The organism is Streptomyces natalensis ATCC 27448, assembly GCF_000935125.1.
In the GTDB taxonomy this organism is placed as follows: domain Bacteria; phylum Actinomycetota; class Actinomycetes; order Streptomycetales; family Streptomycetaceae; genus Streptomyces; species Streptomyces natalensis.
In genome coordinates, this window is record NZ_JRKI01000008.1 from 346,030 (window position 1) to 403,700 (window position 57,671).

The window sequence follows — 57,671 nt, forward strand, 5'->3', positions numbered from 1 at the left end:
CTGGGAGACCCGGCGCCGCCGCGGCGCCGACGGCGATCACCCCTTCCCGACCGACGACGAGCACGACTGGGCGCTGATCCGCCTCGCCGCCCCCGGTGTGATCCGCGGCGTCATCGTCGACACCGCCCACTTCCGCGGCAACTACCCCCAGCAGGTCACCGTCGAGGCGACCGCGCTGCCCGGCAGCCCCAGCCCCGAGGACCTGCTCGCCGACGACGTGAAATGGGAGGAGCTCGTTCCCCGTACGCCGGTCCGCGGCCACGCCGCCAACGGCTTCGAGGTCACCGTCGAGCGCCGCTTCACCCATCTCCGCCTCAAGCAGCACCCCGACGGTGGCATAGCCCGCCTCCGCGTCTACGGCGAGGTCGTCCCCGACCCCGAGTGGCTCGACGTCCTGGGCACCCTCGATCTGGCCTCCGTCATGCACGGCGGCACCGTCGAGGACGCCTCCGACCGCTTCTACTCCTCGCCCACCCAGATCATCCAGCCCGACCTCTCGCGCAAGATGGACGACGGCTGGGAGAACCGCCGGCGCCGGGTCAAGAACACCCACGACTGGGTCCGCTTCAAGCTCGCCGCCCAGGGCGAGATCCGCGCCATCGAGATCGACACCGCCTACCTCAAGGGCAACTCCGCGGGCTGGGCCGCCCTGTCCGGCTGCAACGGCGACCCCGACGACGCCTCCTCCTGGTTCGAGATCCTCCCCAAGACGAAGCTCCAGCCCGACACCCCGCACCGCTTCAAGCTGCCGCGGACGGTCACCGCCACCCACGTACGCCTCGACGTCTTCCCCGACGGCGGCCTCGCCCGCATGCGCGTCCACGGCGACCTCACCGAAGCCGGCCGCGCCACCCTCGTCCGCCGCTTCGACGACCTCAGCGGCTGACCCCCACCCCACTTCCGCCGGGCCCCGCAGGAGGGGGCGGGGCCCGACGGACACACCCCGAGCCCGCGAGGGCCGGGTCACCGAGCCGCCCGGCGGACAGCAACGCAGCAAGCGCCTGTCCGCCGGGCGTCACCATGTGACGCCGCTTCAGGCATGTCGCCTTCGCGGGAATGTTCGCTACCGCTTGGCGCGAAGCCGGCGCGCATTTAACAGGGGGTGACATGGCAGGCCCGATCACTTTCGGGCAAGGTTGATCCGCCTGTTCACCCCCACGCCGCGCCAAACGGAGAACCGATGACCCGCAGTCTCCTCGCCTTCGACGAGACACGAGTGCCCCTGTACTACTCGCGCAAGACCGCCGATATCCTCCACAAATACGGCCCGGGCCCGCGCGTCCACTTCCACATGGGGCTCTTCGAGCCGGGGCATACGCCCAACACCACCGTTTCCCAGCGGGTGTTGCAGCGCCGCATCGTGGCCTCCCAGGAAGCGATAGTCGACCACGCGGCCCGCACCTGGGGCGCGTATGCCACCCCGCCCGGCTCGCTGCTCGACATCGGCTGCGGTGTGGGAGGCGGTTCGCTCTACTGGGCGCAGGAGCACGGCACCCACGTCACCGCCCTCACCGTCGCGGGCGGCCACCTGCCGCTCATCAGGAAGTTCGCCGCCGCTGCCGGGGTGGCAGAGCGCATCACCCCGGTACTCGCCGACGTCCACACGTATGCCGCCGACCGCACCTACGACGCCGCGTACGCCAACGAGAGCTCCGGCTATATGGACCGTGAACGGCTCTTCGAGGTGGTGGCCCGGTCCTTGAAGCCCGGTGGCTGGTTCGGGCTCCAGGAGCACTTCATCTGCCGCCCGGAGTGGACCGAGTTCATCGACGGGTACTACAAGACCCGGCTCGGGACGCTCACCGAGTACATCCGCGCCGCCCAGAAGGCGGGGTTCGAGCTGGAGCAGGACGAGGACGTGACCGACCGGGTCGCCGAGTTCTGGGTGCAGTCGATGGCGTGGAACACGGCGGAACTGGAGCGGGTCGAGCGCGGCGAGGCGCCGGGTGCATGGTCGCGGGAGCGGCTCACCGAGTCCGCCATCACCCACGGCAAGCTCTTCCGGATCTGGCGGGATCACGCGCTGGAGACCCGGCTGTTGATGTTCCGCCTCACGGACGGGGACCGCTGAGCCGATGCCACCCGTCTACGCGGCCGACAGCGCACCGTCCCGGATCGGCTGGGAACTGCCGCCGTTCTACTGCCCGTTCAACGCCTCACTGATCCACCCCAAGGCCGAGGAACTGGAGGCCCGGGCCGTCGAATGGATCGACCGCTTCGGGCTCTACCCCGACCCCACCGAGCGGGCCTGGGGCCTGGCCACACGGGGCGCCGACTTCACCAGCCGGATCATTCCGTACGGCGACGTCGAGCCGATGGTGCTGTTCGCCGAGTGGAACTACTGGGCCTTCGCCCTGGACGACTGGCAGGACGCGCAGGATGCCGGACCCGCGCGCGCAAGCGCCGCGGCCGTCGCGGACGAGGGCATACGGCTGTTCCGCAGCCTGGAGGCGCCCGGCTCCGCGCTGCTGCCGCCCGGTCCGTTCACCGACGCCCTGGCCGACCTGGTCCAGCGCACACGCGCGTTGCTCACCCCGTACCAGCTGCGCCGATTCGGCGAGGGCGTACGGGACTGGGTGCTGGGCGCCACCTGGCAGACCGCCAACACCGAACGCGACGTCATGCCGTCCTTGAACGACTTCTGCGCGATGCGCATGTCCGTCAACGGCACCCGCTTCACCCTCACCTGGTGCGAGACCGCGAACGGGGCGGAGCTGCCACCGGACGTGCTGTACGCGGAGCCCGTGCAGGCGCTCACGGATGCTGCGGGCTTCGTCGTCTCCTGCGACAACGACCTGTTCTCCTACAACAAGGAGGACCACCAGGAGCCGTGGGAGCAGAACCTCGTGAACGTCCTCGTACGGGAGCGGGGATGTACGCCCCGGGAGGCGGTGCGGCACGCGGTGGCCCTGCGCGACCAGGTGCTCGCCCTGGTCGTCCGGCTCGGTGACAAGCTGGCCCGAGGCGCGAACGCACCGTTGCGGCGGTACGTGGAGATGCTCGGCGAGTGGATCGCGGGGGACGTCGCGTACCACGCGCTCGCCCCGCGGTACGCCAGCCCGCGCAACCGCAACCCGCTGCCTGTGGCGGACGCCTCGTACGACCTGGTCTGGGCGGACGCACCCAGCTCGGCGCGTACGGCGCCCCCGCCGGTCCCGTCGATCGCCTGGTGGTGGGCTGCCGAGCGAGCCTGACCGCACCGTGTGCGGCGTCATGCCCCGCCGAGCAGCCGTGACCACCAGGACCGGTGTGCCGCGTGCGGCTCCTGAGGTGGTGTCACGGGCGTCGGCGCCGCCTCCGGCAGCGGCACCGACGGCGCGGTGACGGGAGCCGAGCCCGTGACGCCCGCACCCTTGGGGGTGAAGGCCGCCGGAAGCGCCCGCAGATGGTGGGACATCAGGGACGAATCCCACTGCAACTCGCCCTCCGGAACCGCTAGGTCGAGGTCGGGCAGCCGCGCGAGCAGGGTGTCGATACCGGTGTCGGCAATGGCGCGCCCGATGTCCTGCCCGGGGCACTCGTGCGGCCCGCCGCTGAAGGCCAGGTGCGAGCGGTTGCCGTGCACGGGCACGGACAGGTCCGGCCGGACCTCCGGGTCCACATTGCCCGCCACCACCCCGAGCAGCAGCATGTCGCCCGCCTTGATGTGCTGGCCACCCAGTTGGGTGTTGCCCGTGGCCCAGCGCCCGAGGACCGCGGTCAGCGGCGGTGCGTCCCACAGCACCTGCTCCAGCGCGTCCGGCAGCGTCATGTTGCCGCCGGACAGGCTGGAGCGGAAACGCCGGTCCGTGAGCATCATCAGCAGCGCGTTCGCGATCAGGTTGGCGGTGGTCTCGAACGCGGCGATCAGGATGAGCCGGACGTGCGCCATCACTTCCTCGTCCGACAGTCGCGCCTCGTGCTCCAGGAGCCAGGAGGTGAGGTCGGGGCCAGGCAACTCCCTTTTGCGTGCCACCAGTTGGGTCAGTATGTCGGTGACGTACATGCTGCTCTCCACCGCCGTACCGGTGCCCCGGATCATGTCGCGGCCGGCCCGGACGAGTCGGGGGCCGTAGTCCTCCGGTGCCCCGACGATCTGCGTCATCACCAGCATCGGAAGCTGCTCGGCGAAGTCGTCGACCAGGTCGGCGCGCCCCGTTTCGGCGAAGGCGTCGATGAGCTGGTTCGCGAACCGCTTCACGGAGCGGCGGATGCCGCGCCGGTCGAACCGTTCGAGGGACGCGGTCACCGCGCCGCGCAGTCGCTGGTGCTCACTGCCGTCGGAGAAGTTGCACACCGGCGACCAGGTCGTCATGGGGGAGAGCGGGTGGTCGGGGGTGACCTCGCCCTCCTGGGCCGCCCGCCAACGGCGCGGGTCGCGGGAGAACCGCGAAGGCGTCCGCACCACATCCAGGTTCTCCCGATGCCCGAGCACCAGCCAGGCCCGCAGGTCGCCGTGGACCAGCACCGGGGCGACGGCGCCGTGTTCGGCCCGCAGGGTTTCGTACAGGCCGCGCGGATCCGCCTCCGCCTCGGGCCCGTACAGTCTGCGGATTCCCTCGGTGCCGAGCCCGTGTGCGGGGCAGCCCGGGGGAGGGGCGGGGGTCGGGTCGGGGGTGTTCACGGGGCCTCCGTGGGCGCGGCCAGGGAATGCAGATGGCGCATCAGGGTCATCAGGACGTCGCGGCTCGACGGGCGCGAGCGTGCGTCGCATTCGACGATCGGGACGGATGCGGGCAGGTCGAGGGCGCCCCGCAGCTCCTCCAGGGGGTAATTCGGCGCATCGGGGAAGGTGTTGACGGCCACCACGAACGGCACGCCGCGCTCCTCCAGGCGCCCGAGTACGTCGAAGCTCACCTCCAGGCGGCGGGTGTCGACGAGTACCACCGCGCCGAGCGCGCCCTCGAACAGGCCGCGCCACAGGAACCAGAAGCGCTCCTGACCCGGGGTGCCGAACAGATAGAGCACCAGCTTCTCGTTGATGCTGATCCGGCCGAAGTCCATCGCCACGGTGGTCGTCGACTTGCCCGCGACCCCGGCCGTGTCGTCGACGCCGACCCCGGCCTGGGTCATCGTCTCCTCGGTGGTCAGTGGCCGGATCTCGCTGACCGAGCCGACCAGGGTCGTCTTGCCGACCCCGAAACCACCGACGATCACCACCTTGACCGCGGCCGCCGCGGTCTCGGGCAGCACGTCCTCGCTCCGCGGCCCGGCAAGCTGCTGCCCGGTGGCCCGCTCAGAGCTTTTGAAGTCCATTGATCACTGCCTCAATCAACGCGATGTCGGGGAGTTGTGCGGGCGGCACCGGCGGCCGGGCGGTGACCCGCTGCTCGGCCAGCAGATCGCTGAGCAGCACGGTCACCACACTGACCGGAAGGCCCAGATGCGCGGAGATCTCCGCGACGGACAGCGGCCGGTGGCAGATGCGGACGATATCCGCCTGCTCCGGCTGCATCCCTGGCCGCGGGCCCGACGTGGCCACGATCAAAGTGACCAGGTCGAGTTCGGTGGGCGCGGACGAACCGCTGCGCCCACCGGTGATCACATAGAGCCGCTCGGGCCCGCCCTCGTCCCATTCCTGGCCGGAGGGCTCGGTCACCTGGCGGCCTGCCCGTCCTGCCGCGGCGGGCTGCTGAGGTGCTCTCCGATCCGCAGTACGAGGTCGCGCATCCGCTGCCCCATCAGGCCCGCGTCCACGCCGTCATCGGCCAGTACCGCCAGATAGGCGCCCGCGCCCGCCGCCATCAGATAGAAGAAGCCGCCGTCCATCTCGATGACGACGAGCCGCATCCGGCCCTCGCTGTGCGGGAGTTCGGCCGCGACCGCGCCGGCGAGGCTCTGGAGTCCCGCGCAGGCCGCGGCCAGGCGGTCCGCGGCGTCGGTGTCCCCGCCGTGCTGGGCCATGCGCAGGCCGTCCGCGGAGAGCACCACCACCTGGCGGGTCTGCGGGACGCTCTCGGCCAGGTCCTTGAGCATCCAGTCCATGGTGCCGGTCCGGCCGGCGCTGCCGGCGTAACCCAGGTGGCCCTGCTGCTGCATCACTGCTCGTTCCCCTTGCTTGCCGACGCGGGCGCCGAGGCGGCGACGTCGTGGTCGTGATCCTGATACGGCGTGGTCTCGACGTGCTGCGTGGTCTCGCCCGACACCCCGCTCTGGAACGCGGCCAGCCACATGCCCGGCTGGACGGCGTCCGCGGAGTCGGTAGCGGGTGCCGGCCCGGTCGAGGCCGGCGCGGCGTCGGACGGGGTGGCCGGCTTCCTGCGGCGGCGCTGCGGCAGGCCGTTCGCCGTACGTTCGGTGACCACGGGCGCCTCGGTGTCCGTGGTCGGGCCGGTGACGGCCCGCTCCACCGGCATCTGCGGCGACGGCATCTGCGGCGACGGGGCGTGCGACTGCGGGGCATGCGGCGCCGGGGCGTGCACGGCGAGCCGCGGCCCCGACGACGTACCGATGCCGTGCGCGCGGCCCGTGGCGCCGGCCGCCGTGGTGATGAGCTCCTGCGGGACGATCAGCACGGCCCGCACACCGCCGTACGCCGACGGCCGCAGCGACACCTGGAAGCCGTACGCCTGGGCAAGCCGCCCGACCACGGCCAGGCCCAGGCGCGGGGTCTCGCCGAGGTCGTTGACGTCGATGCCCTGCTGGGCCTGGAGCAGCAGCCGCTCTGCGCGGGCGCGGGCCTCCTCGCTCATCGAGACGCCGCCGTCCTCGATCTCGACGGCGATGCCCGACTGGACGTCGACGGCGGTGAGATGGACGCGGGTGTTGGGCGGCGAATAGCGGGTGGCGTTGTCGAGCAGTTCGGCCAGGGCGTGGATCAGCGGTTCGACGGCGGTGCCGACGATGGCGATCTCGGAGACCGAATGCAGCTCGACGCGCTGGTAGTCGATGATCCGGGACATGGCGCCACGGAGCACGGAGTAGAGCGGCACCGCCTTCGACCACTGGCGGCCCGGGCGGGCGCCGCCGAGGACGGCGATGGAGTCGGCGAGCCGGCCGATCAGCGCGGTGCCGTGGTCGAGCCGGAGCAGATCGCCGAAGACGTCCGGGCGCTGTCCGTGCCGGTCCTCCATCTGCCGCAGTTCCTGGGCCTGCTGGTGGACGATGGCCTGAACCCGGCGGGCGATGTTCACGAACGCGCGCTGCGCGGAGTCGCGCAGGTCCTCCTCGGCGGCCACCGCATCGACCACCGAGCGCAGCACCGCGAGGTGCGCCGCTGGGGCGTCGAGCCCGGTCAGCACCTCCTCGGGGAACTCCCCGCCGCGCAGCCGGCGGACCACGTCGGGCAGCAACTGCTCGGCCAGCCGCACCGTCTCGGCCTCCTGGTGGGCCAGGGCCTCGCGCTGCGCGGCGGCCGTGGCCTCCAGGTCGGCGATGCGACGGGACCTGCGCCGGGCCCCGGCACCGACGACGGCGGTGAGGGCGACGGCGACCGCACCGAGGACGGTGACGCCCGGCCATGCGGCGGCCGGGCCCAGCGCGGCGGTCGCGGCGGTGGCCACCGCGAGGGCGGCAGGCGGCAGCATCCAGAAGGGGAAGGGGGACTTGGGACTTCCCGGGGTCGTCCCCGCGCTCACCCTCTGCACTGCAACTCCCGTACGTGCCCGAAGATCACCTTACGGTTATGTAGCGTAACGCGTTCGGGTGAACGGAGTTGACGGCGAGCCGGACCTTTGGCGTGTTCTGTACGGGTCACCAGAGACCCCGCAACACTCTTGTCGCAATCACCGGAAGCGGAACCGGGAGGAACCCGGAAATGCCCCGGCACCGGGGCGCAGCGCCCCGGTGCCGGAATCGGACGACGGTTCAGACCGCCGCGGCGTCGGCCGACTGCGCCTTCAGCGCCCGCTCGATGCCCGCCCGGGACTCGTTCACCAGGCGCCGCAGGGCCGCGCTCGGCTCGGCCGACTCCAGCCAGGCGTCCGTGGCGTCCAGGGTCTCCTGCGAGACCTGGAGCGCGGGGTAGAGGCCGACCGCGATCTGCTGGGCCATCTCATGGCTGCGGGAGTCCCATACGCCCTTGACCGCGGCGAAGTACTGCGCGGTGTACGGGGCGAGCAGCTCGCGCTGGTCGGTCTGGACGAAGCCGCCGATGACGGCCTCCTGGACGGCGTTGGGGAGAGTGTCCGACTCCACCACCGACGCCCATGCCTCGGCCTTGGCCTCGGCCGTCGGCCGCGCCGAGCGGGCCGTCGCCGCATGGCGCTCGCCCGCGGAGGTCTTGTCCCGCTCCAGCTCGGCCGCGATGGCCTTCTCGTCGGCGCGACCGGTGGCGGCCAGCCGCTGGAGCAGCGACCAGCGCAGCTCGGTGTCCACGGCCAGCCCGGCGATCTCCTCCGTGCCGTCCAGCAGGCCCTGGAGCAGGTCGAGCTGATCGTCGGTGCGGGCCGCGGCGGCCAGCGCACGGGCCCAGGCCAGCTGGTGGTCGCTGCCCGGCTCGGCCGCGCGCAGATGCGTCAGCGCCGCCTCGGTCCAGGTGGCCAGGCCGGTCTCGCGCCACTGGGGTGCCGCGTACAGGTCCAGCGCCAGCTTCACCTGGCGGTGCAGCGACTGGACGACGCCGATGTCCGACTCCTTGCCGATGCCCGACAGCACCAGCGAGAGGTAGTCGCGGGTGGCCAGTTCGGCGTCCCGGGTCATGTCCCAGGCCGACGCCCAGCACAGTGCGCGCGGCAGCGACTCGGTGAAGTCGCCCAGGTGCTCGGTGACGGTCTTCAGCGACTCCTCGTCCAGCCGGACCTTCGCATACGACAGATCGTCGTCGTTGAGCAGGACGACGGCCGGGCGTCGCGTGCCCACCAGCTGCGGTACGGCGGTCAGTTCGCCGTCCACATCCAGCTCGATCCGCTCCGTCCGGACCAGCTTGCCGTCCTGGAGGTCATAGGCGCCGATCGCGATCCGGTGCGGGCGCAGCACCGGCTCGCCCTTGGCGCCGGCCGGCAGCGCCGGGGCCTCCTGCCGCACCGCGAACGAGGTGATCACGCCGTCCGCGTCCACCTCGATCTCCGGCCGCAGGATGTTGATGCCGGCCGTCTCCAGCCAGTTCTTCGACCAGGTCTTCAGATCCCGGCCGGAGGTCTCCTCCAGCGCGCCCAGCAGATCGCTCAGCCGGGTGTTCCCGTACGCATGCGCCTTGAAATACGCCTGCACGCCCTTGAAGAACTCGTCCATGCCGACATACGCCACCAGCTGCTTGAGGACCGAGGCCCCCTTGGCGTACGTGATGCCGTCGAAGTTCACCAGCACATCGTCGAGATCGCGGATCTCGGCCATGATCGGGTGCGTGGACGGCAGCTGGTCCTGGCGGTAGGCCCAGGTCTTCATGGAGTTGGCGAACGTGGTCCACGAATGCGGCCACTGCGAGCCCGGCGCGTACGCCTGGCAGGCGATGGAGGTGTAGGTGGCGAACGACTCGTTCAGCCACAGGTCGTTCCACCACTCCATGGTGACCAGGTCGCCGAACCACATGTGCGCCAGCTCGTGCAGGATCGTCTCGGCCCGCACCTCGTACGCGGCGTCCGTCACCTTCGAGCGGAAGACGTACTGGTCGCGGATGGTCACCGCGCCCGCGTTCTCCATCGCGCCGGCGTTGAACTCCGGCACGAAGAGCTGGTCGTACTTCGCGAACGGGTAGGCGTAGTCGAACTTCTCCTGGAACCAGTCGAAGCCCTGCCGGGTGACCTCGAAGATCGCCTCGGCGTCGAGGTGCTCGGCCAGCGAGGGGCGGCAGTAGATGCCCAGCGGCACCGTGCGCCCGTCCTTCTCGTAGGCGCTGTGCACGCTGTGGTAAGGCCCCGCGATCAGCGCGGTGATGTACGTCGAGATCCGCGGGGTCGGCTCGAAACGCCAGACGTGGTCCGCCGGGCGCTCGGGCGTCGGCGAGTTGGAGATCACCGTCCAGCCCTCCGGGGCCTTCACGGTGAACTGGAACGTCGCCTTGAGATCCGGCTGCTCGAACGAGGCGAAGACGCGCCGCGCGTCCGGCACCTCGAACTGCGTGTAGAGGTAGGCCTGCTGGTCCACCGGGTCCACGAACCGGTGCAGTCCCTCACCGGTGTTGGTGTACGCGCAGTCCGCCACGACCCGCAGCTCGTTACGGCCCGCCCGCAGCCCCGCCAGCGCGATCCGCGAGTCCTTGAACACCTCGGCCGCATCGAGCGCTTCACCGTTGAGCACGACCTCGTGCACGGCCGGCGCCACCAGATCGATGAACGTCTCCGCGCTGTCCTCGGCCGCCTCGAACCGCACCGTCGTCACGGAACGGTAAGTACCTCCCTCCGGAGCCCCGGAGAGGTCGAGATCGATCTCATACGCGTCCACGCTCAGCAGCCGGGCCCGCCGCTGCGCCTCGTCGCGGGTCAGATTCGTACCGGGCACCCGTCGATCTCCTTCGCATTGGTCACCGAATCGGAATTCTCCGGCCATCCTTCCACGATCACCCGGTCGGGCGAGGGGCGGTATCCAAGGCGGGCCTTCGTTGCCCGGTGCTCGGGAAGACGGCGCCGACCGCAACACGGCGCTGACCGCAACACGTCGCTCACCGCGACGTCCGAATCCCGCCAGCGCCCACCGGTCAAAAGCCCCAAGCTGGACGCATGATCAAGCACACCCCTCGTTCCGTTCCCCGCTACCACCCTCTCCCCATCGCTCCCGCCGCCCTCAAAGAACTCCAGGTCGCCGACGACGCCGGGCGGCCGGTCGTGCCGTTCACCGCTCACGAGGACGGCGTGCCGCTGGCGTGTGTCGGCAGTCCGCTGCGGTGCTGTCTGCGGTCCATCGAGGCCGGTGACCGGGTGGCGCTGGTCTCGTACGCGCCGCTGCGGCGCTGGGCGGCGGGCACCGGGGCCGATCCGGGGGCGTATGACGAGCAGGGGCCGGTGTTCGTGCACGCCGAGGCCGGAGCGTGCGCGGGGCCGGACGCGGCGGCCGAGGGCTATCCGTTCGCGCGGCCGGGGGCCCTGCGGACGGTGCGCCGGTACAACGCCGAGGGGCAGATCGTCGGCGGGCGGTACTTCGAGATCCCGCAGGATGCGCAGCGCGGGTTCGATGACGCCTTCGACGAGGCGTTCGCCGACCCGGAGGTGGCGTTGGTGCACGTACGGGCTCTGGAGTACGGCTGCTTCCAGTTCGAGGTGCGGCGTCCCTGAAATCCGCAAGAGGCCGGAAGCGGGCCTCGCAGGAGCCCGAAAACGGCCGGTGCCCGTACGGAAGAGGTTCCGTACGGGCACCGGCGCATGCGGGGGCGGGCGTCAGCCGCGCAGCTCCGCGGCGACCAGCTCCGCGATCTGGACGGCGTTCAGCGCGGCGCCCTTGCGGAGGTTGTCGTTGGAGACGAACAGCGACAGGCCGTTCTCGGCGGTCTCGTCGGTGCGGATACGGCCCACGAAGGACGCGTCCTGGCCCGCGGCCTCCAGCGGGGTGGGCACCTCGGAGATGACGACACCGGGGGCGCCGGCCAGCAGCTCCTGGGCGCGGGCGGGGCTCAGCGGACGCGCGAAGCGGGCGTTGACCTGGAGGGAGTGGCCGGTGAAGACGGGGACCCGGACGCAGGTGCCGGAGACCTTCAGGTCCGGGATGTCCAGGATCTTGCGGCTCTCGTTGCGGAGCTTCTGCTCCTCGTCGGTCTCGTTCAGACCGTCGTCGACGACGGAGCCGGCCATCGGCAGCACATTGAAGGCGATCGGCGCGACATAGGTGTCCGGCTGGGGGAACTCCACCGCCCGGCCGTCGTGCACCAGCTTGGTGGCGTCCTGCTCGATTACCTTGCGGGCCTGCCCGTCCAGCTCCGACACGCCGGCCAGACCGCTGCCGGAAACCGCCTGGTAGGTGGCGACGACCAGCGCGACCAGCCCGGCCTCCTCGTGCAGCGGACGCAGCACCGGCATCGCGGCCATGGTCGTGCAGTTCGGGTTGGCGATGATCCCCTTGGGGCGGTCGGTGATCGCCTGCGGGTTCACCTCGGAGACGATCAGCGGGACCTGGGGGTCACGACGCCAGGCCGAGGAGTTGTCGATCACGACGGGCCCGGCGGCGGCGACCTTCTCCGCCAGCGCCTTGGACGTCGCACCGCCGGCCGAGAACAGCACGATGTCGAGCCCGGAGTAATCGGCGGTGGCCGCGTCCTCGACCGTGATCTCGGTGTCCTGCCAGGGCAGCGTCCGTCCCGCGGACCGGGCCGAAGCGAACAGCCGCAGCTGCTCGACCGGGAAGTTCCGCTCGGCGAGAATGCCCCGCATCACGCCGCCGACCTGTCCGGTGGCTCCGACGATTCCGATCCTCATGGGACTCCTTCTTTCCGGCCTGATGGAGATGTCTGCTGGGAACACCTGCTCAGTAGTGCTCCCATCATGTGTGTGAACCCCGTCGCCTTGTCCAATCCGTTCCATTCCGTGGAGCAGGGGTAGGCGGCTCCGGATACGGACGAGCGAGGGCTCCTCACGGAGAGTGATGCCGCGCGGGCGCCCGGTCGGGTACCCCGTTATATGAACACCGGGTGACCGTCACGGGTTGCCCCGGCCCGGATGCGATGACGGTGCGATGGCGCGCACGACGCGCGGTGATCCCTGTCCGGTGATCGGCGAACGACGTTGCGTTGCCGTTCACTCACAGGTCATCCCCGATGCCAACGATCCCAGGTGACAGGGCAGTTGTGCTGCCAGGCCGCCTTCGCGTTCGCACTCGGGGAGTTCGCGCATGTCCCGTATACGGTCCGCCGCCGCTCTCGACCGCCGTACCTTCCTCGCCGCCACCGGTGCCGCCGGCGCCGCCACCGGTCTCGGGCTCGCCTTCGGACTCGGCGGCGACCGGGCGGCGGAGGCCAGCACCGTCGCCCCCGCACCGGCCCCGGTTCCGGCCGAGCCGCTCACCGTCCGCGCTCCCGCCGCCGCCCCGCACGCCCCCTACACCAAGGGCACCACCCTCGCCTCCGTCGCCACCCCGCGCGGTTCCTCCGGCTACCGCCGCCTCGCCGACGGCCCCGCCTGGTCCCGTATCGTCCGCGCCGACCTGGCCGGCGCCCACAGCGGCCGCGACCGGCGGCGTACCGCGCTGGCGTCCTTCGTCCAGTTCACCGATCTGCATCTGGTCGACGTCCAGAGCCCGCTGCGCTACGAGTACCTGCGCGCCGAGACCGCGAGCGCCTGGCGTCCGCAGGAGGCGCTGTCCGTCGCGGGCGTCGTCTCGCTGATCGAACGGATCAACGCGCTGCCGGGCGGACCGGCCACCGGTGCCCCGCTGTCCTTCGTCATCACCACCGGGGACAACACCGACAACAACTCCAAGCTGGAGCTGGACTGGTTCCTGACGGCGATGAGCGGCGGGCGGATCACCCCGAACTCCGGCGATCCGCGCCGCTACGAGGGCGTCCAGGACAGCGGGCTGACCCTCTACTGGCAGCCGGACAGCGCCCTGCACGACGCCGACAAGAAGCTCGGCTTCCCGCATCTGCACGGCTTCCTGGACGCCGCGATCCGCACCGTCCACAGTCCGGGTGTGCGGCTGCCGTGGTACTCCACGGTCGGCAACCACGACTCGCTGCCCGGTGGCTGCTACGCACCCGGTGATCCCTTCTTCACCGAGCTCGCCACCGGCGGCCGCAAGCTGGAGACGCTGCCCGCCGCCGAGGCCGCCAAGGTGTGGAAGGCGGTGAAGGACGGCCTCGACCCCAAGGGGGCGGACTTCAAGCGGCTGCTGAAGGCGCACGCCAAGCAGGCCAGGAGCATCACCCCCGACGAGCGGCGCGCCCCCTTCACCCGTGCCGAGTACCTCAAGGCCCATCTCGACCCGGCGCGCACCGGCCCCGGCCCGCACGGTCACGGCTACACCGCGGCCTGCCTGGCCGAGGACCGGCTCTACTACACCTTCCCGGTCTCCGACCACGTCCTGGGCATCAGCCTGGACACGACGGACCCCGGCGGGCACTACACCGGGTCGATCGGCGACGGCCAGCTCAAGTGGCTGGAGCGGGTGCTGAAGCAGGAGGCGAAGGGCGCGGGGCGCCATGTGCTGGTCTTCAGCCACCACACCAGCAAGACCATGACCAACACCAACCCCGACCCGGCCCACCCGCACGAGAAGCGGCACGGCGGCGCGGAGCTGGCCGAGGTGCTGGCCGCCCACCCCGGCGTGGTGGCCTGGATCAACGGCCACAGCCACAAGAACGACATCACCCCGCACGGCAGCTTCTGGGAGGTCTCCACCGCCTCGCACATCGACTTCCCGCAGCTGGCCCGGATCATCGAGCTGGTGGACAACCACGACGGCACGCTGTCGCTGTTCGCCACCCTGGTCGAGTCGGCCGCCCCGCACCGTACGGACTTCGGCGATCTCTCCCAGACGGGGCTGGCCGCCCTCTACCGGGAGCTGTCCTTCAACGCCCCCGAGGCCCGTACGGACCTGGTGGGCACGCCCCGGGACCGCAACGTCGAGCTGCTGGTGAAGCGGCCCACCGGGCGCTGACCGGGCCGGCGGCCGCCACCGGGGCGCCGGGGCAACGTGCCACCGGGTCACCGGGGCAGGACCACCACATACGCGCTCGGCTCCCGGTCCGCGGCCGCCATCAGGGCGGTGCGCACCATCGCGGCCGCCTGGCCGGGGGCGTCGCGCAGGGTGCGGGGCAGACAGTGCACCACCGTGATGCCCAGCCGCTCCAGGTGCTCGCGCTTGCGGTCGCAGGGGGCGTGCAGCGGGTGCAGCGGGTCGTCCTCGGGCCGTACGGCCCGGGTGTCGATCTCCAGCGCCACCGCGTGCTCGGGCCAGTACGCATCCACCCCGCCCAGATGCGGCCCGCCCGGCAGCCGCAGGTCGACGTTCCAGCAGGGGTCGGGCAGACCGTGGTGGTGCACCATCGCATACAGCCGCTGCTCGGCCAGCGCCCGTCCCTCGGCCATCAGCGCATCCACCGCCTCCCCGACATACGGCCTGGTCAGCAGCCGCGCCCGGCTCAGCTCCCGGACCAGCGCGGCCGCCTCGCAGTGCCCGCCGCGCACCGCCTCGGTCAGCAGGCGGCGCACCGAGATCGCATCGGTGAGGCGGGCGACCGCATCCGCGAGGGCCCGCGGCACCGGCGCGGTGGGCACCCCGGTGACCTCCTGGGACACCGGCATCTCCTGGGCCCGGACGATCTGCGCGAAGCCGGCCGAACGCAGCCGCCGGGTGCGGGCCACCAGCACCTCGATGCGGTCGAGGGCAAGCAGCGGGGGAGCGCTGGTGAAACCGTGCAGCGCGAGCGCCGCCAGACCGGTGATCATCGCCGCCGGGGCGTCCGCCCGCCCGCCGCCCTGGCGCGGCACCGCCGGCCCGCGGTGCAGGGCGTAGCACAGCACCGCATGCAGCCGTTCCTCGCTGGTGGGCGGTCCCGGGTGGAGCAGATACACCCCGGGCAGGATCTGCTGCCAGGGGCCGCCGGGCCGGCACCGTTCGGCGGTCTCCGCGGGCAGTACGCCGTACTCACGCAGCTGATGGGCCGTCAGCACCCGGCACTGGACGCCTGCGAGGTGGCGGAGGGGGAGCGGGGAGAGCGGAGTGTTGTGGTTCATGACCCCGCACTTTCCCGCGCCCGCTCCGCCTCCTAACCGCTGTTACACGCCCGTACCGGAACCCGGACATCCCCGCCCTAAAGTACGTGCGTTCGACTGCCGATAAGGGCTGGTCGGGACGGGGGTTACGGGGTGGGGACGGCCGCCTCGTCACAAGCCTGTGCACGCAGCGCACGGGCAAGATCATCCCGCTCCTCGGCGACCATCCGGCGCAGCGCCGGCGCCGCGTCCGCATGCCCCGCGAGCCAGGCGTCCGCCGCATCCAGCGTGGCCTGCTCCACCAGCCAGGACGGGAACAGCCCGCGCACCACCGACATGGCGATCTCGATGGACCGCTCCTGCCAGATCCGCTCGATCATCGCGAAGTAGCGCGGCGCATACGGCGCCAGCAGCTCGCGCTGCCCGAACTGCACGAATCCGCTGATGGTGGCCTCCACCAGGGCGTTGGAGAGCACATCGAGGTCCACGACGTCGGCCCAGGCCCGCGCCTTGACCTCGGTGGACGGGCGGGCGGCCAGAGCGCGGACCTGGTGGCGCCTGCCGGAGGCGGTGTCGTCCCGGGCCAGCTCGGCGCCGATCACGTCCTCGCCGGCCGCGCCGTGCGAGGCCAGCGGCTCCAGGAACGTCCAGCGCAGCTCCTGGTCCACCTCCAGGCCGTCGATCTTCGCGCTGCCGTCCAGCAGGCCGCGCAGCAGCTGGAGATCGGCGGGGCCGGCGGCGATGGCCGCGAAGTGCCGGGCCCAGGCCAGCTGGTGGCCGCTGCCCGGTTCGGCCAGCCGCAGCTCGCGCAGCGCGCCCTCGGCCAGCTCCCGGGTGGCGGCCTCGCGGCGGGCGGGCGCGGAGTAGTGCTCCAGCGCCGTACGGGCGTTGGCGTGCAGCGACTGAAGGACGCCGATGTCGGTCTCCCGGCCCGCGAAGCGCAGCACCAGATCCAGATAGTCGCGCGCCGGCACCAGGCCGTCGCGGGTCAGGCCCCACAGCGCGGCCCAGCACAGCGCCCGCGCCAGCGGGTCCTCCAGGTCGCCGAGCCGGGCCCGCAAGGTGGCCAGCGACCCCTCGTCGAACCGGATCTTGCAGTAGGTGAGGTCCTCGTCGTTGACCAGGACCAGCTCGGGCCGCTCGGCCCCGGCCAGCTCCGCGACGACCGTCCGCGGCCCGGTGACATCCACCTCCGTACGGGCGTAGCGCACCAGCGCCCCGTCCTCGTCCCGCCGGCGGTAGAGGCCCACCGCGACCCGGTGCGGCCGCAGCTGCGGCTGTGCGGCGGCCGCCTCCTGAAGGATGCTCAGCTCGGTGATCCGGGCCTGGGCGTCATAGGTCACCTGCGGGGTCAGGGAGTTGACCCCCGCCGTCTCCAGCCACGCCTTCGACCAGGCGGCCATGTCCCGCCCCGAGGTCTCCTCCAGCACCGACAGCAGATCCGCGAGCCGGGTGTTGCCGTACGCATGCCGCTTGAAATACCGCCGCGCGCCTTCGAGGAACGCGTCCTGCCCGGCATACGCCACCAGCTGCTTGAGCACCGAGGCGCCCTTGGCGTACGTGATGCCGTCGAAATTCAGCTTGGCGTCCTCCAGGTCACGGATATCGGCGGTGACCGGATGGGTGGAGGGCAGCTGATCGGCCCGGTACGCCCACGACTTACGGCGATTGGCGAAGGTGATCCAGCCGTTGGTGAACCGCGTCGCCCCCACCAGCGCGAACGCCCCCATGAAGTCCGCGAAGGACTCCTTGAGCCACAGGTCGTCCCACCACTGCATGGTCACCAGATCGCCGAACCACATATGCGCCATCTCGTGCAGGATCACATTGGCCCGGCCCTCGTACGACGCCTCGGTGACCTTCCCCCGGAAGATGAATTCCTCCCGGAACGTCACACAACCGGGGTTCTCCATCGCGCCCAGGTTGTATTCCGGCACAAAAGCCTGGTCGTACTTCCCGAACGGATACGGATAGTCGAAGTGGTCGTGGAAGAAGTCCAGGCCCTGCTTGGTGACGGTGAAGACGTCGTCCGCGTCGAAATGCCGCGCCAGGCCCTTGCGGCAGAGCGCACCCAGCGGGATCTCCAGCTCCGTCCCGTCGGCGAAGGTGCGGCGGTAGCTGTCGGCGACGTAGTGGTACGGACCGGCCACCACGGCGGTGATGTACGTGGAGATCGGCAGGGTCGGGGCGAAGCGGTGCCGCCCTTCCTCGGGCTCGCCCTCTTCCGCGCCGTTGCTGAGCACGACCCAGCCCTCCGGGGCGGTCACCTCGAAGCGGAACGGGGCCTTGAGGTCCGGCTGTTCGAAGTTGGCGAAGACCCGTCGGGCATCGGCCGGTTCGTACTGCGTGTAGAGATAGACCTCGCCGTCCTCGGGGTCGATGAAGCGGTGCAGCCCCTCGCCCGTACGGCTGTAGGCGCACCGGGCGTCGACGACGAGGGTGTTCTCGGCGGCCAGGTCCGCGAGCGCGATCCGGGTGCCGTCGAAGACCTCGGCCGGGTCCAGCGTGCGGCCGTTGAGGGTGACGGAGGTGACGGACGGCGCCAGCAGGTCCGCGAAGCTCGACGCGCCCGGCTCGGCGCAGCGGAAGCGGATGGTCGTACGGGAGCGGAAGGTGGCGGCGGCCTCGCCCTGCCCGACCGCGGAGCGGACGTCCAGCGCCACGTCGTACCCGTCGACGCTCAGCAGCCGGCCCCGCGCGTGGGCCTCGTCCCGGGAAAGATTCTCACCTGGCACGACGTGACTCCCTCGTCTTCGTCTCTTCTTCGGCTCGGATGTCTCGCATATCGAACACTGGGAATCATGGCACGGCGTCCGGTTGTTGAACCGTGCGCACCAGCACGCATACGCCGTATCCCTGAGGAGTTCCCGTGTCCGAGAGCGCGAAGACCCCCGCCGACTTCTGGTTCGACCCGATCTGCCCCTGGGCCTGGATGACCTCCCGCTGGATGCTGGAGGTGGAAAAGGTCCGCCCGGTCGAGGTGCGCTGGCATGTGATGAGCCTGGCGGTGCTCAACGAGGACAAGCTCGACCAGCTGCCCGAGCAGTACGCCGAGAACATGCGCCCCGGCGGCAAGTCCTGGGGCCCGGTCCGCGTGGTGATCGCCGCACAGCAGCTGTACGGCGACGAGGCCGTCGGCCGGCTCTACACCGCGCTCGGCACCCGTTTCCACAACCAGGGCCTGGGCGTGAACCCGGAGAGCATCGCCGCCGCCCTGGAGGACGCGGGCCTGCCCGCCGACCTGATCGAGTACGCCGGCAAGGACACCTACGACGCCGAGCTGCGCGCCTCCCACAAGGCCGGTATCGACCTCGTCGGCCAGGAGGTCGGCACCCCGGTCATCGCCGTCCCCGGCTCCGACGGCGACCAGATCGCCTTCTTCGGCCCGGTCGTCACCCCGGCCCCCAAGGGCGAGGAGGCCGCCAAGCTGTGGGACGGGACGCTGATGGTGGCGTCGATCCCGGGCTTCTACGAAATCAAGCGGACGCGGACGCAGGGGCCGATTTTCGACTGATGCCGGTCATGCCGATGTGCGGCTGCCAGGTGGGAGCGCCCCCGTACGTATCCGACGTACGGGGGCGCTCCGTCATTCCGCCTGCCGGTGAACGGTGAGAAGACGATCACGAGGCAGGACGATCAGAGGGCGCCGTCACGGCGCCAGCAGCAGCGTGTTCGCACGCTCCTTGGCGGCCGCGTACCGCCTGGCCACGTCCTGCCAGTTGACGACCCGCCACATCGCCTCGATGAAGTCCACCTTCTGGTTCTTGTACTGAAGGTAGAAGGCGTGCTCCCAGGCATCGAAGACCAGAATCGGCACCGAGCCCTGGCCGACATTGCCCTGGTGGTCGTAGATCTGCTCCACGATCAGCCGCCCGCTCACCGGCTCGTACGCCAGCACGCCCCAGCCGGAGCCCTGGGTGGTGGCCGCGGCCTTGGTCAGCTGTGCCTTGAACCCGGCGTACGACCCGAAGCTCTCCGCGATGGCGTCGGCCAGCTCGCCCACGCCGTCCTTCTCGTGCGGCTCGCCGCCGCCGTCACCGGACATGTTGTGCCAGTAGATGCTGTGCAGGATGTGCCCGGAGAGGTGGAACGCGAGGTTCTTCTCCAGGCCGTTGATGCTGCCCCAGCTCTCCTTGTCGCGCGCCTCGGCGAGCTGCTCCAGCGTGTCGTTCGCGCCCTTCACATACGCCGCGTGGTGCTTGTCGTGATGCAGCTCGATGATCTCGGGGCTGATGACCGGGGCCAGCGCCGCGTAGTCGTAGGGGAGTTCCGGAAGTGTGTAGGTCGCCATGCCGATCCCGCCTCCAAGCTGCGTGAATGCAGTAGTTGCAAATAATGTGCAAGAACACGCTATCAGCAGGAGTGATCACCGGACGGGCGCGGGCAGCGGGCCGGTCCCAAAGACGGAGGCGGGGCGGGACCTCCGTAGGAGATCCCGCCCCGCCTCGGGGAGCGTGCGACGGCCGCCGCTACCGCCCGGCGTTCTTGGCCAGCGCTCGCTGCCGCGCCAGCCCGACCGCGGCCAGCACCACACCGAAGCCGCCGGTGAACAGCAGCTGGATGCGCTGGTTGTCGTCCCGCAGCATCAGCAGCAGCACGCCGACGATGCCCACCAGCGCCACCACCGTCAGGACCGGGAAGGCCCACATCCTCACCACGAGCTTCTCCGGCGCCTCGCGCTCCAGCTGCCGCCGCATCCGCAGCTGGGACACCGCGATGAAGCCCCACACCACGAGCACGGCCGCGCCGACCATGTTCAGCAGCCACTGGAAGAGCGTGTCCGGCCACAGGAAGCTGAAGAGGACCGCGAGGAAGCCGAACGCGGAGCACAGCAGGACGGCATGGCGCGGCACGCCGCCGCTGACCTTGCCGAGGAAGGCCGGGCCCTGGCCGCGGGAGATCAGCGAGTACGCCATCCGCGAGGAGCCGTAGATGTTGGCGTTCACCGCGGACAGCAGCGCCAGCAGGATGACGACGTTCATGATCTGGCCGGCCGCCGGGATGTTGAGGTAGTCCAGGACGGCGACGTAGGGACCGCTCTTGGCGATCGAGGGGGCGCTCCACGGGATGACGGTGACGATGACGGCCATCGAGCCGACGTAGAAGAGGGCGATCCGCCACATCGCGGTGCGCACCGCGCTCGCGACGCCGCGCACCGGGTCCTTGGACTCGGCGGCCGCGATGGTCACCGTCTCCAGACCGCCGTAGGCGAACACCGAGGCCAGTACGCCGACCATCAGACCGTCCGCGCCGTGCGGCAGGAAGCCGCCGTCGCCGGTGAGGTGGGAGGCGCCCGGGGCGTGGGTGCCGGGGAGGACGCCGCAGATGGCGAGGACGCCCAGCACCAGGAAGAGGGCGATCGCGACGACCTTCAGCGCGGCGAACCAGAACTCGAACTCACCGAAGTTGGAGACCGCCGTCAGGTTCGTGCCGGTGAAGACCACCATGAACAGCAGCACCCACATCCACAGCTGGGTGGCGGGGAACCACTGGATCATGATGGCCGCGGCGCCCAGCGCCTCGGCGGCCACCGCCACACACAGCAGCGCGGTGAACATCCAGCCCACCGTGAAGCCCGCCCAGGAGCCGATGGAGCGCTCGGCGTGCACGGAGAAGGAGCCGGAGGCCGGATTGGCCGCGGCCATCTCGCCGAGCATCCGCATGATCAGCATGACCAGCGCGCCCGAGACCGCATAGGCCAGCACGATCGAGGGGCCCGCGGCGGCGATGCCCTTGCCGGAGCCGACGAACAGGCCGGCGCCGATCACCCCGCCCAGGGCGATCATCGAAAGGTGCCGCTGCTTGAGGCCGTTGGACAGCGAGGGGCCGCCGCCGTGGCCGGCGTCGTGGACCGGATCGGCCGACCGGCTCGGGGATGCGGCGGACGAAGATGTCCGATTCATGTCGTATCTGTCCCAGTATGTGAGAGCGAAGCGGGGTGAAACTGCGTTCTCCCGGGGCCGCCGACGGCTCAACTCCAGGGGTCCTGCGGTGAAACGCGCTCAGTTTGAGTGCCTGTGTCCGCTCAGGGCAACAGTCGTGCAGCGAATGTTCGCTATTCAGACGAGATCGTGACCGTCTGTGGCCGTTTACTCGTCACATACGACTTACCGTCGCCGCGCCCGCAGCTCCCGTACGCCCGCCACCGCCAGCACCGCCGCCGTCGCCGCGGCCGACCACAGCAGCTGCGGCCGGGCCGAGTCCTCGGTCAGCATCAGCACCAGCACCCCGCCCATCGCCACCAGCGCCACCCAGCTCAGCCAGGGAAAAGCCCACATCCGCAGCGTCAGCGTCTCGGGCGCCTCGCGTTCGATTCGCGGACGCAGCCGCAGCTGGGAGACGGCGATCAGCCCCCAGACGAACAGCAGCACCGCACCCACGGCATTGAGCATGTAGAGGAACACCGAATCCGGCCACTCCAGATTCAGCACGACGGAGACGAACCCGAAGGCCACCGAGGCCAGTACGGCCCGCCGCGGCACCCCGCCGCCCGACACCTTCAGCAGCGCCCGCGGCGCCTCGCCCCGCTCGGCCAGCGAGAACACCATCCGCGACGACCCGTAGAGATTGGCGTTCAGCGCCGACAGCAGCGCCACGAACACCACGATGTTCATGATCTGGCCGGCGCCCGGCACCCCGATGCTGTCCAGCACCGCGACGTACGGACTCTTGCCCGGCCGCATCGCCGACCACGGCAGCAGCGTGACGATGACCAGCATCGACCCCACATAGAAGAAGAGGATCCGCCACACCGCGCTGCGCACCGCCCGGCCCACCGCCCGCGCCGGATCGTCCGATTCGGCCGCCGCGATGGTGACCACCTCCAGCCCGCCGAACGCGAACACCACCGCCAGCACACCGGAGATCACCCCCGCCCAGCCACGGGGCAGAAACCCGCCCTGCCCGGTGAGGTTGGTCAGCCCGACCGGTTCCGTATGGGGCAGCACCCCGAAGACCGCCAGCACGCTCAGCGCCAGGAACAGCACGATCGCCGCGACCTTCAGCGCCGCGAACCAGAACTCGAACTCCCCGAAGTTCTTCACCGCGGAGAGATTGGCCGCGGTGAACACGACCATGAAGATCAGCACCCAGCCCCACTGCGGCACCGCGGGCGCCCAGCCATGGGCGATCTGCGCGGCGCCGGTCGCCTCCACCGCGAGCACCACGACCAGCATGAACCAGTACAGCCAGCCCACGCTGAAGCCCGCCCAGCGCCCCAGCGCGCGCTCCGCATGCACCGAGAACGCACCGGAGGACGGCATCGCCGACGACATCTCCCCGAGCATCCGCATGATCAGCATCGCCAGCGCACCCGCGATCAGATACGACAGCACGATCCCCGGCCCGGCCACCGAGATCCCCGCGCCGGAGCCCACGAAGAGCCCCGCGCCGATCACCCCGCCCAGGCCCAGCATCGTCAGATGGCGCTGTTTGAGCCCGCCGTTGAGCGGCTCCGGTTCGCCGGCACCCGTACCGAGGGGCGCCGTCCCGGCGGGGGTCGTTGCGTCGTGCATCGGCTCGTACTTTCGCAGGGAGCGGTGGGCCGGAGGGTCGCCCCGGCGGCGCGCTTTGGTGGAACCCCACAGGTCATCGCGGGGGCGGCCCCAGTTTCCCCGTACGCCGCGCGCTACCACAAAACCGGCGCCCCGCCGCGGCGGACTCCGTGACGAGCATCACGTGACCTGCGGCGACGCACCGAGCCCCAACGGCTGCCCGGGTCCTGCCGGTTGAGCGGAACTCTCCAAGCGGGCCGGTGCGGCTTTGTCGTTGGCACACGATGATCGCCGCCGACCCCGTGAACTAGGGTCTGGACGTCCTTTCCGTCCCTCACCCCCCCCCGCGGAGCCCCGATGAGCACTGCCGCCTTCCCCCGTCCCGGTGAGGTCCTCGCCGACCTGCTGCCGGCCGCCACCGCCTCCCGCGCCCGCGTCCGCGACGCCGCGCTGGTCGTCGGCGGCGCCGCACTCACCGGTATCGCGGCGCAGATCGCCGTCCCGGTCCCCGGCTCCCCGGTCCCGGTCACCGGCCAGACCTTCGCCGCCCTCCTGGTCGGCGCCTCGCTCGGCACCGGCCGCGGGCTGCTCTCCCTCGCGCTGTACGCCCTGGCGGGCATGGCCGGTATGCCCTGGTTCGCGGGCGGCACCTCCGGAGTGGGCGTCACCTTCGGCTACATCGCGGGCATGCTGCTCGCCGCCACCGTCGTGGGCGCGCTGGCCCGCCGCGGCGGCGACCGCGGCGTCCTGCGCACCGCCACCACCATGGCCGCCGGTACGGCCCTGATCTACGCCGTCGGCGTTCCCTACCTCGCTCTGAGCACCGGGATGTCCGCCGGCCAGGCCGTGGCCCAGGGCCTGGTCCCGTTCCTGATCGGCGACGCCCTCAAGGCCGCGCTGGCCATGGGCGCCCTGCCCACGGCCTGGAAGCTCGCCAACCGCCGCTGACCGGCGCCGGCGGCCCCTCAACGCACCCGGGCCCTGCCTCACCACACGGTGAGACGGGGCCCGTTGCGTTTCCGCTGTGCGCGCTAGACCCGCTGCGCCTCGTCGTTCGTGAGGGCCACGCCGTCCCCGGCCGCCCGCGGCCGCCGCCGCTCCAGCCCCAGCCCGATCGCCAGGACGACCGCGGCCGCCACCACGGACAGAATCATCTGCTTCCGCCCGGCCGGGGAGTAGAACATATAGCCCACGACAAAAACGATCAGACCGATCGTCGCGTACGTCAGCCACGGATACAGCCACATCCGCACCGTCAGCCGCTCCGGCGTTTCCCGCTCGATGACCCGCCGCATCCGCAGCTGCGAGAAACAGATGACCAGCCAGACGAAAAGCGCCACCGCTCCGGACGAATTCAGCAGGAACTCGAAAATCGTGTCCTTCGACGTGTAACTGAAAATCGTCGCGATGAACCCGAAGGCCACCGAAGCCCAGATCGCCACCGCCGGGACACCGCCCCTGTTGACGGTCGCGAACGACTTCGGCGCATCGCCGCGCTCACCGAGCGAGAACGCCATCCGCGAGGCCGTGTACAGCCCGGAATTCAGACACGACAGCACCGCGGTGAGCACCACCACATCCATCACGGTGCCCGCGTACGGAATGTCCAGCGACTTGAGCACCGCCACGTACGGGCTCTTGAGAACCGCCCGGTCGTTCCAGGGCAACAGCGTCACGATCACCCCGATCGACCCGATGTAGAAGAGCGCGATCCGCCAGATCACGCTGTTCACGGCCTTCCGTACGGCCGTCACCGGATTCGGCGACTCGCTCGCCGCCAGCGTGACGATCTCACTTCCCATGAAGGAGAAGACCACCAGCAGCATGCCCGAAAGAATCGCCCCCGGACCGTGCGGCAAGAACCCGCCGTGCCCGGTCAGATTCGACAGACCCACCGCATGATTGCCCGGCGGAAGCCCAAATATCGCCAACGCACCGACCACGAGGAAGACAACAATGGCCACCACCTTGATACCGGCGAACCAGAATTCGAACTCACCAAAGGAACCGACCGAGATCAGATTTGTACCGGTCAGCACGATCATCACCAGCAACGCCCAGGCCCACTGCGGGACGGCCGGGACCCAGCCGGTCAGAATCGAGGCCGCGGCGGTCGCCTCCACCGCCAGCACCACCGACCAGAAAAACCAGTAGAGCCACCCGATCGTAAATCCGGCCCAGCGCCCCAGCGCCCGGTCGGCATAAGCGGAGAACGACCCCGACACCGGGGAGGCCGCGGCCATTTCCCCCAGCATCCGCATCACCAGCACGACCAGCAGCCCGGTCAGGGCGTACGAGATCAAAATGCCGGGCCCGGCGGCGGCGATACCGGCACCTGAGCCCACGAACAGACCGGCACCGATGACGCCACCGATGGCAATCATCGACAGATGCCGGTTCTTGAGTCCTGCCTGGAGCCCCTCGGGCGGATCCGCGCCCATGTGCACCATCCTTCAGTCGTTCTGATGTGGAACCCAGGTATGAGAACTCATGATCGTCCGCTACGGAAGACCCGTCTCCGGATCGTTCTCCACCGCTCGTCCGCACGACGACCCGACGGCGCCTACCCCTCACGTGCCATGTCACACTCATGCCCATGCGCGTGTACCTCGGTTCCGACCATGCCGGCTTCGAACTCAAGAACCACCTCGTCGAGTGGCTCAAGGCCAACGGGCACGAGCCCGTCGACTGCGGCCCCCACATCTACGACGCCCAGGACGACTACCCCCCCTTCTGCCTCCGCGCCGCGGAGCAGACCGCCGCCGACCCGGCCGGCCTCGGCATCGTGATCGGCGGCTCCGGCAACGGCGAGCAGATCGCCGCCAACAAGGTCAAGGGCGTACGGGCCGCACTGGCCTGGAGCGAGGAAACCGCCAGGCTCGGCCGCGAGCACAACAACGCCAACGTCATCTCGGTCGGCGGCCGCATGCACACCCAGGACGAGGCGACGCGCTTCATCGAGGTCTTCCTGGCCACCCCGTACTCGGACGAGGAGCGCCACACCCGCCGCATCGAGATGCTCTCGGCCTACGAGACCACCGGCGACCTCCCGCCCATCCCGGCCCACCACCCGCAGCAGTAACCCGGGCGCCCGCCCCCACCCTTCACCACCCACCCACGGGAGGCGCCGGGCTGCAACGGCGAAGCCGTGGAGGCCCGGCGCCGCAGCCGTACAGCCCCGCGCAGCGGACCCGCCCCCCCGCGTGGGGGCACCTCCCACGCCCTTCAGGCAGTGGGGGAGCAACGGCGGAAAACCCGACCACGTACGGAGAAACCCTCCGGAGGAGCCCGTGCCCGAGGGCCACACCATCCACCGACTGGCCCAGGACTACGCCGCCCGCTTCCTGGGCCAGAAGGTCCGCACCACCAGCCCCCAGGGCAAGTTCTCCGACAGCGCGGCCCTGACCGACCGTCAGGCGCTGACCACCGCCGAGGCCCACGGCAAGCACCTCTTCCTCGGCTTCGGCGACACCGGCTGGATCCACATCCACCTCGGACTCTTCGGCAAACTCGGCTTCGGCGACGCCCCGGCCCCGCCGCCCACCGACACCGTCCGCCTCCGCCTGGCCACCGCCACCGCCTACGCGGACCTGCGCGGCCCCACCACCTGCGCCCTGATCACCACCCCCGAGAAGCAGGCGATACACGACCGCCTGGGCCCCGACCCGCTGCGCCCCGACGCCGACCCCGACCGGGCCTGGCAGCGCATCACCCGCAGCCGCACCACCATCGCCGCCCTGCTCCTCGACCAGAAGATCATCGCCGGGGTGGGCAATGTGTACCGCGCCGAGGTCCTCTTCCGGCACCACATCGACCCCTACCTCCCCGGCCGCGACCTGCCCCGCGCCGCCTGGGACGCCATCTGGCAGGACCTGGTCCTCCTCATGCGCGAAGGCGTCCGCAACAACCGCATCGACACCGTCCGCCCCGAGCACATGCCGGAGGCGATGGGCCGCCCGCCCCGGGTGGACGACCACGGCGGCGAGGTCTACGTCTACCGACGCACCCACCAGCACTGCCACCTCTGCGGCAGCGAGATCCGCACCGCCGAACTGGCCGCCCGCAACCTCTTCTGGTGCCCGGGCTGCCAGCCGACGAGCGGCACCTAGCCGCGGCCCCGGGCCACCCGCATCCGCGCGACCGCATTTCGAACGTCGAACGCCGATTCCCGGCAATTCCCCGGGGTGACGTGCGGCGAATCGACGCACCGCCGAACGGGTGGATAAGGTCCCAGAGCAATGACAAGCGGCCCGGGAACCCCCACCCGTACGGAACCCCTGACGGCCCGGATGCACAGAGGACTGCACCGGGCCCGCATCGGCGTGCGCAAGGCCGGGGTCGACTACTTCCGCGGCGAGGGCTCCGACCGCTTCGCCCTCGTCGCCCTCCTCCTCGCCATCCCCGCCCTCGCCGGCGGCACGCTCTGGCGCCCCGAGTGGCTCGCCCCCACGGCCCTGGTCCTCCCGGTGATCGCCGGCGGCCTCCTCCTGCGCCCCGCCAACCTGCTTGTCCTCTACGGGGCTTCGGCCGCCGCCCTGGTCGTCGAAGCCGCCCTCTTCGGCCCGTACGGCGAAGGACCCGACCGGATCACCCCCGGCACCGTCCTGGTCGTGGCCGCCGTCGGCTTCTTCGGTCTGCTCATCGCGCAGTTCCGCAGCCGGGTCGGGGTGCCCTGGCGGCGCGGCGGCACCATGCTCTTCGACCTGCGCGAGCGGATCCGCGTCCAGAGCTCGCTGCCCAAACTGCCGCCGGGCTGGCACCACGAGATGGCGCTGCGCCCGGCCGGCGGCCAGTCCTTCTCCGGCGATTTCGTCGTCGCCTCCCGCACCCACGGCGGCAGCATCCTGGAAGTCGTGCTCACCGACGTCTCCGGCAAGGGCATGGACGCCGCCTCCCGTGCCCTGCTGCTCTCCGGCGCCTTCGGCGGCCTGCTCGGCTCGCTGCCGCCGCACGCGTTCCTCCCCGCCGCCAACGGCTATCTCCTGCGCCAGGACTGGGACGAGGGCTTCGCCACCTCCGTCCACCTCGTCCTCGACCTGGAGTCCGGCGACTACGAACTCCTCTCGGCGGGCCACCTCCCCGCGCTCCAACTGAGCGCGGGCACCGGCCGCTGGGAGGAGAAATCGGGCGAGGGCCCGCTGCTCGGCGTCTACGACGGCGCCCAGTTCGACCCCATCAAGGGCACCCTGCGCGTCGGCGACGTCCTGATGCTCTTCACCGACGGCCTGGTCGAGGCCAACGACCGCGATATCGCCGAGGGCATCGACCGCCTCACCGGCGAGGCCGACCGCTACGTCACCACCGGCTTCACCGGCGCCGCCTGGCACCTGATCGAGGCCGTGGCCAAGGACGTCAACGACGACCGCGCCCTGCTACTGATCTGCCGGGACGCCTGACGCGCCCGTCCGGCGCGTGGCTCTTCACCTGCGTCCGGCACCCGGCCCCGCGTGGCACTTCGCCTGCGTCCGGCACCTGGCCCCGCGTGGCACTTCGCCTGCGTCCGGCACCTGGCCCCGCGTGGCACTTCACCGGCGGCCGGCACCCCGCCCCGCGTGGCACTTCACCGGCGGCCGGCACCCCGCCCGGTGCCTGGCATCCGGGCCGCCGGGCCTCCCCGCATCCCGGCCGCGGGGCCTCCCCGCATCCAGGCGTCCGGCGCCCGTGCACCCGGGAATTCCGCCCGCCCCCGCCACGTTGTGGCCTGCAAGGGGCGCCCGCAACCCTTAGGGGATCTGTTCGAATACCCCCTAAGGGGCGTCCCCGTCCGCCGCCCCCCGAGCGCCAACGGCGGCGGGCACAGCTCCCGCCGCCGACTCACCGATCAGTGATGGTGATGGTGCTGCCCGAACAGGAACCACGTCGTCACCAGCAACGCCACCAGGGCAACGGCACACGCGATCTTCAGCGGGCTGTACGGCCGGTCGCCGTCGACCTCGCCCGTCTGGGCGTTGACCATGACCTGCCACTGCTTGCCGTTGTAGACGTATGACGCGAACCACACCGGCAGCAGCAGCAGTTTGTACGTCACCGACCCGTAGTTGGTGTTGACCGAGTGCACCCGCTGCTGGTCGCCACCGATGTTCTTCTTGCAGTCCTGCCTGATGACCTCGGCCATCCTCCGCTGGGCGTGCTGGAATCCCGCCTCCGGCTCGACGTCGTAGCGCAGCGTCCGGAAGCCCGCCAGATACGCCTCCTGATAAGCCACCGCCTGCTTCAGCGGCCAGGGCTCCAGCGCCTCCAGCTGAGCGACCGGGATGTGCCCGACGCCGGGGACGAGGACGTCGTCGAAGTTCCGGCTGACATTGCCGCTGACCCGGGTCCAGCGGATCTCGGTCCGCTCGTTGTCGCCGCTGCCGGTGGTGTACCGCTTGCCGCGCTCACCGTTGTACGAGGACGCGGTCGCGGCGTCGTACGTCCAGTGCGGTACGTACGTCCCGTGCAGGGTCTCGGCCGAGTTCACCTTCTTCAGGCTGTTCGGCGCGAACCAGCGGGACCGGGCCCACTTGCGCAGGTTCTCGTGCACCTCCTGCTTGTTCACCCGGAACGGCACCAGGCCCTCGGGCACGATCCGGTCCGTGGCGGCCGAGGCGACCATGGGCGTGGCGCAGAACTGGCAGCGGCCGGAGAGCGCGCTGGTCTCGTTGACCGCACCGCAGCCGGGGCACTGGAGAGCCTGACCGCCGGCCGCCCGGGGCTTCGGCGGCAGGGTCGCCAGCTCCTCCCAGGCGTGCTCGCGCACTTCCCGGTTGACGGGGGCGATGGGCTGCTCGAAGCGGCAGTTCGGGCAGCGCAGCGAGTTCGTGCCGGGGGCGTACTCGGCGGTGGAACCGCAGGACGGACAGGCGTAGGACTGCGGCGTGCCGGGCTGCTGCTGATCGGGCTGCGCCTGCTCGGGCTGCTGCGGAGCGGCCGGCTGCTGCCCGTACTGCTGCTGCTCGTACGGTCCCTGGGGCGGCGGAGCCTGCTGGTAGGGCTGCTGCTGCGGGTAGGGCTGTTGCGGCGGCTGCTGCTGGTACGGCTGCGGGGGCTGCCCCTGGTAGGGCTGCTGCGCGGGCTGCCCCTGATACGGCTGCTGCGGGTAGGGCTGCTGGTACGGCTGTTGCGGCTGCTGCTGATAAGGCTGCTGCGGCTGATACGGCTGATAGCTCATCGGGACACGCCCTCCTGGCGGTCGGTCACGCCTGCGGCGGCAGCGGCGGGGGAGTGGCGCGGAAGAGCGGTGCCAGCTCGGGGATCTGCTCCACCGGCTGCCAGCTCTCCATGCCCTCGCGCCAGGCGAGCATGCCGCTGCGCACGGCGCCCGAGCGGATGTGCCCGGAGAACGTCGCGTGGTCGTAGGGGCCCTGCTGCTGGCCGTCCACGGCTACGTGCCACTGGTACTGCTGCTGACCGGGCAGCGGCGGCGGAACGGCCGCCCCACCGGGAGCCGGAGCGGCGGGCGCATAAGCCTGCTGCGGCTGCTGCGGCTGCTGCGGCTGCTGGGGCTGCTGGGGCGTGAACGCCTGCGCCATCTGCTGCCCGGCGGCCATGCCGAGCCCCAGGCCCACGCCCTCCCCGGCGCCGCCCGGGTTGTTCGCCGCGTCCCGCACCGCGTCCGCCGCCTGCATACGGGCGTAGTTGTCCAGGTTCCCGATGATGCCCATCCGGCTGCGGGCGTCGATGGCCTGCTCGACCTCGGGCGGCAGCGAGATGTTCTCGATGATGAACTTCGGGATCGCGATGCCGTGCGACGCCATCAGCTCGTCGGACAGCATCTTGGCCAGCCGGTCGCCCAGCTCGCTCTGGCGCGCGGCGAGGTCGAGCATGGGAATGCCCGAGCTCCCCAGCAGTGTGCCGAGCTTCCCGACGATCAGCTGCCGCAGATATTCCTCGACCTCTTCGGTGCGGAACTGCGGGTCGGTGCCGGCGAGTTCGTTCAGCAGCTTGGCCGGGTCGGTCACCCGCGCCGCGTAGCCGCCGAACGCCCGCAGCCGCACCATGCCGAACTCGGGGTCGCGCACCGTGACCGGGTTCTGCGTGCCCCACTTCATGTCCGTGAACTGCCGGGTGGTGACGAAGTACACCTCGGCCTTGAACGGCGAGTGGAAGCCGTACTTCCAGCCCTGGAGGGTCGAGAGGATCGGCAGGTTCCCGGTCTGCAGCTCGTGCATGCCCGGCGCGAAGACATCGGCGATGCGGCCCATGTTCACGAAAACGGCGACCTGCGACTCGCGCACGATGAGCTTGGCGCCCATCTTGATCTCGTTCTCATAGCGCGGGAAACGCCATACCATCGTGTCCCGGCTGTCGTCGGTCCATTCGATGATGTCGATGAACTCGCCGCGTAGACGGTCCATGAAGCTCACGAGAAGTCCCCCCGGTGCGTCCGGTTGTCGGTGCTGATGCGTTGCTGCTGCGTTGATACGGCCACGTCATCGTACGGGGGTGGCTCGGGCCTGTCCCTCACCGGTTCGCGGACCGCGCACCGGTCGCGGTCCGCCGCCGCCTCCCGCAGGGCGGCAACGGTATTACGCCCCGGCCCGCGCCCGCGCCGTATCCGCCGGGTCCTTCTTGAACGCCCAGGCCATCTTGGGCTCCATCGCCCACCGGAACGCCCGCTGCACCGGCGGGGTGCACAGCGCCGTGACGACGACGGCCGCGATCACCGTCACCGCGATCTCGCCGAGCGGGGAGTGCAGCCACTTGTGGTCGTCGAACCAGCCCCAGAACCGCGAGCCCTTGGCCAGGAAGCCGTGCAGCAGATAGCCGTACAGCGTCCCCGCGCCCAGCACCGTGAACCACATCGTGCGCCGCGGCACCCAGGAGTAGAAGCAGGCCGTCATCACCAGCGAGCAGCCGAACAGGGCCAGCGTCATGATCACGCCCGCCCACCAGGTGGTGCCCAGCTCCTGGGCGCTGTCGCGGTGGTAGAACCACGCCGACGACATCCGGGGCGCCGCCCAGTACGCCATCACCAGCGCGGCCGCGAAGATCGGCACGGACGCGATCCGCACCGACCGCCGCTGCACCATCCGGAAGTGCTCGGGCCGCAGATTCAGCCCCAGCACGAAGAACGGCAGGAACTGGAGCACGCGCTGGAGGTCCAGATCGTCACCGATCTCCGGGGAGACCGACGCGAGCACGGCGATCACCACGGCCAGCGGAACCGGCCAGCGCACGATCTTCCACAGCGGGGTCGTCAGCCGCCAGATGAACAGCGCCACCAGGAACCACGTCAGGAACCACGGGTCCAGCAGGCTGATCGGATGCCCGGGGTCGTTGTCCGCCCAGCGCTTGAAGAAGGCGTAGCCCGTCTCGAAGATGACGTAGGGGACGGCGACGCCGGTGATCAGCCGCTGGAGGCGGTCCCGGCGCATATCGAAACTGCGCGAGAAGTAGCCGGAGATGATGATGAACGCCGGCATGTGGAAGGTGTAGACGGTCATGTAGAGCGCCTCGGCGGCGCGGCTGCCGTCGGTCAGCGGCTCCCATGCGTGCCCCATCGCCACCAACACGATGGCCAGGTACTTCGCGTTGTCGAAGAACGCGTCCCGGCCGGCTCTGGGCGCGGGATCCGACGCCGTCGCCGGGGCCGGTGTGTCCTGCGCGGCGGGCGCCTCCGTGGCCGGAGGGAGCTCGCGTCGTGGAGTGGGGGCAGCGGGAGACATCCCAGGCACGATAGCGGTGCCCGGCGAATGCGTAAAACCCGTGCCGCGTTATTCGATATTTCGCCGGGCGTGACCGCGGATACACCACCGATAAAGCGGGCAAGGGACCGTGAGATTCCTCGCAGGGGCCGGGTCGTGGCCCTGGTCGTCGGGCCTGTAAGTCATGTCCCGATGGGATGATTTGTCCTGTCTTGCTATCCCAAAACGGTTGATATCCCCAGCGGACGGCCCGGAAGGAATGTCCGCTTCCTGGTTGATATGCCGGTATCGTCGCGCCAGTGCGGTTGCCGACGTCACTCATGACGTGATGAACGATGTGGTGAATAGCGCGGGAAATGCTGGAAATGGCGTGGGAAGTGGTATCGAGAATCCGGAATTCAGGCCGGCGGCTCGCTGCGGCGCCGGGCGGTGAATTCCGTACCCCCGCCCCCGCCGGCCCCCGTACGGGCCCCGTCCCGGCTCATGCGCCGCGTCTGGCCGGACCCCGCCGCTACCAGGGGACGGAACCGGGCAAAGCGTTGGCCGATGATTCGTCACCCGCCTGCGTTGGGAAAGGAGTTGGTGGCACGATGGGGCCGGGGGTGTGCGGGGCATGCTCCCGGGCCGGTGAGGCGTTCCGACCAAGGGTGTGATCAGTGTGGCTCTTTCGCTGTCTGTGGTGCTGATGTTGGGGATCATCCTCGTCGTACTGATGAGACAGAAGGCCCTCAAGGCGGGCCCGGCGATCGTCGCCATACTCTTCGGCTTCTTCCTCGCCTCCACGGGAATGGCGCCGTCGATCAACCGGTTCCTCAATTCCATCGCCAACACCATCAACCACATCACCTTCTAGGCCGCCGGTTCTCGACTCACGGCGGCCTTCCGGTGGTTTCCCGGTGGTTGTCCAGCGGTTTTCCGGCGTTCCCGCCTAGGCGGTCTGCCCGTCCCCGGTCCGCGACAGGGCATCCCGTACGGCTTCCTCGCTGCGCCCCACCAGCGCCGATCCGTCGTCCGCGGTGATGATCGGCCGCTGAATCAGTCGGGGGTGCTCGGCCAGCGCCTCGATCCACCGTTCCCGCTCCGCGTCGGTACGTCCCCAGGACCCGACGCCCAGCTCCTTGGCCTCGGCCTCCTGGGTACGGGTGATGTCCCACGGCTCCAGGCCCAGCCGCTCCAGCACGGCACGGATCTCGTCCGCGGTCGGCGGCTCCTCCAGATAGCGGCGCACGGTGTACTGCGCGCCCTCCTCGTCGAGAAGGTCCACGGCGGAACGGCACTTGGAACACGCGGGATTGATCCAGATCTCCATGCCGTCACCTTAGAACGCCGCGACCCGGCCACCCCGGGCGCGCCCGGGACCCCGGAGAACGCAAAGAACCCCAGGCCACCGGGCCTGGGGTTCCTTTCCTGAGCGGGCGACGGGAATCGAACCCGCGTAGCCAGTTTGGAAGACTGGGGCTCTACCATTGAGCTACGCCCGCAAGCGCCACCGGTCAGCGACCGCGGCACGCAGTGCATCGTAGCGGGTCAGGGCGGTCCGCCGCACACCGCATTCCCGTCGCCCGCCGGCCGGATCCGTTATCCCGATAACTGGCAACCGTACGGCCAGCAGCCATGTACCCTACGTGTCGCACCGACGGGGTGTGGCGCAGCTTGGTAGCGCGTCCGCTTTGGGAGCGGAAGGTCGTCGGTTCGAATCCGGCCACCCCGACCAGCAAGATCCAGCCGAAACCTCGGCCGGGCGAAAGCCCTCCCGCGCGCCCCTGCGCCCGTGCGACGACGCTCCGCTCATGGCCACCGGTGGCCGCTCATCGGCCCGCCGCCCGCCCATTCATGATCGCGTTGTGGGCGTCATCCTCCCTGCGGTTACTATGCAAGCTGCGTGCCCGTGTGTCTCTGTAGCCGGGCGCGATCGGCCGGGCCACGAATGAGCGGGCCCGGAAGATCTTCGGCAAAACCCCAGAAGTCAGCCCCAAGGAGACCGAACCGTGAAGAGCGCCGTGGAGACCCTGAACCCGACCCGGGTTCGGCTCACTGTCGAGGTGCCCTTCGAGGAGCTCAAGCCCAGCCTCGACGCGGCGTACAAGAAGATCAACCAGCAGGTCACGGTGAAGGGCTTCCGTAAGGGCAAGATCCCTGCCCGGGTCATCGACCAGCGGTTCGGCCGTGGCGCCGTGCTGGAGGAGGCCGTCAACGACGCGCTCCCGAAGTTCTACACCGAGGCCGTCAACGAGGGTGAGTTCAACGTCCTCGGCCAGCCCGAGGTCGACATCACCGAGCTGAAGGACGGCGAGCTGCTGGCCTTCACCGCCGAGGTCGACATCCGCCCGGCCCTGGAGATCCCGGACTACTCCGGTATCGAGGTCGAGGTCGACGCCGTCGAGGTCTCGGACGAGGACGTCGACAACTCGGTCGAGCAGCTGCGTGAGCGCTTCGCCACCACCTCCCCGGTCGAGCGCGCCGCCCAGGACGGCGACGTCCTGACCGTGAACCTCGAGGCCAAGGTCGACGGCGAGGTCCTGGAGGACGGTGTCGCCCAGGGCGTCAACTACACCGTCGGCTCCGGTGAGCTGCTGGACGGCATCGACGACGCCGTCAAGGGCCTGGAGGCCAACGGCAAGGCCACTTTCACCTCCGAGCTCAAGGGCGGCTCCGCCCAGGGCAAGGAGGCCGAGGTCACCGTCGAGGTCACCGAGGTCAAGTCGCGTGAACTGCCCGAGCTGGACGACGACTTCGCGCAGCTGGCCAGCGAGTTCGACACCCTCGAGGAGCTCAAGGCGGACAGCCGCAAGCGCCTTGAGCAGATGAAGAAGTACGACCAGGCCACCCAGGCGCAGGAGAAGGTCCTGGACGAGCTGCTCAAGCTCGTCGAGGTGCCGATGCCGGAGAAGCTGCTCGCGGACGAGATCCAGACCCGCAAGCACAACCTGGAGCACCACCAGCTCGGCCAGATGGGCCTCGACCTCGCGAAGTACCTGGAGATCCAGGGCAAGACCGAGGAAGAGTTCGACGCCGAGACCAAGGAGCAGGCCGAGAAGGGCATCAAGACCCAGTTCATCCTCGACGAGCTGGTCAACAAGGAGAAGCTGAACGTCAGCCAGGAGGAGCTCACCGAGCACCTCATGCGCCGCGCGCAGTCCTCCGGCATGTCCCCCGACCAGTTCGCCCAGGCCGTCGTCGAGGGCGGCCAGGTGCCGATGCTCGTCGGCGAGGTCGCCCGCGGCAAGGCCCTCGCGGTCGTCGTCGAGGCCGCCACGGTCAAGGACGCCAACGGCGAGGTCATCGACCTGGAGGACGAGGAAGAGACCGAGGTCGCCGAGGCCGTCGTCGCCGAGGCCGAGGGCACCGAGGACAAGCCCGCGGCCGACGAGTCGACCGAGGCCTGAGCCCCGGCCGTCGTACGGCACTGATACGTACGGGCCCGAACGCGCGCGCAAGCGTGTTCGGGCCCGTTGCCGTGCGCGCACCGGAACCGGCCCGCGGGCCGGTCATACCGGCGTCATACCCGACCGGTGAGCCTGCGCTCACAGCGAACAGTTCTCAATGCGGGATGGCGTTGTCCGACCTGCGCGTTAGGGTCCGTAGATACGAGGGCAGGGGAGTCCCTGAAACCGCGCCGGCGCACCATACGGCGCCGATCCCCGCGCCCCGGCAGACGACGCTGAGACGGTCGCGAACCGTCCGACAACGAGCAGGTGGACACGTGACGATCCCGATGCCTTCCGCCGCCGCTGAGCCGACCTTCGGTGGCCTCGGCGACCAGGTCTACAACCGGCTGCTCGGCGAGCGGATCATCTTCCTCGGCCAGCCGGTCGACGACGACATCGCCAACAAGATCACCGCGCAGCTGCTTCTCCTGGCCGCGGACCCGGAGAAGGACATCTACCTCTACATCAACAGTCCGGGCGGTTCGGTCACGGCCGGCATGGCGATCTACGACACCATGCAGTACATCAAGAACGACGTGGTGACGATCGCGATGGGCCTGGCCGCTTCGATGGGCCAGTTCCTGCTGAGCGCCGGCACCCCGGGCAAGCGCTTCGCGCTGCCCAACGCCGAGATCCTCATTCACCAGCCCTCCGCGGGCCTGGCCGGTTCGGCCTCGGACATCAAGATCCACGCCGATCAGCTGCTGCGCACGAAGCAGCGCCTGGGTGAGCTCTCCGCCCGTCACACTGGCCAGACGCTGGAGCAGTGGACCAGGGACGCCGACCGCGACCGCTGGTTCAGCGCCGAGGAGGCCAAGGCGTACGGCCTCATCGACGAGGTCATGCCCTCCGCCACCGGCGTTCCGGGCGGGGGCGGCACCGGGGCCTGACCCCGGCCGTACACGCCCCGTAGCAGACCCCCCAGCCTTTATCGCCACCAGGACGGTGAACCCCCAGATGAACAACTTCCCCGGAAGCGGCCTCCAGGAGCGCGCTCAGGCCGAGTTCTCCGGCACGCGCGCCGAGTCCCGCTACATCGTCCCGCGCTTCGTCGAGCGGACCTCGCAGGGCGTGCGCGAGTACGACCCGTACGCGAAGCTCTTCGAGGAGCGGGTGATCTTCCTCGGCGTGCAGATCGACGACGCATCCGCCAATGACGTCATGGCACAGCTGCTGTGCCTGGAGTCGATGGACCCGGACCGGGACATCTCCATCTACATCAACTCCCCCGGCGGCTCCTTCACCGCGCTGACGGCCATCTACGACACCATGCAGTTCGTCAAGCCGGACATCCAGACGGTGTGCATGGGCCAGGCCGCCTCGGCCGCCGCGGTCCTGCTGGCCGCCGGTACGCCCGGCAAGCGGATGGCGCTGCCCAACGCCCGGATCCTGATCCACCAGCCCTACAGCGAGACCGGCCGCGGCCAGGTCTCCGACCTGGAGATCGCGGCCCGCGAGGTCCTGCGGATGCGGTCGCAGCTCGAGGACATGCTGGCCAAGCACTCCAGCACGCCGATCGAGAAGATCCGCGACGACATCGAGCGCGACAAGATTCTGACCGCCGAGGAGTCGCTGGCGTACGGTCTCGTCGACCAGATCGTCTCCACGCGCAAGTCCTCCGTCTCGATGGGCTAGCGACCCGCGCACAGCGAGTCGGAGAGTCGCCCCCTTGGACCGGGCCGGAACGAGTGAACCGAGTCCGTCCAAGGGGGGCCCGTACGGGGGTCCCGGCAAGGTACCGTCGATAGGCAAGCACCCGGGTCCGTTGAGCAATGCGGATCCCAGGCGAAGGGGAAGCACCTCGTGGCACGCATCGGTGACGGCGGCGACCTGCTCAAGTGCTCATTCTGCGGAAAGAGCCAGAAGCAGGTGAAGAAGCTCATCGCGGGACCTGGTGTGTACATCTGCGACGAGTGCATCGATCTCTGTAACGAAATCATCGAGGAGGAGCTCGCCGAGACCTCCGAGGTGCGCTGGGAGGAGCTCCCCAAGCCACGGGAGATCTACGAGTTCCTCAACGGCTATGTGGTGGGCCAGGACCCCGCGAAGAAGGCGCTGTCGGTCGCCGTCTACAACCACTACAAGCGGGTGCAGGCCGGCGAGAACGGCGGCGGCCGCGGTGACGAGGGCATCGAACTCGCCAAGTCCAACATCCTGCTGCTCGGCCCCACCGGCTCCGGCAAGACGCTGCTGGCGCAGACCCTGGCCCGGATGCTCAACGTCCCGTTCGCCTTCGCCGACGCCACGGCGCTGACCGAGGCCGGCTACGTCGGCGAGGACGTCGAGAACATCCTCCTCAAGCTCATCCAGGCCGCGGACTTCGACATCAAGAAGGCCGAGACCGGCATCATCTACATCGACGAGATCGACAAGGTCGCCCGCAAGAGCGAGAACCCCTCGATCACGCGGGACGTCTCCGGCGAGGGCGTCCAGCAGGCCCTGCTCAAGATCCTGGAGGGCACCACCGCCTCCGTCCCGCCGCAGGGCGGCCGGAAGCACCCCCACCAGGAATTCATCCAGATCGACACGACGAACGTTCTGTTCATCGTCGGTGGTGCCTTCGCCGGCCTGGAGAAGATCATCGAGTCCCGGTCCGGCGCCAAGGGCATCGGCTTCGGCGCCACCATCCGCTCCAAGCGGGAGATCGAGTCCAAGGACCAGCTCCAGGAGGTCATGCCGGAGGACCTGGTGAAGTTCGGGATGATCCCCGAGTTCATCGGCCGCCTCCCGGTCCTCACCTCCGTCCACAACCTCGACCGCGAGGCGCTGCTCCAGATCCTGGTCGAGCCGCGCAACGCGCTCGTCAAGCAGTACAAGCGCCTCTTCGAACTCGACGGCGTCGAGCTCGACTTCGACCGCCCGGCCCTGGAGGCCATCGCCGACCAGGCCATCCTCCGCGGCACCGGCGCGCGCGGCCTGCGCGCCATCATGGAAGAGGTCCTGTCCTCCGCCATGTACGAGGTCCCGTCCCGCAAGGACGTCGCCCGGGTCGTCATCACGGCGGACGTCGTTCACTCGAACGTGAACCCGACCCTCGTGCCGCGGACCCGGGGGGAGTCGGGGGAGCCGCAGGAGAAGAGTGCGTAGTGCGCTGCTCATAGCGACCAACGGAACAGCCCGGCAGCGAAGTCGCTGCCGGGCTGTTCCGTTGGTTGGCGGGGTGGGTCAGCGGTTTACAAGCTGAGTTGGCACGCCGTGCTCGCCTCATCCCCCTTGACGCCCAAGGTGAACAGGTAGAGATTGCAGTCGGTCATGGCCCCCGCCTTTCCTCCCGGCGTGTGTTCCATGGCCACCATGGCGCACGCGCCCGCAACCTTGGGCCCGATTACGTACCCGTGCGCGTGGAGGTAGCTCGCGCAGTGCTTGGGGTCGGCGTGGGCCGGTGCTGTTGCGACGAGCGGAAGCGCCGCGCCTGCCAGCACTATTCCGGTGGCTGCCGCTATGCGGCGCACTGCCTTGCGCATGGGAATTCCCCCTTGGGTCGGAAAGCCGCGGAGGCTTTCGATCGATCGTCGATCAATCTACTGCCCCATGAGCCTTCATTTGGGGCATCCGTGATGTTCTGGCCAATGTTCTGCCGGATCCGTCGCTTCACGCGCAGGGCAGGCGAAGGGCCCTCGACGGGACGCCCGTCGAGGGCCCTTTCGTGGTCAGCCGGCCGCTGGGGAAGTGCTACTTCTCCTTGCGGACTTCCTGGCGGATCTTGGCGGTCTTGTCAGCCGCGGCGTCGCCCTCAGGGGCCTGTGAGGTCACCCCGCTGGGCCCCATTGCGGGCATGTACGTGACCGAACCGACGGCGCTACTGTCCCCCCAGGCACAGGCGGTGAGGTTGAAGGACATCTCCATGCCGTGCTCGTTGCCCGAGACCTTGTACTTCGCGCACTTCAGCGCCGCACCGTCGAAGTTGTCCGGCGAGTACGACGTTGCACCGTCGACGGTTTCGAACTTGAGGCCCTCGGAAATATTCTTCTTCATGTTGTCTTCGACCTGGGCGAAGAACTGGTCGACGGCGCCTTCCGGGTTCGCGACCTTTCCGTAGACGCCCACCACCTTGAGGCCCGCCTTGCTGGCTGCCTTGTACGTGCCAGTCACTTCCTTGGCCTCGGTGATCCCCATGGCCTTGGCCGACTTGTCGCCGGAGGCGTCCTTGGCGGCGTCACTGCCACCGAGAGCATCCTGCTTGGAGTACTCCCCGTTCAGCAGGGAGCCCGGCATCGAGATCGTGTAAGGCTTCACCTCACCCCCACCCGACCCGAACACGAAGTAAGCCCCCACCCCGATCGCCGCCACCACAGCCACCGCGCCGATGATCAGGCCGACCTTCTTGCCGCTGCCGCCGCTCTCCGGCGGGCCCTGGGGGATTGCGCCGTAGGGGGTCTGCTGGCCGTAGGCGGGCTGGGCGCCCTGCTGGGGGTAGCCGTAGGCGGGCTGCTGGGGCTGCTGCTGGGGGTAGCCGTAGCCGCCCTGCTGCGGGGGCACCTGGCCGCCCTGCTGCGGGTAGCCGTAGCCGGGCTGCGGGGCCGGCTGCTGCGGCTGCTGGCCGTACGGGCCGGGCTGCTGAGGCTGCTGGCCGTACGGTCCCGGTGGCGGCTGGTTGTAGCTCATGGAGCGGTTCCCCTCGTAACAAGCTGGTGGCAGCCGACGTCTGTGTGCTGCCCGCACGTGATGTTTATGCGCTGCGAACATCCTGTACGACGCCGCCGACAGCCGGTGCCCCGGGGGCGAAACCGATTCGAAGCTGCGACATACGCGCCCGTACACTGTCGGTCGTGACCGAGAACACTCAGCAGAGCAACCACAGCGCCCCCGAACTGCCGACTCAGTACACGCCGGCCGATGTAGAGGGGCCGCTGTACGAGCGCTGGGTAGAGCGGGGCTACTTCGAGGCGGACGAGAAGAGCGACAAGCCGCCGTACACGATCGTCATCCCGCCGCCGAACGTCACCGGCTCCCTGCATCTGGGGCACGCCTTCGAGCACACCCTCATCGACGCGCTCACGCGTCGTAAGCGGATGCAGGGCTACGAGACGCTCTGGCAGCCGGGCATGGACCACGCCGGTATCGCCACGCAGAACGTCGTCGAGCGCGAGCTCGCCAAGGAGGGTGTCTCCCGGCACGACCTCGGCCGCGAGGCGTTCGTCGAGCGGGTCTGGCAGTGGAAGAACGAGTCCGGTGGGCAGATCAGCGGTCAGATGCGGCGCCTCGGCGACGGTGTCGCCTGGTCGCGTGAGCGGTTCACCATGGACGAGGGCCTGTCCAAGGCCGTCCAGACCATCTTCAAGCGGCTCTACGACGACGAGCTGATCTACCGCGCCGAGCGCATCATCAACTGGTGCCCGCGCTGTCTGACCGCCATCTCGGACATCGAGGTGGAGTATCAGGACGACGAGGGTGAGCTGGTGTCGATCCGGTACGGAGAGGGGGACACGTCGATCGTCGTCGCCACCACCCGCGCCGAGACGATGCTCGGTGACACCGCCGTCGCCGTTCACCCGGAGGACGAGCGCTACGCCCATCTCGTCGGCACCGAGATCGAGTTGCCGCTGACCGGCCGCCGGATTCCGGTCGTCGCGGACGAGCACGTCGACCCCGAGTTCGGTACGGGTGCGGTCAAGGTCACCCCGGCGCACGACCCCAACGACTTCGAGATCGGGCGGCGGCACGATCTGGCCAGCCTGGCCGTTCTCGACGAGCGTGGGGTGATCACGGCGCACGGTCCCTTCCAGGGGCTGGACCGCTTCGAGGCCCGCTCCGCGATCGTCGGTGCGCTGCGCGCCGAGGGCCGGATCGTCTCGGAGAAGCGCCCGTACACCCACTCCGTCGGCCACTGCTCGCGCTGCAAGACCACCATCGAGCCGCGGCTGTCGATGCAGTGGTGGGTCAAGGTCGGCCCGCTGGCGAAGGCGGCCGGCGACGCGGTCCGTGACGGCAAGGTCGCGATCCACCCCAAGGAGATGGAGTCGCGGTACTTCGGCTGGGTGGACAACCTTCACGACTGGTGCATTTCCCGCCAGTTGTGGTGGGGTCACCGGATTCCGGTCTGGTACGGGCCGAACGGTGAGGTCGTCTGCGTCGGACCCGAGGACGAGGCGCCCACCGGCGAGGGGTGGCATCAGGACACCGACGTTCTCGACACGTGGTTCTCGTCGGGTCTGTGGCCGTTCTCCACCCTCGGCTGGCCCGAGCAGACGCCGGGCGTCGAGAAGTTCTATCCGAACTCCGTGCTGGTCACCGGCTACGACATCCTCTTCTTCTGGGTCGCCCGCATGATGATGTTCGGGCTGTACGCGATGGACGGCACCCCGCCGTTCCACACCATCGCGCTGCACGGCATGGTCCGTGACCAGTTCGGCAAGAAGATGTCCAAGTCGTTCGGGAATGCGGTCAATCCGCTGGACTGGATGGATGCGTACGGATCGGATGCGGTCCGGTTCACGCTGGCCCGCGGCGCCAACCCGGGTGTCGACGTCCCGATCGGCGAGGACTGGGTCCAGGGGTCCCGTAACTTCGCCAACAAGATCTGGAACGCGACGCGCTTCGCGCTGATGAACGGCGCCACGGTGGAGGGCGAACTGCCGCCCGCCGAGCAGCTGTCGGCGACCGACCGGTGGATCCTGTCGCGGCTGAACTCCGTCGTGGCCGAGGTGGACGCGTACTACGACGACTACCAGTTCGCCAAGCTGTCGGACACCCTCTTCCACTTCGCCTGGGACGAGGTCTTCGACTGGTACGTCGAGCTGTCGAAGACGACGTTCATGGCGGGCGGCCCGGCGGCCGATGCCTCGCGGCGGGTGCTGGGCGAGGTCCTGGACGTCACGCTGCGGCTGCTGCACCCGATCGTCCCGTTCGTCACCGAGACGCTGTGGACGACGCTGACCGGCGGGGAGTCGCTGGTCATCGCCGAGTGGCCGTCCGATTCGGGCTTCCGGGACGCGGCCGCCGAGAAGGAGATCGAGACCGTTCAGCAGGTCGTCACCGAGGTCCGGCGCTTCCGGTCCGACCAGGGGCTCCAGCCGGGGCAGAAGGTTCCGGCGCGGCTGGATCTGTCGGGTACGGCGCTGGCGGCGCACGAGGCCGCGATGCGGTCGCTGCTGCGGCTCCAGCCGGCCGGTGAGGACTTCAGTGCCACGGCCTCGCTGCCGGTCGCGGGGGCGACGGTCGCACTGGATCTGTCCGGGGCGATCGATGTCGAGGCGGAGCGCAAGCGGCTGGCGAAGGATCTGGCCGCGGCCGAGAAGGAGAAGGCGCAGGCCAACGGCAAGCTCGGCAACGAGGCGTTCCTCGCCAAGGCGCCGGAGAAGGTCGTGGACAAGATCCGCGGCCGGCTGGCGGCCGCGGAGGCGGACATCGTCCGGATCACCGCGCAGCTGGCGGCTCTGCCCAAGGCGTAGCACCGGCCCCAGGGCTTCCGGCTCCAGGGCTTCCGGTCCCAGGGCTTGGCACAGGCCCCTCGTCCGTACGGGCGGGGGGCCTGCGCCGTCCCCGGCCGCCCCGCTGGCCGCGCCCGCCCCGTCCCTGTTGCCCCCGTTCGCGTACCGGCCGGCACAGGACGTACGCCGTCGAGACCGCCACGAAGGCCAGCCGGATCAGGCCGCGTGCCGAGTCGTCGGGGACGGCGAAGACGCTGCCGTAGAGGACCAGCAGGGCCACCCAGCTCCACCAGGGGACCAGGCGGCGCTGGCCGATGACGTCCCAGAGCAGGGTGCCGAGCAGGACGGACGCGGTGTAGTACGTGTAGACGCTGGGGTCGAGGGCGATGCGGGCGTTGGCGCCCAGCAGGACCACCGCCGGCCAGCGGCCGCGCCAGACGGCGAAGGAGCCGAGGGCGAGGCCCAGGGCGGCCTGGGCGGGGCGGTCCCAGCGGGGGGTTTCCGGATCGGCGACGCCAAGCCAGCGCAGCGCGGACGCCGGGTGGTTGGGGATGGCGAACTTGGCGGCGGACAAGGTCTGCGGGTCGCCGACGAAGAACGGCAGCCAGGCGACGGCCACCAGGCCCGCGCACCACAGGCCCGCCTTCAGCCACTTGTCCCGGGGTAGGGCGAGCAGGAGGGGGACGAAGGCCAGCGCGGTCGGCTTGGAGTCCATGGCGAGGGCCAGGAACACGCCGGTCAGGACGGCGTTGCCGCGGGTCAGGGCTCGTACGGCGAGGCAGGTGAAGAACAGCGCCAGGACGTCGTCGAGATGCCCGAAGCGGACCGCGACCTCGATCCACATGGGGATGAACGCCAGCCCGGCGATCAGCACGCGCTGCCGCAGCCGCTGGTGGTTGGTGCCGGTGCCCAGGAAGTGGTAGGCGGCGCTGCGGCCCGCCAGGACGACGATGACCAGCCCGAGCAGCGACATCAGGGCCGCGGCGAGGAACTGGCCGGTGGCCTCGGGGAACGGGTTGAACAGCCCCGCGGTCAGAAAGCTCAGCGGGCCCATCTGGAGCTCGGGGTGATGGGCGTAGAGGTTGAGGCCGCCGGTGCCGTCGCCCGCGCCGGCCTGGTAGATCAGCTCACCGCCGGTACGCAGATAGTGCCAGGAGAAGCCGCCGTGCGGTTCGACCACCGCGAACCACAGGACGGTCCAGGCGGTGAGCAGCACCAAATGCATCCGCTGGCTGATGGCCGGCACCCGTCGTCAGCTCCTGTCTTCCGCTCGGTGTGTCCATGCGTCCACACCCCTCCGGGGGAGAGCCCGCCGTGAAAGAGGGGGAAATGCGCCGCTCAGTTGTCCCGTACGAGCCGTTTCGTACAGGCGAGGCACTTTCATGGCGCTCTCATTGCGCTCTCATGAAGGACGGGCACGGTGGACCGGAACGCCGACGTTCCGGCCGAACCGACCGTCCCGTACCGAGGAGCCGCGCCCCATGAACAAACCGCTGCGACGGGCCTCGGTCTTCTGCCTCGCCCTGATCCTCGCCCTGATGGGCTGGGCCACCTGGATCCAGGGCGCAAAGGCTAGTGACTTCATGGGCGACCCGCACAATCCGCGGGTGGCGATCGGGAAGTACGCGGCGCCGCTGGGCAACATCCTGGTCGACGGGGAGCCGGTGACCGGATCGGCGGCCACCCCTTCCACGCTCACATACAAGCGCACGTACAAGGACGGCCCGCTGTACGCCCCGGTGACCGGATTCACGTCCCAGATCTTCGGCAGCAACCAGCTGGAGAGCCTCTACGGCGATCTGCTCGACGGCTCCGACGGCCGGCTCCAGAGTCCCGCCGACGCGGTGCTGCACCGGCGGGCCAAGGGCGGCGATGTGGCCACCACCATCGATGCCGCGGTGCAGAAGGCCGGCTACCGGGCGCTGGGGGACAAGAAGGGCGCGGCGGTCGCGCTGGACCCGAAGACCGGGCGGATCCTGGGCATGGTCAGCACGCCCTCGTACGACCCGGGAAAGTTCGCCGGGTCCGCCACCGCCGATCAGCAGGGGTGGCAGGCGATGGCGAAGGATGCCGACCAGCCGAATGTGAACCGCGCGCTGCGCCAGGCGCTGCCGCCCGGTTCGACCTTCAAGCTGGTGGTCGCCGCGGCCGCCCTGGAGAACGGGCTGTACTCCTCGGTGGACGAGCCCACCGACAGCCCCGACCCGTACACCCTCCCGCACACCCGCACCACGCTGCGCAACGAGAACGCCTCCGCGCCCTGCAAGAACGCCACCCTGCGCACCGCGCTCCAGTACTCCTGCAACACCGTCTTCGCGAAAATCGCCGCCCAGCTGGGGCAGGACAAGGTGGCGGCGCAGGCCGAGAAGTTCGGGTTCAACGACGGGAAGGTGGACGTGCCCGTGCGGGCCGCCAAGAGCGTCTACCCCAAGGACATGGACTCCGCACAGACCGCGCTGTCGGGGATCGGCCAGTTCAACGACCAGGCGACGCCGCTTCAGATGGCGATGGTCGCCTCGGCGATCGCCGACGGCGGCGAGCTGAAGTCCCCGCAGCTGGTGGACAAGCTCACCGACGGCGGTGGCAACACGGTCCAGCAGTACGGTCCGAAGACCTACCGTGACGGCCGGGCGGTCTCCGCGCACACCGCCGCACAGCTGCGGTCGGCGATGCAGACGGTCGTGGACAAGGGCACCGGATCCGGCGCGAAGATCGGCGGACTGACGGTCGGCGGGAAGACCGGTACCGCCCAGCACGGCGTCGACAACAGCGGTACGCCTTATGCCTGGTTCGTCTCGTATGCGCAGAACGGCGCGGGGCGGCAGGTGGCGGTCGCCGTGATGGTCGAGGACGGGCATGCGGCGCGCAACGAGGTCTCGGGCAACGGGCTGGCGGCGCCGGTGGCCCGGGCCATGATGAAGGCGGCGCTGTCGTAGCGGCGCCGGTGCCCCGCCCCGCCGCCGGTGTGCGCCTGCGGCCGCGGCGGGTCTGTCCTGGGACGATGCGGCGCGGGCGGCGCGGCGCGAAGGCTGTCGGTGGTGCCTCGTAGACTTGTCGTCGTGAGCGAGCGCCCCCGAAACGACGACCCCGACCCGACCGCCCCCGAGCAGAACGACGGCCCCGAGCCGTCCGACGCCTTCGACGACCTCGTCGATGCCGAGACGAACCGCGACCCCGACCTGGCGGTGATCGAGGCCGGCAGCCGGACGCTGCGCGCGCAGGCCGGCCCGCCGCAGGGGGACGCCGTCCCCGCCCGGCCCGCCGATCCCGAGGTCGACCGTGCGCTGCGCGAGGTCGAGGCGGAGCTGGCCGGCCGCTGGGGCGAGACCAAGCTCGACCCGTCGGTCCAGCGGATCGTGGCGCTGCTGGACATCCTGGGCGCCCCGCACCGCGCGTACCCCTCCATCCACATCACCGGCACCAACGGCAAGACCAGCACGGCCCGCATGATCGAGGCCCTGCTCGGCGCCTTCGAGCTGCGCACCGGCCGCTACACCAGCCCGCACGTCCAGTCGGTCACCGAGCGGATCAGCCTGGACGGCGCGCCGATCTCCGCCGAGCGGTTCATCGACACCTACCGGGACATCGCGCCGTATGTGGAGATGGTGGACTCCCAGCAGGAGTACCGCCTGTCCTTCTTCGAGGTGCTGACGGCGATGGCGTACGCCGCCTTCGCGGACGCCCCGGTGGATGTCGCGGTCGTCGAGGTCGGCATGGGCGGCACCTGGGATGCCACGAACGTCATCGACGGCGACGTCGCCGTGATCACCCCGATCTCGCTGGACCACACCGACCGGCTGGGCGAGACGCCCGAGCAGATCGCCGGCGAGAAGTCCGGGATCATCAAGAAGGACGCCACGGTCGTGCTGGCCCAGCAGCCGGTCGATGCCGCGGCGGTGATGCTCAAGCGTGCGGTCGAGGTGGATGCCACGGTCGCCCGTGAGGGCATGGAGTTCGGGGTGCTCTCGCGGGAGGTCGCGGTCGGCGGCCAGATGCTGACGCTGCGCGGGCTGGGCGGTGAGTACCCGGAGGTCTTCCTGCCGCTGTACGGCGCCCACCAGGCGCACAACGCCGCGGTGGCGCTCGCCGCGGTCGAGGCGTTCTTCGGCGTCGGCTCGGACCACGCCCGTACGCTCGACATCGACACCATCCGTTCCGCGTTCGCCGCGGTCTCCTCGCCGGGCCGGATGGAGGTCGTCCGGCGCAGCCCCACGGTCGTGCTGGACGCCGCGCACAACCCCGCCGGCGCACAGGCGGCGGCCGAGGCGGTCACCGAGGCATTCGGTTTCAGCCGCCTGGTGGGGGTCGTCGGCACCAGCGAAGGCAAGGACGTACGGGGCGTGCTGGAGGCTTTCGAGCCGATTTTCGCCGAGGTCGTCGTGACCCGTAATTCCAGCGAGCGCGCGATGGACGCCGATGAGCTGGCGGCCATCGCCGTGGAGGTCTTCGGCGCGGAGCGGGTCCAGGTCGAGCCGCGGCTCGACGATGCGCTGGAGGCGGCGATCACCCTCGCCGAGGAGGAGGGCGAGTTCTCCGGTGCGGGTGTGCTGGTGACCGGCTCCGTCATCACGGTCGGCGAGGCCCGGCTGCTGATGGGGAGGGGCTGAGCGATGCGGACCCTGTGTGCGAGCACCCTGATCGGTGAGTTCTTCGTGATCGGCTTCGCCGGGCTGGTCGCCATGCAGCTCAGCGGGGTGCCGACGACCACGGTGTGGCTTGTGAGCGGGATCGCGATGCTGGTCAGCCTGCTGCTGTGCGGGATGCTGAGCCGCCCCGGCGGCGTCCAGCTGGGCTGGGCCCTCCAAATCGCCCTGATCGCCAGCGGCTTCATCATCCCGGCGATGTTCTTCCTCGGCGCGGTCTTCACGGCCCTGTGGTGGGCCTCGGTCCACTTCGGCCGCAAGGTGGACGACGCCAGGGCGCGGGCGGCCGCAGCCGGGTGAGCGTGCGGCCGGTGCGGGGGCGGGCGTAGTGCGCCGGGTGCGCCCTGTAGCCTCGGTGCACCGCTGATCTGTTGACGTATGCAAGGAGCCCCTCTGTGAGCCAGCGCACGCTCGTTCTTCTCAAGCCCGATGCGGTCCGCCGCGGACTCGTCGGCGAGATCATCGGCCGGATCGAGAAGAAGGCCGGTTGGACGATCGCCGCGATGGAGCTGCGCACGCTCGACCGGGCCCTCCTGGAGCAGCACTACGCCGAGCACGTGGGCCGGGACTTCTACGAGCCGCTGGTCGCCTTCATGGCGTCCGGTCCGGTCGTCTCGCTCGTCGTCGAGGGGGAGCGCGTCATCGAGGGCGTCCGCGCGCTGGCCGGGCCGACTGACCCGATTGCCGCACCGAGTGGGTCCATTCGTGGGGACTTTGGCACGATCACCCGAGAGAATCTGATCCACGCCTCGGATTCCGAAGAGTCCGCCGAGCGCGAGATCAAGATTTTCTTTCCTGGTATTTCCTGACGCGACATTACGCGTACAGCCCTTGTGACCTGGGGTGACCGATGGAATCATCGGTCACCCCTTGGCATATGCGACTCGATCGGGGGAACGCATCCCCGCGACACGACGTCACCATTAAGGGGGGCGGGTGCGTGTACGGCTGACAATGACGCTCAGGGCTCCACCGTGTTCGAGCGGGTGGCGCGACAAGACTACGATGGAGCCTCCGCGTCATTCAGCGCATCACCTCCTGCCGACCTCAAGTAAGCATTCGCTCCAGTTGGGAAGGCCAGACGTATCCTCATGGGGAACAACATGTCGTTCATCGGCCGTGACATGGCTGTCGACCTCGGGACCGCCAACACGCTGGTGTACGTCAGGGGCCGCGGCATCGTCCTCAACGAGCCGTCGGTCGTGGCCATCAACACCAACACCGGCGGCATCCTCGCCGTGGGCGCCGAGGCCAAGAAGATGATCGGGCGCACGCCCGGCAACATCGTCGCCGTACGGCCCCTGAAGGACGGTGTCATCGCCGACTTCGAGATCACCGAGCGGATGCTCCGCTACTTCATCCTCAAGATCCACAAGCGGCGCTATCTGGCCCGCCCTCGGGTGGTCGTGTGTGTTCCCTCCGGGATCACCGGAGTTGAGCGCCGCGCGGTCATCGAGGCGTCCACCCAGGCCGGCGCGCGCCAGGTGCACATCATCGAGGAGCCGATGGCCGCGGCGATCGGCTCGGGCCTGCCGGTCCACGAGGCCACCGGCAACATGGTCGTGGACATCGGCGGCGGGACGACCGAGGTCGCCGTCATCTCGCTCGGCGGGATCGTCACCGCCCAGTCCATCCGGGTGGCCGGCGACGAACTCGACAACGCGATCATCCAGCACATCAAGAAGGAGTACAGCCTTCTGCTGGGCGAGCGCACGGCCGAGAGCATCAAGATCACCATCGGTTCGGCCTACGACCTCGAGCAGGACGAGCACACCGAGATCCGCGGCCGCGACCTGGTCTCCGGGCTGCCCAAGACCGTGGTGATCTCGGCCGCCGAGGTCCGCAAGGCCATCGAGGAGCCGGTCAACTCCATTGTCGACGCGGTCAAGACGACCCTCGACAAGTGCCCGCCGGAGTTGTCCGGAGATGTCATGGATCGCGGCATTGTGCTCACCGGAGGCGGCGCCCTGCTGCGCGGCCTCGACGAGCGGCTGCGCCGCGAGACCGGAATGCCCATCCACATCGCCGAGGACCCGCTCGACTCCGTCGCGCTCGGTTCCGGCAAGTGCGTCGAGGAGTTCGAGGCGCTCCAGCAGGTCCTGGACTCCCAGCCGCGCAGGTAGACGTCCCGGTGCCGGGTGTGCCCGCGGCGCGTCGCACGGCGTGCCGCGGGATCGGGCACCACCGGCAGTACCCGATTCATCCGCTGAATCGTTGAAACCCAGGCACCACCTTTCGCACAGCTCAACATCCCCGGACAGGCACCGCCTCCCGGTACATACGGCGTACTGACGCCACGTCAGCCGCCACCGCTCAAAAAGGCACAACGCTCAACTCCCGAACGAGACCGGCGCGGGCCCGCAGCCGGCCGGTCCTACGAGGAAGGACACGGCCGCCGCACGTGAGGGACACACGAGAGAGCCGGCTGCTGCTGGTGCTGCTGGTCGCGATCGCGTTCGCGCTGATCACGGTCGATATCCGCGGCGGTGAACAGTCCCCGCTCGATGGCGCCCGGCAAGCCGCGGCGTCCGCCTTCGGGCCGGTCGAGAACGGCATCGCCGGCGTCGTCAGCCCGATCGGCAACGCCGTCGGCGCCGTCCGCGACTCCGGGGAACGGCACAACCGCATCGCCCGTCTGGAGCACGAGAACGCCGCCCTCAAGGCCAAACTCGGCTCCTCCGACCGTAACCGCAGCCGCGCCGCCCAGCTCGACAAGATGCTCAAGACCGCCGGCGCCGGCCAGTACGGCATCAAGGGCGCCCAGGTCATCGCCATCGGCGCGGCCCAGGGCTTCTCCTGGACCGTCACCATCGACGCCGGCAGCCGCGACGGCATCGCCCGCGATATGACCGTCCTCAACGGCGACGGTCTGGTCGGCCGGGTCACCACCGTAGGCGCCGACACCTCCACGGTCCTGCTGGCCAACGACCCCGACTTCACCGTCGGCACCCGCATGGAGAAGACCAACGAGATCGGCTTCGCCAACGGCCAGGGCGGCCGCTCGCTCCGCGTCCAGCTGCTCAACGGCAAGGCCGCCGTCAAGAAGGGCGACCGCCTGGTCACCTTCGGCTCCAGCGCCGACAAACCGTTTGTGCCCGGTGTGCCGGTCGGCAAGGTCGTACGGGTCGACCCGTCCAACGGCGATCTGACCCGCACCCTCCAGGTCCGGCCGTTCGTCTCCTTCTCCCAGCTCGACGTCGTCGGCGTCGTCGTCCAGCCGCCCCGGACGGACCCGCGCGACACCGTCCTGCCGCCCAAACCGGCCAAGCCCAAGCCGGCGCCGACGGTCACCGTCACGGCCACCCCCTCCGCGAGCGCTTCTCCCAGGAGCTGACCGATGCGCATCAACCGGATCCTGCTCGCGACCCCGCTGGTCGTCGTCTCCCTGGTCATCCAGGTCAGCGTGCTGGCCCGGCTCCAGCTGCCCGGCGCCGTACCGGACCTGCTGCTGCTGGTCGTCCTCGCCCTGGCGCTGGTCTACGGCCACGTCGGTGGCTGTCTGGTCGGCTTCGGCGCCGGACTTCTCGCCGACCTCGCCCCGCCCTCCGACCACGCCATCGGCCGCTATGCGCTGGTGCTCTGCATCATCGGCTACGCCGCCGGGCTGACCCGGCCCGACTCCGGCCAGCACCGCTCGGCGACCGTCCCCCTGATGGTCGTCATCGGCGCCGCCATCGGCTCGACGCTGATGTACGCGGGCGTCGGCGCGCTGGTCGGCGACACCGCCGCCCGGCACGTCGGCCTGGTCGGACTGCTGCTCAGCGCCACCCTCTACGACCTGCTGCTGGCGCCGTTCGTGGTGCCGCTGGTGATGGCGGTAGCCCGCCGTACGGACAACGATCCGCTGGCCGCCGACGGCTCCGGCGGCTCGGCGGGCCGCGAGCCCGCCTACGGCTGGCTGAGCAGCAGAAGCGGCTTCAAGGCCGGACGCACCAGCCTGAAGAAGGCCGGGCGGCTCAAGGGGGTCAAGCGTCTGTGAACGGGGCACACGGCACAGGGGCGGAGCGATCGGCCGACGGACGGGCAGTGGGGGCGCCATGAGTAACATTCCTGAGACGGGCCGGACCTCCCGGGTCACCGTCCGCCTCGTCGCGATCCAGATCCTGGTCTTCTCGCTGCTGCTCACCCTCGGCGGGCGGCTGTGGTACCTCCAGATCCGCAACGGCCAGGAGTACGCCAACGAGGCCCGGTCCAACCACGTCCAGCAGGTCGTCGAACCGGCCACCCGCGGCTCCATCCTCGACGCCCGCGGGGTACCGCTGGCCGACAACCAGACGCGTCTGGTCGTCTCCGCCAGCCGTACCGATCTGCTGAAGATGAAGGACGACGGCAAGGCCGTCCTGGGCCGGCTCTCCAACGTGCTGGGCATGTCCGAGCAGGAGATCCGCAACAAGGTCCGGCTGTGCGACGCCAAGACCCCGCAGCCCTGCTGGAACGGCTCCCCCTACCAGCCGATCCCGATCACCGACGAGGCCACCACCCAGCAGGCCCTCCAGATCCGCGAGCGCAGCGAGGACTTCCCCGGCATCAGCGCCGAGCCCACCGCCGTACGCCGCTACGCCGCCCCCGTGGGCGCCAACACCGCCCAGGTCCTGGGCTACCTCTCCCCGGTCACCGACGAGGAGATCCAGAAGGCCAAGAACAGCCGCTCGCCGCTGCTGCGCTCCGACATGGTGGGCCGCTCCGGGCTGGAGCGCACCTACGACAGCGATCTGCGCGGCAAGGCCGGCGTCACCCGCTACGAGGTCGACAACCTCGGCCGGGTCATCGGCAAGGCCAAGAGCGACCGGCAGGTGCCCGGCGCCAACGTCGTCACCAGCATCGACGCCCGCGTCCAGTCCGTCGCCGAAAAAGAGCTCAACCAGGCGATGAAGGACGCCCGCAACGAGGTCGACAAGAACACCGGCACCCACTACAAGGCCGACTCCGGGGCCGTCGTCGTCATGGAGGCCAAGACCGGCCGGGTCGTGGCGATGGCCTCCAACCCCGCCTATGACCCCAACGCCTGGGTCGGCGGCATCTCGGGCAAGGACTACGCCCATCTGACCGGCAAGAAGTCCAACTACCCGCTGCTCAACCGCGCCATCCAGGGCCAGGCCGCCCCCGGCTCCATCTTCAAGGTCATCTCGACCACCGCCGCGGTCAACGCCGGATACCCGTTCAACGGGCACTACCCCTGCACCAGCTCCATGAACATCGGCGGCCAGACCTTCAAGAACTTCGAGTCGGAGAACTTCGGCCCGATCGGCCTGGGCCGCGCGCTGGAGGTCTCCTGCGACACCGTCTTCTACGGACTGGCCTACCAGCAGTGGCAGAAGGACGGCGGCAACAAGCCCAAGAAGGACCCCGCGGACTGGTTCTACAAGACCGCCCACCAGTTCGGCCTCGGCAAGGAGACCGGCATCGACCTGCCCAACGAGGTCAAGGGCCGCATCCCCGACCGCCAGTGGAAGAAGAACTACTGGAAGGCCAACAAGGACAGCTGGTGCGCCCAGGGCAAGCACGCCGTCGACTATGTCTCCAAGATCGCCAAGGAGAACTGCGAATCCGGCATGAAGATGCGCGCCGGTGACTCGGTCAACTACTCCATCGGCCAGGGCGACACCCTAGTCACACCGATCCAGATGGCCACGATCTACGGCGCCCTGTCCAACGGCGGCACCCTCTACAACCCGACCGTCGGCAAGGCCGTCATCAGCCCCGACGGCAAGCACATCCACATGATCAAGCCCCAGGCGCACGGCAAGCTGCCCGACAGCCCCGGCACCATCAAGCAGATCGACCAGGCGCTGGCCGGTGTGGCCACCCGCGGTACCGCCGCCTGGCGCTTCCAGGGCTGGCCGCAGAACAAGATCCCGATGCACGCCAAGACCGGTACCGCCGAGGTCTACGGCAAGCAGACGACGTCCTGGTTCGCCACGTACACCAAGGACTACACGGTCGTGATGACGATCTCCCAGGGTGGTACGGGCTCCGGCGCCTCCGGTCCCGCCGTACGCAAGATCTACGACGCCCTCTACGGCGTCACCGACAAGGGCGACATCGACAAGAAGGCCGCACTGCTCCCGCATCCGGAGGCCAAGCTGCCCACGATCGAGGGCGACGGAACGATCGATGCCCAGGCCATCAAGCCGTACAACCCGCCCAAGCCGAAGCCGTCCCCCTCGGGGAGCCCCCAGTGACCAGCCCCGCGTCCAAGACGTTCTCCGTCCGCCGCTACACCCCCGACCGGGGCGCCTGGGGCAAGCTCACGGCCCGCGACTCGGTCGTGCGCCGGCTCGACTGGATACTGCTGCTGTCTGCCCTGGCGCTGTCCCTGATGGGCGCGGTCCTGGTCTTCTCGGCCACCCGTAACCGCACCGAGCTCAACCACGGCGACGAGTACTACTTCTTCCTGCACCACATGCTCAACCTCGGCATCGGCCTGGCCATGGCGGTGGGCACCATCTGGCTCGGTCACCGCACCCTGCGCGGCGCGATCCCGATCCTCTACGGCCTGTCGGTGGTCCTCGCGCTGCTGGTGCTGTCCCCGCTGGGTGCCACCATCAACGGCTCGCGCTCCTGGCTCGCGATCCCCGGCGGCTTCTCGCTCCAGCCCGCCGAATTCGCCAAGATCACCATCGCGCTGGGCATGGCGATGGTTCTCGCCGCCCGCGTGGACGCCGGCGACCGCCAGCACCCCGACCACCGCACCGTCGTCCAGGCCCTGGGCCTCGCCGCCATCCCGGTGGGCGTCATCCTGCTCATGCCCGACCTCGGCTCGGTCATGGTGCTGGGCGCCATCATCCTCGCCGTCCTGCTCTCCTCCGGCGCCTCCAACCGCTGGATCCTGGGCCTGCTGGGCACCGGCGTCGTCGGCTGCGTCGCCATCTGGCAGCTCGGCCTGCTCGACGAGTACCAGATCGCCCGCTTCGCCGCCTTCGCCAACCCGAGCCTCGACCCGGCCGGCGTCGGCTACAACACCAACCAGGCCCGCATCGCCATCGGCGGCGGCGGGCTGACCGGCTCCGGCCTCTTCCACGGCAGCCAGACCACCGGCCAGTTCGTCCCCGAACAGCAGACGGACTTCATCTTCACCGTCGCCGGCGAGGAACTCGGCTTCCTCGGCGCGGGCCTGATCATCTTCCTGCTGGGCGTCGTCCTGTGGCGTGCCTGCCGGATCGCCCGCGAGACCTCCGAGCTCTACGGCACCATCGTCGCCGCCGGCATCATCGCCTGGTTCTCCTTCCAGGCCTTCGAGAACATCGGCATGACGCTCGGCATCATGCCCGTCACCGGCCTCCCACTGCCCTTTGTCTCCTACGGCGGCACCTCGATGTTCGCCGTATGGATCGCCATAGGACTGCTGCAATCGATCCGGGTGCAGCGCCCGGTGTCGGCATCGCGCTGAGACGCCCTGCGCACGGGGCCCGGACCCACCCGGTCCGGGCCCCGTCCGCGCGCAGGCCGCCGGACCGCTGGTCGCCCGTCGGCGCGATGGCTAGATTCGAGGCATGGCGGACACCGTGCGGGAAATCGAGCGGAAATACGAGGCCACCGACGCGACGGAGCTGCCCGACCTGACCGCGCTCGACCGGATCGCGGCCGTCGTCGAGCAGGACGTGGCGGAACTGGACGCCACCTACTACGACACCCCCGACCAGAGACTCGCCGCCGACGGCATCACACTGCGCCGGCGCACCGGTGGCGACGACGCGGGCTGGCATCTGAAGCTGCCGGTCGCGCTGGGGATCCGCGACGAGGTCCGGATGCCGCTCGCCCCGGACGCCGCGCCCGCCGACGCCCCGCCGCCGCAGCTGACGGCCCTCGTCCGCTCCCGGACGCTCGGCCGCGAGCTCGTACCCCTCATCCGGCTGCGGACCCGCCGCACCGCCCACCTCCTCCAGGACGCCGACGGCACCCCGCTCGCCGAGCTGGCCCGGGACGAGGTGCGCGCGGCCCGCGCCGACGGCGGCGGCGAGGAGGCCCGCTGGCACGAGATCGAGGTGGAGCTGACCGGGGAGGGCGATGCGGCCCTCCTCGACGCGGTCGGCCGTGAGCTGACCGCGGCGGGGGTACGGCCCGCCGCCGCGCCCTCGAAACTGGCCCGCGCGCTGGCCGAGACGGGCCTGGCCGGCGGATCCCCGCACCCGCGGCAAGCCCGTCGGCCGCGCACCGCCGGCGACGCCGTCCTGCGCTACGTCGACGAGCAGATCCGCGCCGTTGCCGCCCTGGACCCCGCCGTACGCCGCGACCTGCCCGACTCCGTCCACCAGATGCGGGTGGCCACCCGCCGGCTGCGCAGCGCGTTCCGCTCCTACACCGCGGTCCTCGACCGCGCCGCCACCCGCCCTCTCGGCCTCGAACTCCAGTGGCTGGCCGCGGAGTTGGGCATCGACCGGGACCGCGAGGTGCTCACCGCCCGGCTGCGGTCCGCGCTGGCGCAGGTGCCCCGGCCGCTGCGGCTCGGCCCGGTCTCCGCCCGGCTGCGCCTGTGGTCCGAACGCCGCCGCCTGGGCTCGCGGCGCGAGGTGCTCGCCGTCCTGGACGGCGACCGCTATCTGGAGCTGCTGCGCGCCCTGGAAGCGCTGCGCACCGATCCGCCGCTGCGCCGGGCCGCCGCGCTGCCCGCGCCGGAGGTGCTGGTCAAGGCCGTACTGAAGGACTACGCGCGGCTCGCCGGCCGCGTCGAGACGGCGCTTGAGACCCCCGCCGGACGCGCCCGCGACGAGGCGCTGCACAGCGCCCGCAAGGCGGCCAAGCGGCTGCGCTACGCGGCGGAGGCGGCCCGCCCGGTGCTGGGCAAGCCCGCGAAGAAGTTCGCCCGGCGCACCAAGCGCGTCCAGCAGGTGCTCGGCGACCACCAGGACAGCGTGGTGGCCCGCACCGCGCTGCGCGAGCTGGCCACCCAGGCCCATCTCGCCGGCGAGCCCGGCTTCACCTTCGGGCTCCTCTACGGCCGCGAGGAGGCCCTGGCCGCCGAACGCGAACGCGAGCTGCCGACGGTGTGGGCGAAGGCGACGCCGCCGGGGAAGTGGTAGCGGGGACCGCACGGAGCGCGACGCCGTACGGGGGGCGACGCCGTCCGGGTTACGCTTGAGAATCGCCCTGCCCAGCTCACGAAGGTTCGAGATGTCCGAGTCGGTCTTCCCGCAGCTCGAAGCTCTGCTCCCGCATGTGCAAAAGCCCATCCAGTACGTCGGCGGTGAGCTGAACTCCACCGTCAAGCCGTGGGAGAGCTGCGACGTCCGCTGGTCGCTCATGTACCCCGACGCCTACGAGGTCGGCCTGCCCAACCAGGGCGTCATGATCCTCTACGAGGTCCTCAACGAGCAGGAGGGCGTCCTCGCCGAGCGCACCTACAGCGTGTGGCCGGACCTCGAAGCGCTGATGCGCGAGCACAACGTCCCGCAGTTCACGGTGGACGGGCACCGCCCCGTCTCCGCCTTCGACGTGCTCGGCGTCTCCTTCTCCACCGAGCTGGGCTACACCAACCTGCTCACCGCCCTGGACCTCGCCGGTATCCCCCTGGAGGCCAAGGACCGCACCGAGGACCACCCGCTGATCCTCGCGGGCGGCCACGCGGCCTTCAACCCGGAGCCGATCGCGGACTTCCTGGACTGCGCGGTCGTCGGCGA

Annotated in this window: 47 protein-coding genes and 2 tRNA genes (2 of these 49 only partly in view); 28 read left to right on the forward strand and 21 right to left on the reverse strand. The window is 70.1% G+C overall.

What is annotated here, in order from left to right; translation table 11 throughout:
* The 3 genes from alc to SNA_RS06380 all read left to right on the forward strand — a co-directional run.
* Nucleotides 1-886 carry the 3' portion of an allantoicase gene (gene alc / locus SNA_RS06370; RefSeq protein ID WP_030070859.1) on the forward strand. It extends 260 nt beyond the left edge of the window, so the window shows 886 of its 1,146 coding nt (coding positions 261-1,146); its start codon lies off the left edge, out of view; its stop codon occupies nucleotides 884-886.
* Nucleotides 887-1,180: 294 nt separating this feature from the next.
* A complete protein-coding gene (locus tag SNA_RS06375; protein WP_037793256.1) occupies nucleotides 1,181-2,071 on the forward strand; it encodes an SAM-dependent methyltransferase in 891 nt (296 codons plus the stop codon).
* A 4-nt stretch (nucleotides 2,072-2,075) separates the two neighbouring features.
* The gene (locus tag SNA_RS06380; RefSeq protein ID WP_037793252.1) at nucleotides 2,076-3,194 is read left to right on the forward strand and encodes a terpene synthase family protein; all 1,119 of its coding nucleotides are present in this window, start codon (nucleotides 2,076-2,078) and stop codon (nucleotides 3,192-3,194) included.
* A gap of 17 nt (nucleotides 3,195-3,211) precedes the next feature.
* Here the strand turns inward: SNA_RS06380 and SNA_RS06385 are convergent, their stop codons facing one another.
* From SNA_RS06385 to pepN (SNA_RS06410), 6 genes are all read right to left on the reverse strand, one after another.
* Entirely contained in the window at nucleotides 3,212-4,603 is a 1,392-nt protein-coding gene (locus tag SNA_RS06385) for a cytochrome P450 (protein WP_030070853.1), read from the reverse strand.
* Entirely contained in the window at nucleotides 4,600-5,235 is a 636-nt protein-coding gene (locus tag SNA_RS06390; RefSeq protein ID WP_030070850.1) for a GTP-binding protein, read from the reverse strand. The genes SNA_RS06385 and SNA_RS06390 overlap by 4 nt, the downstream gene beginning before the upstream one ends.
* Nucleotides 5,216-5,578: a DUF742 domain-containing protein gene (locus tag SNA_RS06395; protein ID WP_030070849.1), complete on the reverse strand. Its 363-nt coding sequence runs from the start codon at nucleotides 5,576-5,578 to the stop codon at nucleotides 5,216-5,218. Before SNA_RS06395 ends, SNA_RS06390 begins: the two co-directional genes overlap by 20 nt.
* Nucleotides 5,575-5,964, reverse strand: a complete 390-nt coding sequence (locus SNA_RS06400) for a roadblock/LC7 domain-containing protein (RefSeq protein WP_030070847.1) — start codon at nucleotides 5,962-5,964, stop codon at nucleotides 5,575-5,577. Before SNA_RS06400 ends, SNA_RS06395 begins: the two co-directional genes overlap by 4 nt.
* A gap of 53 nt (nucleotides 5,965-6,017) precedes the next feature.
* Nucleotides 6,018-7,505 (reverse strand): sensor histidine kinase, encoded by a 1,488-nt coding sequence (locus SNA_RS06405; protein ID WP_078969716.1) that lies wholly within the window; start codon nucleotides 7,503-7,505, stop codon nucleotides 6,018-6,020.
* Nucleotides 7,506-7,785: 280 nt separating this feature from the next.
* Nucleotides 7,786-10,356: an aminopeptidase N gene (gene pepN / locus SNA_RS06410; protein WP_030066546.1), complete on the reverse strand. Its 2,571-nt coding sequence runs from the start codon at nucleotides 10,354-10,356 to the stop codon at nucleotides 7,786-7,788.
* A 218-nt stretch (nucleotides 10,357-10,574) separates the two neighbouring features.
* Here pepN (SNA_RS06410) and SNA_RS06415 point away from each other — a divergent pair, with 218 nt between their 5' ends.
* Nucleotides 10,575-11,126 carry a DUF1203 domain-containing protein gene (locus SNA_RS06415; RefSeq protein ID WP_030066547.1) on the forward strand — a complete coding sequence of 184 codons (552 nt, stop codon included), beginning with the start codon at nucleotides 10,575-10,577 and terminating at the stop codon, nucleotides 11,124-11,126.
* A 102-nt stretch (nucleotides 11,127-11,228) separates the two neighbouring features.
* On the opposite strand, the gene SNA_RS06420 is transcribed toward SNA_RS06415, so the two are convergent.
* The gene (locus SNA_RS06420; RefSeq protein ID WP_030066548.1) at nucleotides 11,229-12,260 is read right to left on the reverse strand and encodes an aspartate-semialdehyde dehydrogenase; all 1,032 of its coding nucleotides are present in this window, start codon (nucleotides 12,258-12,260) and stop codon (nucleotides 11,229-11,231) included.
* A gap of 412 nt (nucleotides 12,261-12,672) precedes the next feature.
* On the opposite strand from SNA_RS06420, the gene SNA_RS06425 reads away from it, so the two are divergent.
* Nucleotides 12,673-14,436, forward strand: coding sequence for a TIGR03767 family metallophosphoesterase (locus SNA_RS06425; RefSeq protein ID WP_044363729.1), 1,764 nt, complete (start codon nucleotides 12,673-12,675; stop codon nucleotides 14,434-14,436).
* 47 nt (nucleotides 14,437-14,483) lie between these two features.
* Here SNA_RS06425 and SNA_RS06430 read toward each other — a convergent pair whose 3' ends face one another.
* Together SNA_RS06430 and pepN (SNA_RS06435) are read right to left on the reverse strand one after the other, a co-directional pair.
* Nucleotides 14,484-15,515 (reverse strand): hypothetical protein, encoded by a 1,032-nt coding sequence (locus SNA_RS06430; protein ID WP_044363731.1) that lies wholly within the window; start codon nucleotides 15,513-15,515, stop codon nucleotides 14,484-14,486.
* Between the two features lie 125 nt (nucleotides 15,516-15,640).
* Entirely contained in the window at nucleotides 15,641-18,229 is a 2,589-nt protein-coding gene (gene pepN, locus SNA_RS06435; protein WP_030066551.1) for an aminopeptidase N, read from the reverse strand.
* 134 nt (nucleotides 18,230-18,363) lie between these two features.
* Between pepN (SNA_RS06435) and SNA_RS06440 the strand changes: the two genes are divergently transcribed.
* The gene (locus SNA_RS06440) at nucleotides 18,364-19,008 is read left to right on the forward strand and encodes a mycothiol-dependent nitroreductase Rv2466c family protein (protein WP_030066552.1); all 645 of its coding nucleotides are present in this window, start codon (nucleotides 18,364-18,366) and stop codon (nucleotides 19,006-19,008) included.
* Nucleotides 19,009-19,143: 135 nt separating this feature from the next.
* Here the strand turns inward: SNA_RS06440 and SNA_RS06445 are convergent, their stop codons facing one another.
* The 3 genes from SNA_RS06445 to SNA_RS06455 all read right to left on the reverse strand — a co-directional run bounded on the left by SNA_RS06445 (nucleotide 19,144) and on the right by SNA_RS06455 (nucleotide 23,008).
* Nucleotides 19,144-19,785: a superoxide dismutase gene (locus tag SNA_RS06445; RefSeq protein WP_030066553.1), complete on the reverse strand. Its 642-nt coding sequence runs from the start codon at nucleotides 19,783-19,785 to the stop codon at nucleotides 19,144-19,146.
* 178 nt (nucleotides 19,786-19,963) lie between these two features.
* On the reverse strand, nucleotides 19,964-21,397 hold the full coding sequence (locus SNA_RS06450; protein ID WP_030066554.1) for an amino acid permease: 1,434 nt from the start codon (nucleotides 21,395-21,397) through the stop codon (nucleotides 19,964-19,966).
* Between the two features lie 204 nt (nucleotides 21,398-21,601).
* Nucleotides 21,602-23,008, reverse strand: a complete 1,407-nt coding sequence (locus tag SNA_RS06455) for an amino acid permease (protein ID WP_030066555.1) — start codon at nucleotides 23,006-23,008, stop codon at nucleotides 21,602-21,604.
* A gap of 336 nt (nucleotides 23,009-23,344) precedes the next feature.
* Between SNA_RS06455 and SNA_RS06460 the strand changes: the two genes are divergently transcribed.
* On the forward strand, nucleotides 23,345-23,935 hold the full coding sequence (locus SNA_RS06460; RefSeq protein WP_030066556.1) for a biotin transporter BioY: 591 nt from the start codon (nucleotides 23,345-23,347) through the stop codon (nucleotides 23,933-23,935).
* An 83-nt stretch (nucleotides 23,936-24,018) separates the two neighbouring features.
* Here the strand turns inward: SNA_RS06460 and SNA_RS06465 are convergent, their stop codons facing one another.
* Entirely contained in the window at nucleotides 24,019-25,428 is a 1,410-nt protein-coding gene (locus SNA_RS06465; protein WP_104531918.1) for an amino acid permease, read from the reverse strand.
* A gap of 155 nt (nucleotides 25,429-25,583) precedes the next feature.
* Between SNA_RS06465 and SNA_RS06470 the strand changes: the two genes are divergently transcribed.
* The 3 genes from SNA_RS06470 to SNA_RS06480 all read left to right on the forward strand — a co-directional run bounded on the left by SNA_RS06470 (nucleotide 25,584) and on the right by SNA_RS06480 (nucleotide 28,383).
* Nucleotides 25,584-26,069 (forward strand): ribose-5-phosphate isomerase, encoded by a 486-nt coding sequence (locus SNA_RS06470; protein WP_030066558.1) that lies wholly within the window; start codon nucleotides 25,584-25,586, stop codon nucleotides 26,067-26,069.
* Nucleotides 26,070-26,277: 208 nt separating this feature from the next.
* Nucleotides 26,278-27,096 (forward strand): Fpg/Nei family DNA glycosylase, encoded by an 819-nt coding sequence (locus SNA_RS06475; protein WP_030066559.1) that lies wholly within the window; start codon nucleotides 26,278-26,280, stop codon nucleotides 27,094-27,096.
* Nucleotides 27,097-27,225: 129 nt separating this feature from the next.
* Entirely contained in the window at nucleotides 27,226-28,383 is a 1,158-nt protein-coding gene (locus tag SNA_RS06480) for a SpoIIE family protein phosphatase (RefSeq protein ID WP_030066560.1), read from the forward strand.
* A gap of 425 nt (nucleotides 28,384-28,808) precedes the next feature.
* Here the strand turns inward: SNA_RS06480 and SNA_RS06485 are convergent, their stop codons facing one another.
* From SNA_RS06485 to SNA_RS06495, 3 genes are all read right to left on the reverse strand, one after another.
* Nucleotides 28,809-30,137: a TFIIB-type zinc ribbon-containing protein gene (locus tag SNA_RS06485; RefSeq protein ID WP_198534990.1), complete on the reverse strand. Its 1,329-nt coding sequence runs from the start codon at nucleotides 30,135-30,137 to the stop codon at nucleotides 28,809-28,811.
* Between the two features lie 25 nt (nucleotides 30,138-30,162).
* Nucleotides 30,163-31,323 (reverse strand): SPFH domain-containing protein, encoded by a 1,161-nt coding sequence (locus SNA_RS06490; RefSeq protein WP_044363737.1) that lies wholly within the window; start codon nucleotides 31,321-31,323, stop codon nucleotides 30,163-30,165.
* Nucleotides 31,324-31,494: 171 nt separating this feature from the next.
* Entirely contained in the window at nucleotides 31,495-32,634 is a 1,140-nt protein-coding gene (locus SNA_RS06495; protein ID WP_044363738.1) for an acyltransferase family protein, read from the reverse strand.
* Between the two features lie 637 nt (nucleotides 32,635-33,271).
* On the opposite strand from SNA_RS06495, the gene SNA_RS06500 reads away from it, so the two are divergent.
* Nucleotides 33,272-33,466 carry a hypothetical protein gene (locus SNA_RS06500; protein ID WP_030066566.1) on the forward strand — a complete coding sequence of 65 codons (195 nt, stop codon included), beginning with the start codon at nucleotides 33,272-33,274 and terminating at the stop codon, nucleotides 33,464-33,466.
* A 75-nt stretch (nucleotides 33,467-33,541) separates the two neighbouring features.
* Here the strand turns inward: SNA_RS06500 and SNA_RS06505 are convergent, their stop codons facing one another.
* Nucleotides 33,542-33,922 carry an arsenate reductase family protein gene (locus SNA_RS06505; protein ID WP_030066567.1) on the reverse strand — a complete coding sequence of 127 codons (381 nt, stop codon included), beginning with the start codon at nucleotides 33,920-33,922 and terminating at the stop codon, nucleotides 33,542-33,544.
* 101 nt (nucleotides 33,923-34,023) lie between these two features.
* Nucleotides 34,024-34,094: transfer RNA gene (locus tag SNA_RS06510), tRNA-Gly, on the reverse strand.
* A gap of 156 nt (nucleotides 34,095-34,250) precedes the next feature.
* Here SNA_RS06510 and SNA_RS06515 point away from each other — a divergent pair.
* The 5 genes from SNA_RS06515 to clpX all read left to right on the forward strand — a co-directional run bounded on the left by SNA_RS06515 (nucleotide 34,251) and on the right by clpX (nucleotide 39,128).
* Nucleotides 34,251-34,327, forward strand: a tRNA-Pro gene (locus SNA_RS06515).
* A gap of 274 nt (nucleotides 34,328-34,601) precedes the next feature.
* Complete coding sequence (gene tig / locus SNA_RS06520) at nucleotides 34,602-35,999, forward strand: trigger factor (RefSeq protein WP_030066568.1); 1,398 nt, start codon at nucleotides 34,602-34,604, stop codon at nucleotides 35,997-35,999.
* A gap of 329 nt (nucleotides 36,000-36,328) precedes the next feature.
* Entirely contained in the window at nucleotides 36,329-36,931 is a 603-nt protein-coding gene (locus tag SNA_RS06525; protein ID WP_030066569.1) for an ATP-dependent Clp protease proteolytic subunit, read from the forward strand.
* Between the two features lie 67 nt (nucleotides 36,932-36,998).
* Complete coding sequence (locus SNA_RS06530) at nucleotides 36,999-37,676, forward strand: ATP-dependent Clp protease proteolytic subunit (RefSeq protein ID WP_030066570.1); 678 nt, start codon at nucleotides 36,999-37,001, stop codon at nucleotides 37,674-37,676.
* Nucleotides 37,677-37,844: 168 nt separating this feature from the next.
* Nucleotides 37,845-39,128 (forward strand): ATP-dependent Clp protease ATP-binding subunit ClpX, encoded by a 1,284-nt coding sequence (gene clpX, locus SNA_RS06535; RefSeq protein WP_044363743.1) that lies wholly within the window; start codon nucleotides 37,845-37,847, stop codon nucleotides 39,126-39,128.
* Nucleotides 39,129-39,214: 86 nt separating this feature from the next.
* Here clpX and SNA_RS06540 read toward each other — a convergent pair whose 3' ends face one another.
* Both SNA_RS06540 and SNA_RS06545 read right to left on the reverse strand, forming a co-directional pair.
* Nucleotides 39,215-39,505 carry a hypothetical protein gene (locus SNA_RS06540; RefSeq protein ID WP_157879865.1) on the reverse strand — a complete coding sequence of 97 codons (291 nt, stop codon included), beginning with the start codon at nucleotides 39,503-39,505 and terminating at the stop codon, nucleotides 39,215-39,217.
* Between the two features lie 208 nt (nucleotides 39,506-39,713).
* The gene (locus SNA_RS06545) at nucleotides 39,714-40,646 is read right to left on the reverse strand and encodes a hypothetical protein (protein WP_030066574.1); all 933 of its coding nucleotides are present in this window, start codon (nucleotides 40,644-40,646) and stop codon (nucleotides 39,714-39,716) included.
* Nucleotides 40,647-40,810: 164 nt separating this feature from the next.
* Between SNA_RS06545 and SNA_RS06550 the strand changes: the two genes are divergently transcribed.
* A complete protein-coding gene (locus SNA_RS06550; RefSeq protein ID WP_044363747.1) occupies nucleotides 40,811-43,432 on the forward strand; it encodes a valine--tRNA ligase in 2,622 nt (873 codons plus the stop codon).
* Here the strand turns inward: SNA_RS06550 and SNA_RS06555 are convergent.
* On the reverse strand, nucleotides 43,398-44,636 hold the full coding sequence (locus SNA_RS06555; protein WP_030066577.1) for a hypothetical protein: 1,239 nt from the start codon (nucleotides 44,634-44,636) through the stop codon (nucleotides 43,398-43,400). The two genes, SNA_RS06550 and SNA_RS06555, sit on opposite strands and share 35 nt — an antisense overlap.
* 256 nt (nucleotides 44,637-44,892) lie before the next feature.
* Here SNA_RS06555 and SNA_RS06560 point away from each other — a divergent pair, with 256 nt between their 5' ends.
* The 11 genes from SNA_RS06560 to SNA_RS06610 form a co-directional block, all read left to right on the forward strand.
* Nucleotides 44,893-46,347: a peptidoglycan D,D-transpeptidase FtsI family protein gene (locus tag SNA_RS06560; RefSeq protein ID WP_030066578.1), complete on the forward strand. Its 1,455-nt coding sequence runs from the start codon at nucleotides 44,893-44,895 to the stop codon at nucleotides 46,345-46,347.
* A 123-nt stretch (nucleotides 46,348-46,470) separates the two neighbouring features.
* A complete protein-coding gene (gene folC, locus SNA_RS06565) occupies nucleotides 46,471-48,018 on the forward strand; it encodes a bifunctional tetrahydrofolate synthase/dihydrofolate synthase (RefSeq protein WP_044363749.1) in 1,548 nt (515 codons plus the stop codon).
* A gap of 3 nt (nucleotides 48,019-48,021) precedes the next feature.
* Nucleotides 48,022-48,354: a DUF4233 domain-containing protein gene (locus SNA_RS06570; RefSeq protein WP_030066580.1), complete on the forward strand. Its 333-nt coding sequence runs from the start codon at nucleotides 48,022-48,024 to the stop codon at nucleotides 48,352-48,354.
* Between the two features lie 95 nt (nucleotides 48,355-48,449).
* Complete coding sequence (gene ndk / locus SNA_RS06575; protein ID WP_030066581.1) at nucleotides 48,450-48,863, forward strand: nucleoside-diphosphate kinase; 414 nt, start codon at nucleotides 48,450-48,452, stop codon at nucleotides 48,861-48,863.
* A 294-nt stretch (nucleotides 48,864-49,157) separates the two neighbouring features.
* Nucleotides 49,158-50,177 carry a rod shape-determining protein gene (locus SNA_RS06580; protein ID WP_003985182.1) on the forward strand — a complete coding sequence of 340 codons (1,020 nt, stop codon included), beginning with the start codon at nucleotides 49,158-49,160 and terminating at the stop codon, nucleotides 50,175-50,177.
* 278 nt (nucleotides 50,178-50,455) lie between these two features.
* On the forward strand, nucleotides 50,456-51,388 hold the full coding sequence (gene mreC / locus SNA_RS06585; protein WP_030066584.1) for a rod shape-determining protein MreC: 933 nt from the start codon (nucleotides 50,456-50,458) through the stop codon (nucleotides 51,386-51,388).
* Between the two features lie 3 nt (nucleotides 51,389-51,391).
* On the forward strand, nucleotides 51,392-52,033 hold the full coding sequence (gene mreD, locus SNA_RS06590) for a rod shape-determining protein MreD (protein WP_044363752.1): 642 nt from the start codon (nucleotides 51,392-51,394) through the stop codon (nucleotides 52,031-52,033).
* A 58-nt stretch (nucleotides 52,034-52,091) separates the two neighbouring features.
* Nucleotides 52,092-54,236: a penicillin-binding protein 2 gene (gene mrdA / locus SNA_RS06595; protein ID WP_030066587.1), complete on the forward strand. Its 2,145-nt coding sequence runs from the start codon at nucleotides 52,092-52,094 to the stop codon at nucleotides 54,234-54,236.
* Nucleotides 54,233-55,444, forward strand: a complete 1,212-nt coding sequence (rodA, locus tag SNA_RS06600; protein WP_030066588.1) for a rod shape-determining protein RodA — start codon at nucleotides 54,233-54,235, stop codon at nucleotides 55,442-55,444. Before mrdA ends, rodA begins: the two co-directional genes overlap by 4 nt.
* Before the next feature lie 103 nt (nucleotides 55,445-55,547).
* Nucleotides 55,548-57,074 carry a CYTH and CHAD domain-containing protein gene (locus SNA_RS06605; protein ID WP_044363755.1) on the forward strand — a complete coding sequence of 509 codons (1,527 nt, stop codon included), beginning with the start codon at nucleotides 55,548-55,550 and terminating at the stop codon, nucleotides 57,072-57,074.
* A gap of 91 nt (nucleotides 57,075-57,165) precedes the next feature.
* Nucleotides 57,166-57,671: the 5' portion of a TIGR03960 family B12-binding radical SAM protein gene (locus SNA_RS06610; RefSeq protein WP_044363758.1), read on the forward strand. 1,441 nt of this gene lie beyond the right edge of the window; 506 of the gene's 1,947 nt are visible here — the first part of the coding sequence; it begins with the start codon at nucleotides 57,166-57,168; its stop codon lies beyond the right edge, outside the window.

Bases quoted from the DNA above. Each gene is read 5' to 3' on its own strand.
- SNA_RS06540 (WP_157879865.1), bottom strand. From the start codon at position 39,505: ATGCGCAAGGCAGTGCGCCGCATAGCGGCAGCCACCGGAATAGTGCTG.
- SNA_RS06485 (WP_198534990.1), bottom strand. From the start codon at position 30,137: ATGAGCTATCAGCCGTATCAGCCGCAGCAGCCTTATCAGCAGCAGCCG.
- SNA_RS06420 (WP_030066548.1), bottom strand. From the start codon at position 12,260: ATGAGGATCGGAATCGTCGGAGCCACCGGACAGGTCGGCGGCGTGATG.
- mreD (WP_044363752.1), top strand. From the start codon at position 51,392: ATGCGCATCAACCGGATCCTGCTCGCGACCCCGCTGGTCGTCGTCTCC.
- SNA_RS06525 (WP_030066569.1), top strand. From the start codon at position 36,329: ATGCCTTCCGCCGCCGCTGAGCCGACCTTCGGTGGCCTCGGCGACCAG.
- SNA_RS06495 (WP_044363738.1), bottom strand. From the start codon at position 32,634: ATGTCTCCCGCTGCCCCCACTCCACGACGCGAGCTCCCTCCGGCCACG.
- SNA_RS06380 (WP_037793252.1), top strand. From the start codon at position 2,076: ATGCCACCCGTCTACGCGGCCGACAGCGCACCGTCCCGGATCGGCTGG.
- SNA_RS06490 (WP_044363737.1), bottom strand. From the start codon at position 31,323: ATGGACCGTCTACGCGGCGAGTTCATCGACATCATCGAATGGACCGAC.
- SNA_RS06425 (WP_044363729.1), top strand. From the start codon at position 12,673: ATGTCCCGTATACGGTCCGCCGCCGCTCTCGACCGCCGTACCTTCCTC.
- SNA_RS06560 (WP_030066578.1), top strand. From the start codon at position 44,893: ATGAACAAACCGCTGCGACGGGCCTCGGTCTTCTGCCTCGCCCTGATC.
- SNA_RS06580 (WP_003985182.1), top strand. From the start codon at position 49,158: ATGTCGTTCATCGGCCGTGACATGGCTGTCGACCTCGGGACCGCCAAC.
- SNA_RS06570 (WP_030066580.1), top strand. From the start codon at position 48,022: ATGCGGACCCTGTGTGCGAGCACCCTGATCGGTGAGTTCTTCGTGATC.
- SNA_RS06465 (WP_104531918.1), bottom strand. From the start codon at position 25,428: ATGGGCGCGGATCCGCCCGAGGGGCTCCAGGCAGGACTCAAGAACCGG.
- SNA_RS06530 (WP_030066570.1), top strand. From the start codon at position 36,999: ATGAACAACTTCCCCGGAAGCGGCCTCCAGGAGCGCGCTCAGGCCGAG.
- SNA_RS06450 (WP_030066554.1), bottom strand. From the start codon at position 21,397: ATGAATCGGACATCTTCGTCCGCCGCATCCCCGAGCCGGTCGGCCGAT.
- SNA_RS06605 (WP_044363755.1), top strand. From the start codon at position 55,548: ATGGCGGACACCGTGCGGGAAATCGAGCGGAAATACGAGGCCACCGAC.
- SNA_RS06415 (WP_030066547.1), top strand. From the start codon at position 10,575: ATGATCAAGCACACCCCTCGTTCCGTTCCCCGCTACCACCCTCTCCCC.
- SNA_RS06375 (WP_037793256.1), top strand. From the start codon at position 1,181: ATGACCCGCAGTCTCCTCGCCTTCGACGAGACACGAGTGCCCCTGTAC.
- SNA_RS06505 (WP_030066567.1), bottom strand. From the start codon at position 33,922: ATGGAGATCTGGATCAATCCCGCGTGTTCCAAGTGCCGTTCCGCCGTG.
- SNA_RS06555 (WP_030066577.1), bottom strand. From the start codon at position 44,636: ATGCATTTGGTGCTGCTCACCGCCTGGACCGTCCTGTGGTTCGCGGTG.
- SNA_RS06455 (WP_030066555.1), bottom strand. From the start codon at position 23,008: ATGCACGACGCAACGACCCCCGCCGGGACGGCGCCCCTCGGTACGGGT.
- SNA_RS06480 (WP_030066560.1), top strand. From the start codon at position 27,226: ATGACAAGCGGCCCGGGAACCCCCACCCGTACGGAACCCCTGACGGCC.
- SNA_RS06400 (WP_030070847.1), bottom strand. From the start codon at position 5,964: ATGGACTGGATGCTCAAGGACCTGGCCGAGAGCGTCCCGCAGACCCGC.
- SNA_RS06390 (WP_030070850.1), bottom strand. From the start codon at position 5,235: ATGGACTTCAAAAGCTCTGAGCGGGCCACCGGGCAGCAGCTTGCCGGG.
- SNA_RS06460 (WP_030066556.1), top strand. From the start codon at position 23,345: ATGAGCACTGCCGCCTTCCCCCGTCCCGGTGAGGTCCTCGCCGACCTG.
- SNA_RS06545 (WP_030066574.1), bottom strand. From the start codon at position 40,646: ATGAGCTACAACCAGCCGCCACCGGGACCGTACGGCCAGCAGCCTCAG.
- mrdA (WP_030066587.1), top strand. From the start codon at position 52,092: ATGAGTAACATTCCTGAGACGGGCCGGACCTCCCGGGTCACCGTCCGC.
- SNA_RS06430 (WP_044363731.1), bottom strand. From the start codon at position 15,515: ATGAACCACAACACTCCGCTCTCCCCGCTCCCCCTCCGCCACCTCGCA.
- SNA_RS06470 (WP_030066558.1), top strand. From the start codon at position 25,584: ATGCGCGTGTACCTCGGTTCCGACCATGCCGGCTTCGAACTCAAGAAC.
- SNA_RS06445 (WP_030066553.1), bottom strand. From the start codon at position 19,785: ATGGCGACCTACACACTTCCGGAACTCCCCTACGACTACGCGGCGCTG.
- SNA_RS06405 (WP_078969716.1), bottom strand. From the start codon at position 7,505: ATGCTGCCGCCTGCCGCCCTCGCGGTGGCCACCGCCGCGACCGCCGCG.